The sequence below is a fragment of the Lacinutrix neustonica genome, from assembly GCF_026625145.1.
Classification (GTDB): Bacteria; Bacteroidota; Bacteroidia; order Flavobacteriales; family Flavobacteriaceae; genus Lacinutrix; species Lacinutrix neustonica.
Genome location: NZ_CP113088.1, coordinates 3,543,676 through 3,601,346, shown reverse-complemented (window position 1 = coordinate 3,601,346; position 57,671 = coordinate 3,543,676). Strand labels below are relative to the sequence as shown.

Genomic DNA, 57,671 nt, shown 5'->3' with positions numbered 1-57,671 from the left:
CAACATCTTGAAAATAACGGTCTTTACTTCCTTCTTTCATAGCTTCTACAGAGCCCATTCCCCTGTAAGACTTGAATTTCCGGCCTTCATAAATTATCGTTTCTCCAGGACTTTCTTTTGTTCCTGCCAATAATGAACCTAACATCACGGTATCCGCTCCGGCAGCAATCGCTTTAGGAATATCACCGGTATAACGTATACCTCCATCGGCAATTACAGGAACGCCTGAACCTTTAATAGCATTTGCAACTTCTAAAACAGCTGAAAACTGTGGGAATCCTACACCAGCAACCACTCGTGTTGTACATATAGAACCCGGGCCGATACCTACTTTTACAGCATCTGCACCAGCTTCTACTAAATATTTAGCAGCCTCAGCAGTCGCTATATTACCAACCACGACTTCTAATTTTGGGAATTTCTTTTTGATCTCTTTTAACACCGTTACCACGCCTTTGGTATGCCCATGCGCTGTATCAATAACAATAGCATCAACACCCGCATTTACCAAAGCTTCGGCTCTATCAACAGCATCACCTGTTACGCCTATAGCAGCAGCAACACGCAATCTACCATAGGTATCTTTGTTGGCAATTGGTTTTTGTGTCACTTTAGTAATATCCCTAAAGGTGATTAACCCAACCAAGGTATCCCCTTTAACAATTAAAAGTTTTTCGATTTTATTTTTTTGAAGAATTTTTTCAGCGTCCTTTAAAGAGGTTCCCACTGGGGCAGTTACTAAGTTTTCACTGGTCATTACCTCAACAATGGGTCTGCTATTTTCATGCTCGAAACGCAAATCACGATTGGTTACAATACCCTTTAGCTTTCCAGCTTCATCTACAATTGGAATACCACCAATACTGTGCTCACGCATGGCACTTTTAGCATCTGCCACGATAGCCGTCATTGGAAGCGTCACGGGATCTATAATCATGCCACTTTCGGCACGCTTTACTTTACGTACTTTTTGAGCTTGCTGTTCAATGGTCATGTTTTTATGCAGCACCCCAATACCACCTTCTCGAGCCATGGCAATAGCCATTTGACTTTCGGTTACGGTATCCATCGCTGCAGAAACAATGGGTACATTGATAGTAATATTTCGCGTAAATTTTGATTGAATGTTGACTTCGCGTGGAAGTACTTCAGAAAAAGCTGGGACTAATAAAACGTCGTCGTAAGTTAAACCTTCTCCAACAATTTTGTTCTCGTGTGCTGTCATGATGCAATTGCAATTAATTGCATGCAAATATAAACGTTTTTACCGAATCTATTGTTAAGAATTTGTTTTCTTCGGAAAGATCAATTGTTTTATTATTATTAATGCCGAAGCTGTGTAACTCAAGGTCATGAATGTTCCGGAAATCATTACAACGTATTTCATCCATGTCATCCCCTTCCACAACAGGTATAAGCCACCAAATGTTAAAATCACCGATAAAAAAGGCTCAACCATTAAAAAGATTTTCCATTTGTAATGAAGTTGAGTGGTACTCAAAATGAGTCCGAGTAAGAAAAAAATTAAAGACATCGATAATATGTGACTGTGCACAATATTAAGCATTTGCTTATCCGTCTTTTTAAATTTCATCTCTGTAGCGACTTCATCACTTTCATTTCCTAAATATTGTTCTTCGATTCCTTTTGGGTTTGCTGTCGAGGTTTCGTTAACAAATAGCAATCCGAGAAAAATAGCCAATACTTAAAACAACGACGAAGGCTCCTATGAGCATTTTTATTTCTTTAGGAAACGTGTAAAGACGACCGTTTAATTCCATTACAAGATGGCTTTTTGGTTGAGAATTTTTAAAGACGCCAACAGATCATTTACGGCATTAGTCATGGACCGTACAGAAATAGTCGCACCGTGAAATAGCCATGATATTATCGTTATAACGTAAGTCGTCATTTTTAGTTTTACCTATAAATTGTTGCAACCAACGCCTGCTTCCTATTTCACCGCCATATTCTTCTCTATAGATTAATACTTTGGCTTTTTTAACGATTAAATTTTCGTCTAATAATACTAGGTAATCAAATTTGGCGGTTTTGCTTGGCGCTTTAGCCACATACGCATAACCGAGTAATTTAGAGTTAACCTTTATTTCGAAAAAATTATCGCTTTCAAATTTAGACGGCAGTGTTTTTGCTGTTTCTAAAGGAATCACTTTTTCTTCAAAGGAAAAGGTTTCAATCTCGAAAGTGGACCTGATTTCGTTGTCTACCTTTTTCTCGGATCTTTTTAGAAAGTCCAAATGACAGACATATAAACGATATTAATAACAGTGAAATTCCTTTGATGTGCATCTTACAAAAGTATTGATTATTTATTCTTTTATGCAATTTAGATGCCAAATAGCTAATAAGAACATTTAAGTTCCATATTAGCCACAAGGCATTTAAAAAATGAGTGCTTATATTAATTCAAGAGATTGCGACGTCGCGCACGTCTTGCCGTGAAAATCGGGTTTTAAAACCAAACCCCAATACCAAAGTTTAATTGGTTATTCACGTCGCTGTTTTCCATGGCATTACTCTTAAACTGGTAATCGCCCTTCAAGACAACTCCTGGCGCTATGTGGTAACTTAAACCGCTCGTAATATCTGTTCTGTTATAAGCATCGTTTCTTACCGGAGCACCCGCTGTATCTGCATGCGTATCGTAATTTTCGTAACGTGTAAAAGCAAATAAACGTTGTTCATTATTTTGTGGTAATAAGTTATAAGACACCTCAGCATAATAGCCCATTAGTGCACTCCCTAGATCCCTATTTGTTAAAGTATTGTATGCTTCTGTATCGCTTAACGACGCGTAGACAAATTGCCCTCTTGCTGCGAAACGTTTGTACGCATAACGTGCATCTAAACCTACCATTGAAATACCAATATTAGCGCCATCAATCTCTTCTATATCATCTGCCGCTTGTGTTTTTCCAAAATAACCTGATAGCCCTAAACGCAATCCTGGCAAACCATAATATTCAATTTTAGTAGATAGCGTTGGACTATCGATTGTAGATTTAATCGCTTTTTGTCTTCCACCTCTTAATCCATCGCTTCCTTTTAAGAAACCGGTAATTTCTCCGTCGGCATTCACTGTAGATTTAAAACCATTAAAAACATAAGCCTGATAACCTATTGACGCTTCAGATAAGCGACCGGTAACCCCTACTCCTATTTCTCTCCAGGTCGTAGGTACAATAGCGTTATCCATTGCTGGGCGCTCTACTCCATTGAAGGTTGTTGGTTCGTGATATTCGTTCACAATACCCATGGGTACTAACATTAATCCTCCACGTAAACTTACATTATCACCCACTGAGTAATTAACAAAGGCTTGCTCCACAAAAATCTCATCGACGTGCTCTAACTCTATTTCTGTTACAAATTGGGCTTTGTCATTAAAACGATAACCGAATAATAAGACCAAACGTTGTACATCTAGTTCTCCATTATCCCCTTCTGGCTGGTTGTATGTGGTTTCACCATAAGCCCCTACCGTAACCGATTTTCCATAATTTCCGGATAAAATACGTTGTGCAGAATTTATCTGTTGCTGTGGATTAAAGGTTATACTATCCTGTGGAGTAATTTGTGCAAAAGCAAAAGCACTCATTAAAATTGTTACAATTGATACTACTTTTTTCATTGGTTTTTCCTTTATTCTTATTTAGACTAATTATAAATAGATTGTTTATTTCGAGTGCAAAAATAGAATTGATAAGTAGTTTGTGCAAGTTTTATTTAGAATTATTTTAAATAGAGAGAGGACTACGTACATACACCCCTGAATTACAAGATATTGCGTAGTGTTAAAATTCTTTCAATTAAGTTGAAACTAAAAACTGGAGTTTTATGCTAATGGTATTGAGAAAATATTTTCGTCGCCTCATTATAGGCGCTCTCAAAGGCCATAGCGTTTAAGCTAGATGCTTTTTTTGTAGTTAAATAAGACAACACTTTTTCTGTGGGCATATTACCCGTTAGCTCATCTTTTGCCATTGGGCAGCCACCAAAACCTTGAATTGCACCATCAAAACGATTACAACCGGCCTGATATGCCGCATCTACCTTTTCAAACCACGTGCTTGGCGTGGTATGTAAGTGTGCGCCAAATTCAATATTAGCATACTCCGGAATTAAATGAGAGAACAAATAATCGATATTTTCCGGATTCGAGGTCCCTACGGTATCACTTAACGACAGAATTTTTACGCCCATTTTACTCAAGCGTTCGGTCCATTCGCCCACAATATCCACGTTCCATGGATCTCCATAAGGATTTCCAAATCCCATAGAAATATAAACCACGACTTCTTTATTAACTTGATCTGCTTTATTGAGAATTTCTTGAAGGGTCACTACTGATTGTGCAATTGTTTTATGCGTGTTCCGCATTTGAAAATTTTCGGAAATTGAAAATGGGTAACCTAGATAATCAATAGCTTTATGTTCGCAGGCTGAATCAGCACCTCGGGTATTGGCCACTATTGCTAATAATTTACTTTGTGTTTTAGACAAATCTAATTGTGCTAATACCTCGGCTGAGTCTACCATTTGAGGAATGGCTTTAGGAGACACAAAGCTGCCAAAGTCAATAGTATCAAATCCAACTCTTAAAAGTGATTGAATATACTGTACTTTTTCAGCAGTAGGAATAAATTGCTTAATGCCTTGCATGGCATCTCGCGGACATTCAATAACTTTTACGGGTTGGCTTTTCATTTGACCCAAAGATAGAAAAGATTTATAGTTTCGAAAACGTTTTTTTAAATTATGGTATTACTAATTATTTTACAAACTTAAAACGAGGTGAGATAGTACAACTCTTCTTCTGTTTAGCTCTGAAAAAAATGATAAAAATCGAAAGGTATTGTACCCTGTGATTGCCTTCATGAGATAAAACGGCTTCAGCAAGTGAGATTATAAAAGCAACATGATCATTTTAAGGTATTGTTAATAGTATACCACTAAGTGAGTGCGTGATTTATTTTTCTGAAAACAAAATAAAGACCGCAATACCAACAAATACAATAATCTGAAGCCATTTTAAAAACACCCCCGTATTTTTATGAGACTTTAAATAATTAGAAATATAGCCTGCTAAAATGGCTATTGTAGAGAATATAATAAATGAGGTCATCATAAATAACAGTCCTAACACATAAAACTGAGTTACTGTACTTAATGTTTTACTAAACAAATACGCAGGAAAAAAGGCTAAAAAGAAAAGGGACACTTTGGGGTTAAGTACATTCATAATCACCCCTTGCTTAAAGAGTTGCCACATCGTTTTTTGGGGCACATGCTCTCGACTTAACGTCACTTCTGCATCGCTTTCATATACTTTATATGCCAAATATAATAAATACAGGGCACCAAATAATTTGATAATAAAAAACAAGGTATCATTGCCTTTAATGAGTGCAGAAACACCAAACGCCACTAACGTCGTATGCACTAAGCAGCCGTGAAATAAGTCCGCAAACAGTAGCTAAACCATACTTTTGCCCGTTGGTAATGCTTTGCATTAACACATAAATATTATCAGGCCCTGGTGAAATTGCCAAGGCAGAAGTGGCCGCTACAAACAATAAAAGCGTTTCGTATTGCATTAGGTTTTTGTTAAGAGCGCCTTATTTATTTGTCTAATAAGTCCAGGACCTTCATAAATAAAACCCGTATAAATTTGTATCAAATCTGCACCGGCCTCTAATTTGTCTAAAGCATCCTGAGCAGAATGTATGCCTCCTACTCCAATAATAGGAAACGCTTTATTGCTCTTATGAGACAGATATTTGATGACACGTGTCGATTTTGCTTTTATAGGTTGCCCACTTAATCCGCCATTTCCTATTTCAGCAAGTCGTTCTCGGAGATGCTTTTAAACCCGTTCTATCGGTTGACGTATTACTGGCAATCACACCGTCTAAATTAGTTTCTGCTATGAGTTCAATGATTTCATCCAGTTGATTATCATTTAAATCGGAGCAATTTTAAGTAATATTGGTTTTTGTTTTTCAAAGGTTTTATTTGCTTTTTGTACCGCTCCAATCAATTCTAACAAATAGTCTTTGTCATTTAATTTGGCATGACTCCCCACGTTGGGACAACTCACATTAAGTACAAAATAATCAACAAAAGGATGTAAGGCATTAAAACAAGTGAGGTAATCTTTGGTATAGTCTTCCGGCTGGGTTTGTGTGTTCTTGCCTATGTTACCGCCAATAATTAATTGGCCTTTATTCTTTTTAAGCTGAACAATGGCTGCGTCAAGACCTTCATTGTTAAAGCCCATGCGATTGATAATCCCTTTATCGTCTTTTAATCTGAAAAGCCGTTGTTTCGGGTTCCCCTCCTGTGCTTTTGGTGTTACGGTACCTATTTCTATAAAACCAAAACCAAAATTTGCCAATTCATTATATAGTACGGCATTTTTATCAAAACCTGCCGCTAATCCTACTGGATTTTTAAAAGTTAGACCGAAAAGCGTTCGCTCTAGCTTAGGATGCTCCATAGTATACAAACTTCTAAAAATAGCTGCTATTCCTGGGATTTTAGAGGTGTATTTAATAAGAGCAAAAGTAAAATGATGGATTTTTTCAGGATCGAAAAGAAAAAATAAGGGTCTTAGGAGTAATTTGTACATCTATCAATGTTTGCACAAAAGTACTTCTAAAAAAAAAGATGAACAATTCAAAAGTCAAAAAACTTAATAATCGTAACTTTATGCCCTTAATACAGGATAAGAATACTAACCCTTAAAAGATCCCTGCTTACGCAGGAAACAACTATGATTTCAAAAGAAGATATTATAAAACGTTTTGTAAGTTACGTGACTGTTGATACAGAATCTGATCCAGAAAGCGACACCACACCCAGTACAGCTAAACAATGGGATCTAGCAAATATTTTAGTCGGCGAGTTAAAATCCATAGGGATGCATGACGTAACCATTGACGACAACGCCTATATCATGGCTACTTTACCAAGTAATGTAGACCATGACGTGCCTGTTATTGGTTTTATCTCTCATTTTGATACCACTCCGCATTTTACAGGAGCCAATGTAAATCCTCAAATTATTGAAAATTATGACGGCAAGGATATTGTTCTTAATGCGGCTGAAGACATTATACTCTCTCCAGATTATTTTGATGATTTATTATTATATAAAGGTCAAACCTTAATTACTACAGATGGCACGACCCTTTTGGGTGCTGATGATAAGGCAGGTATAACAGAAATTGTTTCAGCCATGGAATATCTTATTGCCAATCCGCAAATAAAACACGGCACTATAAAGGTAGGATTTACTCCCGATGAAGAAATAGGTCGCGGGGCTCACAAATTTGATGTTAAAACATTTGGAGCAGATTGGGCGTATACTATGGATGGCAGCCAGATTGGTGAATTAGAATACGAGAACTTTAATGCTGCGGGTGCTAAAGTAAAGGTCAAAGGAAAAATAGTACACCCCGGTTATGCTAAAGGCAAGATGGTGAATTCTATGTATATCGCCACAGAATTTATAAACTCTTTGTCACGTATGGAAACTCCAGAGCATACCGAAGGGTATGAAGGCTTCTTCCACCTCTATTCTATTTCTCGGTGAAGTAGAAGAAACAAAGCTAGAATATATTATTCGTGATCATGATCGGGGGCATTTTGAAGCCCGAAAAGAAGTGATGCAGAAAATTACCAATGAAATTAATGCACAATATGGACGTGAAGTCATCGTCATTGAAATAAAAGACCAGTATTTCAATATGAAAGAAAAAGTAGAACCTGTTATGCATATTGTAGATATTGCTGAAGAAGCCATGAAACAATTAGGCATAAAACCATTAATTAAAGCGATTCGTGGCGGTACTGATGGGTCTCAATTAAGTTATATGGGCTTACCTTGTCCTAATGTTTTTGCTGGTGGACACAATTTCCATGGGCGCTATGAGTACGTGCCTGTGGAGAGTATGATAAAAGCCACTGAAGTAATTTGTAAAATTGCTGAATTGACAGCGCAAAAGAAATAGAGCGATTTAACATTTAAAAACTTTAGAGATACCCAGTTTTCATTTGGATATACTCAAAAGTGATTTTTAGTTCGAATATCATCCGTAAACGATTTTAGTAAACAAATAAACGACATGACTATCATTTAAACTTTGTGTTTAAATGTTTATCTCAGCATTTATTCTTTGAAACCTATATCCTTAAAAACGAGGTATAATGAAGTGATAAACTAAAATAACACATGGCAGCTCTATATAAGAATGATTAGCACAATCACTACTTGACTATTTTAAGCTAAGCACCTATAACAGCGGCTAAGTTTTTTTCATTAAGATGGACTTAGATCAGGTTAAATAAATAAGAAGTGAGAGAAATAAAAAATGAACAGGCTAGCTGGACCATTTGTCTAGAATGTCAAGGACGTGGCAAAAAAAGTAAAAAGCTTAGCAAGAAAGTACGACTGCGTTACCAAATAGCTTTGACTGCGTTTGAAAACGCGAAAGATGAAAGGAGCGTACCTGTTCGTCCCAAGAGACCCCAAAACGCATGTTTGAACTGTTCCGGATCTGGATTAATCTCTGCGACTAATCCTCCTAAGGCTGATAAAGAAAATTACCCACATGTTGCCATTATTGGCGCTGGTATAGCCGGAGTCGCTTTGGCTGTTGCTTGTTTGCATCGCGGTATTCCTTTTACACTATATGAGCGTGATAGTAGCTTCGATGCTCGATCTCAAGGCTATGGTCTCACTTTACAACAAGCTAGTAAAGCCATTGAGGGATTGGGTCTTTTCACTTTAGAAGCTGGCATAATTTCGACAAAACATATCGTTCATACCACAACAGGTAAAGTCATTAGTGAATGGGGCATGAGAACGTGGAAAGCATTGGGAGAAAAAACCTCTAAAAAACGCACAAATGTGCACATCGCACGACAGTCTTTACGTTTAGCCTTACTTGAACAACTCGGTGGACAGGAGGCCGTACAATGGGGACACCAGTTATTAGATTTTAAAACTAATGAAGGTGAAACTGTTGCTTTGAACTTTGACGTCGATGGCGAGGTAAAGAATGCTAAGGCCGATCTTGTGGTGGGTGCCGATGGCATTCGCAGTGTGATGCGGCGCTTACTGATTGGCGAACACATGACCCCATTACGTTATTTGGGTTGTATTGTGATATTAGGCATTTGTCGTTTGCGTGATCTCCAAGGTCTTAATAGTGCATTATTAGATTCGGCTACGGTATTTCAAACCGCCAATGGCCATGAACGCATTTACATAATGCCCTATGCTTTAGACTCCGTGATGTGGCAACTAAGTTTCCCCCTGTCAGAAAAAAAAGCTAAGGCGTTGAGTGCTCAAGGCCCTCAAAATCTTAAGGAAGAAGCGTGCCGTAGAACGCAATGGCATGATCCCATTCCTCAAATTTTAAAAGCGACCTCAGAAGCTCAGATTACGGGCTATCCTGTGTATGACCGCGAATTACTTAATTCAGAATTGTTGGAAAAAGGAAAACAAATGACACTAATTGGCGATGCGGCTCACCCCATGAGTCCATTTAAAGGACAAGGTGCCAATCAAGCATTGTTAGATGCACTCGCACTAGCACGTGGAATCTCAAATGGCTGTAAACCCCAATCACAATGGAGAGAATCCGAGTGAGAAAAAGGGTATTAAAAGCGTTTGAAATAGAAATGCTAGAGCGTAGTGCTGTTAAAGTAAAAGCTTCAGCTCAAGCTGTACATGTTTTACATTCAGAAATGGTGCTCCACGAGTCTGACGAACCTAGAGGGAGCTGCCTGAAAAAAGATAACATCATATATTAGTCATTGCTTTTGTTATTTTTATTTGTATTCTTCTAAACATCAAAAGACTGAACACTGATTAAATATTAAAGGCCTATCATTAAGAACATTTGTTTTCTAATGTTCTGAAAATACTTTTAAAAATATTAGAAATGTAATTTATAAAATATTTTGTAAAAATGGATTTATAGATGTCTTTGATTAGTGACATCAAAAAAAAAAAACAATCGACAAGGTTAGAATCTAGTATGACCAAGACTTATTGTAAACTTGTGCAAACTATATACTTTAATGCATCCTACCAAAAATTTAAAAACTATTGACACTAACACCCAATACATAGAAACGAATACCATTGAGGCGCCGAGAATCGGATTATTTATACGTCAAAAAATCGCAAATAGAGTATGCTGGTGATGGTCTCTATACGGCGATAGACATTTATAAAAATGAAATCATATCTCGTTTTAAAGGAGAAAGGATTACTAATGAGGAAGCTAAAAAAAGAGCCCAAGAAAACAAAGATCGCTATTTCATTAATTTATTAGATAGTAGTATCATGGACAGTATGAATACAGAGTGCTATGCTAAATATGCTAATGACGTTGAAATTTTATCTAAAAGTCATTATAAAAGCAATGCACAAATAACTTTAGATGACGATGATAATGTTTGTATTAAAGCGATAAGAAAAATTAATTCGGAGAAGAAATATTTTGCAGTTACGGCGAGTCGTATTGGAAGAAACACCTTTGATTTTTTTTTTAAAACAATGCTTTAAGGTATATACCATGTAGAAAGTTTGGTCAGTAGAAGAAGACTTCGAAAATGACACGAAGTACATCAAGTAATTCGATTTGCGTCGGCACTTAATTAATATCACTGCCCTAGAAGAGACTTTAAAAATGGAGTTGTAAAAGGTGTTTTAGCAATTCAATCAAAAATCGAAGAGTCAAGAAGCAAGAATAGAATACAACGAATGAGTTAAGAAAACGGAATTAAACAATTGCAACAATAGGTACAACCCCTTAAATAAAAAAATAACGTAAATCAGGAAGCGTAAAATACAATAATTGAAAAAATTAGAAGTCTAATGATATGAAAAAATTATTACAGATAATAAACAAGACAAACCAACAAGAATAAATCTTTGAGTTTATTCTGTCTCCAGCTAGCATATGCTCTCTACTGGCATTGAATAAACTCAAAGAAAATAAACACGCCCATTTTATAGCACACGGCAAAATCGTGTTTTCTAATTAATTTTCATCTTCAGGCTTCATAAAATTGGAATGATACTTTTCTAAAAATCGCTTCTGTCTTGCCAGCATTTGTTGTCTTATTTTATCAATATCCATAACGTCTTTACCAAAATCACTTCTAAAAAAATCGTCATTGAAGAAATGTTTAGTAAAGAGCGAGTCCGGTGAAAAAATAGTATCAAAACCTTGGTTTTTAAACGCTGAGAAATTGGTGAAAAATCCGGATTTAAAAGCGTGCATCATACTGTCTTTTTCTACTGTTGACAGATCATCAATCTTAGTACCAGGACGACCACGAATAAATACTATCATACCTAATTAAATTCCCCTGGTCATCAAATTCTTTATCCACTTTCCAAGACCCTTTAGGCTGTTCAACTACAGTATTTTCAATGTCTTTTGCCTTTCTTTTTTGTCCATTGCAACTCATACTCAATAACGCTGTTATTGCAACTAATACATACTTTTTCATTGTTCAATTGTTTTGTGTGTCTTCTATAAAAGTCAAGCCAATAACCTAGATTAAACTTTATACAAGCCACTGTTTCTATTCATTTTATCAATCTGTTTTGGTTAAATCCATCTCAATATTGTTCCCCATTATAATCTCCTAATAGCTCTAGAAGGCTTTGGCTCAATCATTTCTTCTTTTGGTAAATGAACACTTAAAAAACTCGTAAGTGTCATTGAATTTTTCGGCTGGGTCATTTGATTTAAATAGTAATGGTCGATCTCTATTAAATAGTTCATATAACCACGTAGATCAAGTTGGGAAGAATGCCTTTGAATTCGTGTTTGCTAAACTTCCGGTTTTAAGAACATGTAAAACATGTGTTCATAAATTGAAAATTTTAAATTATACATTGTTTCAAATTGAAATCCTATTAATTTTTGATTTCGGTATGTTATTTACAAATAAAATACCAAAAAGAATCTATTATCCATCTGCCGAGATATTGCCTATAAAAAATATCAGTAATACCATCAAACGACAGAATAATTGTCGTAGTTTACATTAAATAAATGCCATTTTGACATTTTAAAGCGTATGTTTCTGTTTATACTATATATAACTGAATGACTGAATTAAAACCTCAATACCTGTTACCTAATACACAATACGAAGTCTTCAAAAATACACGAGACGATTTCTTTTTTGTTTTTATCACCTGGTTATAAACCTTTTGACATGGGAATCACTTCAATCTGATTCTAACGCCTTACCCCCTAGCTAACTCCTGTACCTGATGCGAAACACGCTCTAAATTGGGTATCCCTTAATCCCGATACAGTCTTAAAGCTGTTCCACAAAAACCATTATTAAACATAACGAAGGACTTCTGTACCAAAATTAAATGTAACGTCTCAGCTCTACAGTCGCCTTATCAATAATTCCATTCACCAATCTAGACCCATATGAATACAAAAACAACAGATCACAAAGGGATTTTATTAGACCTCATTATTTACTTAACTCTCATGTTTTTAATCAGAGAAATAACCCTTCCAAACACTCATTTTTTGGTTACTGGCCTTTTTTGGTCATTTACATGTTTGATAATAGCTAGTTGGAGAATGAAAGTTCGAGGCGTTACCTGGAAAGATTTAGGATTAACAAAGCCTAAAAGCATAAAAAGAATACTACTAGTAACTGCATTGATTTTAGTCCTTATCATTATTTGCCTCATGGCATTCAATATTATAAAAGATCAAATACCTTTTTTTACTGAACAAGCTTTAGAACCGAGAAAACACCTCAGAGTCTGCGACATCCAAATTTGGAAACCTTAAGGGCAATTGGATGCTGTTCTTTACCATAATACCAATGGTTTTAATGGAGTCATTCTTAGAGGAGTTGTTGGATAGAGGCTTTTTAATGAATTGGTTTGAAAAATTATTTTCTAAGACTTCGTTTGCAACGGTTCTAGCTGTGATATTCCAAGCTATAATTTTTGGCTTTAGGCATACGTATGATTTATCTGAGAGATCCATAACCGTTGGAATTATAGGGTTAATTATGGGCATCGCTTATGTAAAGTTTGGTCGAAATTTATGGCCTCTAATTCTCGCGCATTGTATACTCAATACCCTATCAATGCTTGACAGAGTGTAGTGATTTGAAAGAAAATCGTATATAAAGTACTTGCCAATTACTCACAAGCGAGTCTATTATTTTATAATGACCTTATAACTTCGTTTGGATACCAATATACTCTAATGGCATAATGCGCTCCATTCTACATTTATATAAACGCGTTAAATGAAAGGAACACTATGGGTAGACGTTTGCATTTGGAATACTCAAAATAATTCATTTCATTTTTTTATTGATTTTAAGACAGTATTAATAAAGTTTAAGTATAAAACCAATATTCTGCCAGTGAACATTTAAAACATTACTATATGAGTATAACATACTTGAACACCAAGTCTAGAGGAATAACCAAGACAGTGGCTGAGTTCTCCAAACAGGATGGGCAGAGCAACAAAGAGTTCCGAGAATTTATCAAAGAACAAGTTGTAGAGCATAGAAAAGTGGGTATGGACGTCTTCAAGTCCCCGAGACCTGGAGATGATCGAAATAAAGAATAACTCACTTTACAGATCATACAAAGGATTAAATAAAAAAGATTTTAATGGCTATTTAGGTTTTCTAAATAGCCCTTATTAATTCACATCCCAAAATTTCTTACCAATTCCATACACCTCACTGGGTTCTAAATACATGCGATATGATATAAGGGACGCCAATAAAATCCCATAGACGGTGTTTTACTAATTGCCAATGTCCTAGACGTTAAATGAATGGCTGCTTTTATACTTTACAGCCATCCCTTGTTTTCTATAATAGTACTGCATTATAAAGTTAGTATTATAGACTAATGGAAGATTTCTAAAAATGAATTACAAAAACACTAATAATGTTTACAATGGCATAAAAAATGACAGGCAGGAAATTGAACAACATTTATGTTATTAAATGGCAATAATTATTCCCGAAACTTAGAGATGGGCGACATCTGAGTTTCTCAGTTTTAATTACCTTTATACTCATTTTTGTTCTTAGTGTTTATATACTAAGTTGATAACTTTACTATTAATGACAAAGAGCAAACAAAAAATCATGTAAACACAGGTGTGTGCACCTCAAGTTATCTTAACAATTACATCAAATACCATGAAAAAAGTCTACTCGGTTGAAGAATACATAGAAACGAATGCACATTTTGAAGACGCATTACTTACACTAAGACACCTCATACATACTACAGAACTTCAGGAAACCATAAAGTGGTCTGCTCCTGTATATACTATAAAAGATAAAAATGTTATCGGACTTGGCGCTTTTAAAAACCACTTTGGAATTTGGTTTTTTAATGGGGTCTTCTTGAAAGACAACCACAATCTACTGGTTAATGCCCAGGATGGAAAAACGAAAGCCTTACGGCAAATGCGATTTGAATCGCTCGAAGAGATAGATAAAGATTTAGTCTTGGCTTACATAAAAGAAGCCATTGAAAACCAAAAATTAGGGAAGGAAATTAAGCCTGTTCGCAACGTGAAGAAAGCGCTTTGTATTCCCAATGAACTTCAAAATCTACTTGATAACGCTTCTGCGTTTCGTTTGGCTTATGAAAAACTCACGCCTGGGAAGCAACGGGAATATTGCGAATATATTATTGAAGCAAAAAGAGAGGCCACCAAACAATCGCGATTAGAAAAAATTATTCCTATGATTGTAGCGGGTGTTGGACTCCATGATAAATACAAATAATCTTCTCGAACGCTTTCCTTGAAACAAGTCGTGTTTTGGAAAGCTACACCGAGATATTATAAAGTGGTCCCTCGTAAATTTAAACTAAAATCAATTGTTTTTGTGAGCACCTCTAATGGCTCCTTCGTTTCTATGCGATTAACCAATAACTGCACCGACGCCTCTCCTATGCTGTCTGAATTTTGAGTAACTGTAGACAATTTGGGATTCGTAAACGGTAGCACATTATCATCAGAGAACCCAATAACACTAAGATCTCTTGGGATAGCATAGCCATACTTTTGGGCTGTATTAAGGGCAATAACTCCGGACAAATTGTCTATTGCGATAATGCCATCAATCCCTTTCTGTGTCACAAATAGGGTATCGATATCGGTTTCCAAGTTGTTAATCTTATCAATTTTTAGTTCTATAATATCATTTTTATAATACGCTGCATCGGCGATGGCCTGCTTACATCCTTGAGCCCTTAATTTACCAACGCTTAGATCTTCAATATTATTGATTAATACAATATGTTGCCGCCCTTCGTTTAGCAAATGCTGGGTGGCCTTATATGCCGCTTGAAAATCATCTATGATAACCTTATCACAATTGATACTTTCTGCCACACGATCAAACATTAGAATAGGAATGTTCTGATCTAACACATCTTGAAAATGACTGGATTCATTATTCTTTTGGGTTTCTTCTGAAATAGACATTATAAAGCCATCAACACTTCCATTGGCTAATAGATCAAGGCTCTGTCGTTCCTTCTCATAAATTTCATTACTCAAACACGTGATAATGGTGTAACCCTGCTTTGCCGATTCTCGCTCAATACCATACAAAACTTTGGCAAAGAAGTGGTTAAGAATATTGGGTATAATAACACCAATAGTTTTGGTTTTACTATTCTTTAAGCTTAAAGCCACACGATTGGGCTTATAATTATACTCTTTTGCAGCTGCTTTGACACGTGCAATCGTTTTTCCACCAATTTCACTGCTTCCATTTAATGCTTTTGAAACGGTTGAAATGGATACGCCTAATGTTTCGGCTAATTCTTTTAATGTGATCATAAAAAACGCAGGCTATAATTTATAACAAGGTATAAAACTTTTATTAAACTGAAATAAAAATAATTCGAAGTCTGCAAAAGGGAATTAATATCCTACTTTAAGAAGTCCTGTTGTTTTTTACGCTCTACACTTGTAGCGCAGAAAAACAAATTTCGCTCACTTAAAAACAATAGTATAGAAACTTAAATATTATGTATAAAAAAACCCCAAGTAGCACTTGAGGTTTTTGTTAAAATTTGTCTTGTATTTACTTTTTTGGTGGCTCGTTTAATGACTTGCTCATTTCCATAGAAATGGCCGAACGGTCAAACTTTAATTTTCCGGACATCGTTTCTATCACACAACTTCTGTCTTTATCATTAAGCTCTACAATTCTACCATGTAGACCACTTTTAGTAATCACTTTATCGCCCCGTTTTAACTCCGCAGCGAATTTTTTTTCGTTTTTAGCACGTTTCATTTGTGGTGCAATCATAAAGAAATACACAACCGCGAACATGGCCAATATTGGCAAAAAGCTTGAAATATCTCCCATTATTTTATAACTGGAGATAATGGTGTCGCTTGAGCAGGTGCGTTAGGATCTGGCTTTACAAAAGCGGTGATCTTTACTACTTCTCTCCCTTTTTCTGTATTTGCTGTTACCGTAATGGCTTTAGATACTTTGTTCGTACCGGAACCGTTAAACTTTACAGTAAACTGTCCTTCTTCTCCAGGAGCTAAAGGTTCTCTTGACCAATCTTGTGGTACTGTACAGCCACAAGTACTTTTAATATCGGTGATCACTAGAGGTGCTTCACCAGTATTAGTATACTTAAATACGGTTTCTACAGGCGTTTTAGCGATAATCTCACCAAAATCATGCTCTGATTTATTAAAGGTTAACACTGGATATACAGAAGAAGCGGCATCTCTATCTGCTGCTGCTGCTACCTTACTATCGTCAATTTTTTGTGCTGCATCTTCTTTACAAGATGTAAATGCAATTAAACATACTGTGCTTAATGCTAATACTACTTTTTTCATAATTATTTTAGTTTTGCTATTATTCAATGGGTAAAAATAAGAATATTTTTTGTTTACATCAATCCTCTACCCATTTTATTTAAATTTCCATTGTCCTGATATTCCTTAATAATTTTATCTAAAATACCATTAATAAAGACACTACTCTTGGGTGTTGAATACTCTTTAGAAATTTCTAAATATTCATTTATAGTTACCTTAGTTGGTATAGACGGGAATTTTTGAATCTCACAAACACCCATTTTTAGTAACAAGTGATCAATAGTAGCAATACGATCTGAGTCCCAATTGGTTGTCTTTTTTGAGATTTCTTGGGTTATAGCGTTTTGATTTAATAGCGTTTTTCTAAATAAATCGATTGCAAATTGCTTATCGTCTAAGTCCTTGTATAGTTTTGGGAGAAAATGAAAGGCGTTAGCGTCTTTTTTAACTTTACGCAATAGCTTAACTATAGAGGTATTTACCGTAGGCAAATCGTCTAACCACGTTAAATTCTTATCTTCTATATAGTCGTAAAGCTTATCGTTAGGTGCTATTATTTCTTTAAAAACATCCACAATAAAGTCTCTATCTTCTTTAAAATCTGACGTTTTAGTTTTAAGGTAATCGGCATACAAATCACTCGCTAATATGTCTTTGAAAATAATTTCAACATATTCACTATCTAATTCCCAGTTGTTAATATGAGCATCGTCAAACTTAGCCTGTAATTGCTCATTGTTTTTAAGCAAAGCCAGTACTTGATTATTAACAAACTTTCGATTTGGATTTTTCTCTTCTGCAGTAGGCAAGTGCTTTTTACTAGACTTCTCTAGGTGGCTCTCCGCCCGTTTTTGAACTTCAATTAATAAAGACAACAGTAGTAAGTATAAATTATACATATTATCTATACTGTTGAGTAAAAACCGTTGATCTTTGGAAAAATCATCACTTTCTGTGCCTTTAAAGGCATAAAGGACCTGCATTACTTTTATTCTAATATGTCTTCTACTTAGCATCTTTACAAAGAACTTGGTGTTAAAAAAGGCGAAAATGATAGTTTATCATTTTCGCCTGCAAAAATAGTATATTTTACTAATAACTAGCTATTCAAATTTTCTTTTTTTCTAGCATCGATTCTGCTTTGTGCAATATTTAAAGCCGCTTGGTGTGTTGTGATGTTATTTGTATCGGCGTGAGTTAAAATTTCTAAGGTTGTATTATAGATGTTTTCTGTTTTACGCATGATTTCGGCTTTACCATAATTTTCTAATTCGGCATACACATTAATAATTCCACCGGCATTAATTAAAAAATCGGAGCATATACAATGCCTTTATCCTGAAGCATTTGTCCGTGAATTGTCTCATTAGCCAATTGGTTATTGGCGGCACCTGCAATAACTTTAGCTTGAATTTTAATAATCGTACTATTATTAATTGTTGCGCCTAACGCACAAGGGGCATAAATATCTACGGGTTCGCTATACAAGTCTTTCCCTCTGTAAATAGTTGCCGCATATTTTTTGCTAACTTCTTCTAAACGGGCTTCATTTATATCACTAATAATAACTTTAGCGCCTTCATTTGTTAAATGCTCCACTAAACTTTCACCTACGTGACCAATACCCTGTACTATTACCGATTTACCTTCTAAAACGTCTGTTCCAAATTTGAACTTTGCAGCGGCTTTCATTCCCATAAAAACGCCATAAGCTGTTATGGGCGATGGATTTCCTGCACCTCCGTTACTTTCAGAAATACCAGTAACATAAGGAGTCACCGTACGTACTAAATCCATATCGCTAGTTTCCATACCCACATCTTCTGCAGTGATATACTTTCCGCTTAAAGAATGTACAAACTCACCAAAACGCAACATTAATTCAGGCGTTTTTTGAGTTTTCGCATCTCCAATAATAACGGCTTTACCACCACCAAGGTTTAAACCCGTAATGGCAGATTTATAGGTCATGCCTCGAGACAAGCGCAATGCATCATTTAAGGCTTCCCACTCATTGTCATAATTCCACATTCTTGTGCCTCCTAATGCAGGTCCCAATACTGTATTATGAATACCAATTATTGCTTTTAATCCTGTATCTTTGTCGTTGCAAAAAACAATTTGCTCGTGATCATCGAAAGATAATTGACCAAACACGGGATCAATTTTGTGTAATTCGTTTGCGTTTATTACTTGTTGAACCATTAACTATTTAGTTTAAGTTATTAAGTTGTAATACATATTATGTAAAAACAAGGTGCAAAAATAATCTAATATTAGTATTATTTCAAAAATATAAGCGTTAAAATAAGAAATTGCTAAAAACTTAAAAAACAACCTACTCTGTAAATGAAAGAATTACAGCATCTTAATAAGTATTTCTTAAAATACAAAACCCAAGTTCTTATTGGTATCCTTATTACTATAGTTTCTAATTTGTTCAGCGTATTTGTTCCTAACCTAATAGGCCAAACCGTAGATATTGTAAACAATCAAATGGAGCATCCGGAAAGGAGTCTTGCCATTTTTAAAGCGGAGTTGTTAGAAATTATCCTTTATGTTATTGGCACGGCAGTAGCTGCTGGGGTTCTTACGTTTTTTATGAGACAAACCATCATCAATGTGTCGCGCTATGTTGAATTTGATCTTAAAAATGAAATTTATCAACAATATCAAAAACTATCTTTAAATTTTTACAAAAAAAATAGGACTGGGGATTTAATGAACCGTATTAGTGAAGACGTGGGTAAAGTACGTATGTATGCGGGACCTGCAATCATGTACAGTTTTAATACCATTACCTTATTTGTGGTCGCCTTAATATTTATGTTCAGGCAAGCCCCTCTTTTAACCCTTTACACCATTATTCCATTACCTATTCTATCTTTAATTATTTATAAGATAAGTAAGGAGATTCATAAACGCAGTACCGCTGTACAGTTAAATTTATCAAAATTATCAGAATTTACACAGGAAGCTTTTAGCGGTATTTCTATAATTAAAGCCTATGGAATAGAGCCTCAAACTCAAAAAAACTTTCATCATTTAGCAGAACAAAGCAAAGCAAAACACGTGCACTTAGAAAGAATTCATGCCTTCTTTTTTCCAATGATGATTTTATTAATAGGCATTAGTAATGTGATTGTCATCTATGTTGGAGGCAAGCAATATATAAATGGAGACATTTCCTTAGGAAACATTTTGGAGTTTATAATTTATGTCAATATGTTAACCTGGCCAGTAGCGACTGTAGGTTGGGTCACCTCGATAATACAGCAAGCTGAAGCATCCCAAAAACGAATAAATGAGTTTTTAAAAGTAGTTCCTGAAATTCGGAATACGGTTGAAACTCCCTCAAAAATAAAGGGGCAGATTGAATTTAAAGAGGTGCATTTCACTTACGATGACACCAACATTAAGGCATTACAAGGTATTAGTTTTAAAGTTAATTTCGGTGAAACCTTGGCCATTATAGGTAAAACAGGCTCGGAAAGTCTACAATTTTAGACCTTATTGGTCGATTGTATGATATTGATCAAGGCGCGCTCCTTATCGACGGGAAACCTATAGATCAACTTAATTTAACGAGCCTGAGGGATGCCATTGGTTATGTGCCGCAAGAGGCCTTTTTATTTAGTGACACAATAAACAATAACATCAAATTTGGGAAAGAAAATGCGACAGATGAAGAAGTTATAAGTGCAGCCAAAAATGCCCAAGTACATAAAAACATTAGCGAATTTACTAACGGCTACGAAACGATTTTAGGTGAGCGCGGGATTACCCTTTCCGGAGGTCAAAAACAGCGCGTGTCTATAGCCGGAGCGATTATAAAAGCTCCAAAAATCTTATTGTTTGACGACTGCTTGTCTGCCGTTGACACAGAAACCGAAGAGAAAATACTCAAAAACCTCAGCCAAGTGTCTGCTGGAAAAACAACGATTATTGTAAGTCACAGAATTTCTTCAGCGAAAAACGCCGATCAAATTATTGTTTTAGATGACGGGAAGATTGTACAACAAGGAACGCACAACCAACTTATTGAAACCCAAGGTTACTATAAGTCGCTTTATAATAAGCAACTAAGCGAGAATACGTCACATGAGTAATGACCACCTGTATTAAAAGAAAACAGGAAAATGTTGCACGGTATTATATTTTTTATATTTTTGAAAGACAAATAACAACATAAAGCATTATGCATAATAACGAGATGATGGAGAAAGAGGAAATTTACTCTAAGGTTTTAAGAGCTGGAAGACGTACATATTTTTTTGATGTTCGCGCTACTAAAGCAGAAGATTACTATTTAACGATCACAGAAAGTAAAAAATTCACAAACGATGATGGGTCGTTTCATTACAAAAAACATAAAATCTATTTATACAAAGAGGATTTTTCTGAATTCAATAGTATTTTAAAGGAAATGACCGATTACGTGATTAATGAAAAGGGAGATGAAGTCATTAGTGATCGCCATCAAAAAGATTTTAAAAAGGAGTACGACACTACTAACGATGCTCATGTGACCGATACCCCTGAAGCAGAAGATAGCACAAAGGCCGAAAGCCGTTTTACAGATATTGATTTTGATGACATATAGACGTTTATTTTTCTAGATTGTTATCTACAATTTCAAAAGCCAATTCTATTAGGGAATTGGCTTTTTTAATATCTAATCATTTAGTTACCCCCGGACTAAAACAGCACACTAGCTCACTACACTCCCATTTGGTACATTACTTTCTGGATGTAATAAAATAACCGCTTTACCTTTAACTGCTCCAAGTACTAAACATTCGCTCATAAAATTAGCGATTTGTTTTTTAGGGAAATTCACTACGGCCAATACTTGCCTGTTTATCAATTCGTCTTTATTATACAGTGTCGTAATTTGAGCCGAGGTTTTCTTTATACCTAAAGCTCCAAAATCAATCGTTAATTGATAGGCTGGATTTCCGGCTCTTGGAAAATCGTTAACGGCTATTATTGTTCCTACACGAATATCTGTTTTTATAAAGTCTTCAAATGAAATGGCTTGGCTCATGTTTTAAAGATATAAAAGTGCGTTTTATGGTGAAAGTAAAATTGAAACAAAGTTCTATATTTGACTCTAATGCAACCAATCACGACTAAAAAAACTTAGCTTAATTACCAGCGAAACTACTTTAAAAACCAATGTTATAAAAATAGCGTAACTGGTCGTAACCATATATCACTTTTCTCAATGAGCATAATCGTTGATTTCTGAAGTAAAAAACAAGAGCATGTGTAAAACGTCTAACTCTAATGAAATCAATAAATATAAAATTCAAAACACAAGGTTAAAGTAGGATTGCTTTTTTAACGCCAGCCTTCGCGTAGCATTAAGCGCTCGATATGCGCATAATGATGTTGACTATGCCAAGCATACATCCCTAAGTTTTCTTTTAAAGAAACGACTTTGTTTCCTTCGGGATGCACATACGTGCGTTCTAAATCTCGAGAACTCAATCCTTTTAGAAAATAAACCAGCTTCGCATGAGTCATTGCGAGGTGAACTAATGAGTGGTCTATAGGCTGTTCGGAATCGTGTAAGGTCGACCAAGCCTTTTCATCATAAGCTTTAATCTTAGGATGCTCCTCCGTCATCGCCCATTTAAAGCGAATGTAACTGTGAAGATGACTATCACTCACATGATGTACCACTTGCCTCACCGTCCAGCCTTCTGGTCGGTACGGTGTATCGAGTTGCGCATCACTTAGGTTTTTAACCAGCTGTTCTAATCGTTGTGGAAAATATTCTAGACATTCAATCCATGCTTCAATATGGGTGTTTGAGATTTGTTTTGGGTAAACGAGTTTACCTATAGGGTATTTAAGCTGTTCTAATTCTAGATCGGTCATGCTATAAAATTAATAAATTTAGTTAGCACCACCACTCTTTAGCTACGAAAATCAAAGACTATAGCTCATTAAATAATGAAAAACCCTACGGAAATTAAAAATGTATCCACTGACATTGAATATTAATGCACAGACAACACAGACCGAGGATGTCTTAACATTTTATCGCTTTAATAACTATACCCCCACCCCTTTATTCCATACCGGAACTCTAAACAAACGACTCAGTTTGACCATATCACTTAAGAGATACTCTTTATCTCCATGATTTAATAAATTATGGCGCGCTCCCTGTTTTGTAATTAGATTTAATTCATAACTAAAATAACTTCCGGATGACTGACCTTCGACAAATTTTTCTAATAATTGTAAGGCATATATTTGATGAAAAGATAGGATTTTTCCATCAATACTAATGTTCCTTTTTCGCACATTCATCTGTGCTTTTGGCGAAAACATAAGAATCAGAATAACACCTATTAATAAGAACGGGCCACCGAGACGTAAAAAAGATTTTACCTAATTTCATGAGGTTAAATGACACCTCAGAAATTTGATAGTATTTTACATATGAAAGCACTACGTAATTAAGTCCTATTAGGAAAAAACTCCAAGCGAAAACCCGTGTTAAAGCACTTGAAGTTATCTTATAACCATGTCTCGTTTTCTTCAATGTTTCGCTAGCAAAATTGCTGGCAGATCCCTCGATACCAACCCAAGATATGCGTTGTCCAATGGCATCGTTATCAGGGTCGTCAAAAGTGAAATCGACCTTTTTGTTTTTAGAATCTAATTTCCTTTTATTAGAGATATAGTTAAAGAGAACCATACTGCTCCCCATAAAAAATAAAACAAGCAACATGCCTCCTGTTTTATAATATAAGAAAACCGTTCTCTCATATGCTGCTTTATGAATAGGTACCGTAATCTCTAATTTTTTTATCGTGTGTGTATCTTTAATTTGAGGGGCTGTTAGTTGTTTTAGTGAGTCTAAGGTAAAAATGTCTTGTTCTAGAGCTACCATATGACTCTGATGCCTTACATATTTTGTTTGCACTTCGGAATGATTACAAAAATAAAAAGGCCAATGGGGATGATAAAGAAAAGCCACGATGGCTTAATACTTAGAAACTTCATTATATTTTTTTAATTTTAATGATAGGGCTTAGAAGTGTTTTAATAATTGATCTACTTTTAATGAAAACTCAAAATTTGATATAAAGCATAACTTATTTATTCATAACCTGGTCTCATACTTGAGCCCTCGTGTAAATTTAATATTTGTAGTTCAAAGTATGCTCATCAGCATAGAAAAATCACAAGTCAGCACTCCCCTAATTAAAAGCAAAATTAGAACACGCGTTCCATTTCACAGCTCTACGTTTTATGTATGGCTAAAAAGACAAGCGTTACTTTTTATCGTATGCTTCAACAAATCGCTTGGCTCTTGTATTTCCTGTATTATAGTCTAAAGCTTTTTTATAATTTTCATAGGCTTGCAAACTATCACCACTACGGGCATAAGCATCTGCTAAACTATCATAGACATTATCACTTGTAGGATGTAATGCCACATTTATTTTAAAAATTTCTATGGCATCCTTATAATGCGCTTCACGCAGTTGTTGATATCCAAATCTATTAAAGGCATGCTCATTTAAAAAGGTACTGGTGGAGTCTTCTTTTTGAATATTTAAGTACCCTTTTAGAGCCTCGTCATACTGTTTATTCTTTAAGTATACACTTGGTACTTGGACAGAATCGGCTAATTTAATATAATCGTAAGTAATTGTTTTCTCGTCTTCTGAAATAACAGAAAGGTAGTGTGACCGCGTTTCCGGATGGGTCACAAAATGCATTTTCTTATTAAGTTCTTTTACAAAAAACACATTCGCTCCTAACAGTATTGGCTCTATCTTTTCATTACCCCGCCATATTAAAAACAGTGTTTCATTTTTAAAATAGACTTCTATAACTTCGTCCGGAGTAAATAGATAACGCCCGGTAGTTTCTTTAATAAACTCCGGCGTATATTCCACATTTTTGGAACAGCTAAAAAAGACAAATAAGAAAGTGAAAAGTAAAACAAAATTGGTTTTCATAATGATTTTGGTTGATGATTAAGATACTAAAATGGCAAAAAAAAACGCCTCATAAATATGAGACGTTTTAAACTTATTTTTGTTACACTAGGGATCACTTTAAGTCAGTGACACTCCTTTTTGTGAGAATGAAGTACCCTTGTCGATTTACTTTTCATAGAAAATGGTTCTACTAGTAACCTTTATAAGGATACCCACCTGCGTGGGCATAAGCGATTCACACATTTCTTTAATAAAAAATGGTTCTCTCAATAGCCTTTGTTGGGATACCCACCTGCGTGGGCATAAGCGATTCACACATTTCTTTAATAAAAAATGGTTCTCTCAATAGCCTTTGTTGGGATACCCACCTGCGTGGGCATAAGCGATTCACACATTTCTTTAATAAAAAATGGTTCTCTCAATAGCCTTTGTTGGGATACCCACCTGCGTGGGCATAAGCGATTCACACATTTTTTTAATAAAAAATGGTTCTCTCAATAGCCTTTGTTGGGATACCCACCTGCGTGGGCATAAGCGATTCACACATTTTTTTAATAAAAAATGGTTCTCTCAATAGCCTTTGTTGGGATACCCACCTGCGTGGGCATAAGCGATTCACACATTTTTTTAATAAAAAATGGTTCTCTCAATAGCCTTTGTTGGGATACCCACCTGCGTGGGCATAAGCGATTCACACATTTTTTTAATAAAAAATGGTTCTCTCAATAGCCTTTGTTGGGATACCCACCTGCGTGGGCATAAGCGATTCACACATTTTTTTAATAAAAAATGGTTCTCTCAATAGCCTTTGTTGGGATACCCACCTGCGTGGGCATAAGCGATTCACACATTTTTTTAATAAAAAATGGTTCTCTGCTTACTTTACATCGACCAATTCAACATCAAATATAAGTGTTGCATCTGCAGGAATGACACCACCTGCTCCTCTAGACCCATATCCTAACTCACTAGGTATCACAAAACGTGCTTTGTCACCTACTTTTAATAAGGCGACGCCTTCATCCCATCCAGCGATCACTTGTCCCATACCCAATGGGAAATCAATTGGCGCATTACGCTTGTATGATGAATCGAAAACGGTACCATCGGTTAACGTTCCTTTATAGTGTACAGATACAGTTTTTCCCTTTTCTGCTTTTACACCATCTCCTTTTTGAATAATTTGATAACGCAAACCACTTTCTGTTTGCTCAAATCCTGCAGCATATTTATCAAGTTCAGCAGCTTTTGCTGCTTTTTCCTCTGCCATTCTCTTTTCTCTCGCCCCTTCAAAAGCTCTAAAAGCTTCTATGGCATTAAATTTTTTGGCTGCTTCTCCTTCTCTAACGATTTCTAAAGTTTTAATTTCATCGCCTTGTGCAATAGCATCAACAACCTCTTGTCCTTCAATTACCTGACCAAAAACAGTGTGATTGCCATCTAACCAATCTGTCGCAATATGCGTGATAAAAAATTGACTTCCATTAGTTCCTGGTCCTGCATTTGCCATAGACAAAACACCTGGTCCGTCATGCTTTAAATCAGGATGAAATTCATCATCAAATTTGTACCCTGGATCTCCTGTTCCCGTACCTTGAGGACACCCCCCTTGAATCATAAAATCTGGAATAACTCTATGAAATTTTAATCCATCATAATAAGGCGTCCCCTGTGATTTTACTGAATTTTCCATGTTGCCTTCTGCTAAAGCAACAAAATTACCCACTGTTCCTGGTGCTTTTTCAAATTCTAAATTAACTAAAATAGTCCCTTTATTAGTGTTGAATTTTGCGTATAAACCGTCTTGCATTGTCTTGTTTTTTAATGAGGTGCAAAGATAGTGAACTCTATTAAAATGTTAGAAGTTTGATGCTAGAAGTTTTTTACGGTGCTTATATTAAATTGTATTCAATATTATTTTCATAGATTTGAGCAACTTTTAAAAAACCTATGGGCATATTTACTAACCTTTTTGGCACCACTAAAGATCAGGCGCAGGAACCACTTGACGCTAATTATATTGAAACCATTATTAATGAAAGTGACGATGAACCTTTTGGGGTTTCAGAACGCAACATCATTTATGTTGGATATAACGAGCTTGGCGGCTACTACTTTCTTCAAACGTTAATTGTTGGCGCGTTCAAAATTAAAACTAAAGCGGGTGCTTCATTACTTATTGAAGGTCAAGATTACACGTTTGATTTAGATGTGGATATGCCGGAGTTTGAATCAGAGGCTGCTACCAGTTTTAAAGGCTTCGTGACAAAAATCGATTTTGAAATTGACCAAGCGACTGTTGAAAAAATTAAGAAATCAACCATCGACCAACTCACGTTAACTGTTAAGAACCATAAAATTATTTTTTCAGTTTATAATAGCGAAGGCTAATTGGCCACTTCGCTAATGAACTTTATACGATATAAACGCAATTCCTCGTCATCATAATCCCCGTCAAACTCATCAATAGCAACATCTATTTTATCGGTTTCACTTTCCATAAAATAATCATGAAGCTCTTCTTGTTGGTCTTCATCTAAAAGCTCATCAACAGAATAGTTGATATCCAGTTTAGTCCCGTAAAACACAATCGCCTCCATTTCTTTAATGAGCTGTGGCATTTCCATGCCTTTAGACGCAGCAATATCAGAAAGGGGTAACTTTCTATCTACATTCTGAATGATGTATAATTTTAAACCGAATTGGTTCCTGTAGATTTTACAATATAATCATCTGGTCTAATGATTTCGTTTTCCTCTACATACTTAGCAATTAAAGCTGCAAAATCCTTTCCGTACTTTTTCGCTTTACCTTCTCCAACTCCATGAATATTATAGAGTTCCTCAATAGAAACTGGATATTTTAAGGCCATATCCTCTAGCGAAGGGTCTTGAAAAATAACAAATGGTGGGATCCCTAATTTCTTTGCATTAGACTTCCGTAAATCTTTTAATAATTTCATTAACGTTTTATCAACGACAGCACCGCCTTTAGAGGCTGAAACAATGCTATCATCTTGTACGCCATCAAAGGCATGATCTTCGGTCATCATAAATGATGTTGGCTTTTTAAGATAGCCTTTTCCAGCAGCAGTCAATTTAACCACACCATAAGTTTCAATGTCTTTTTTTAAATAACCCGCAACTAATACTTGGCGCAATAATGCCATCCAATAGCGCTTATCCTTAGCTTTCCCTTTTCCAAAAAAGGGCTGCTCGTCTGTTTTGTGGGAGCTAATCATGGCGTTTACATTACCAGTTATTACGCTTACTAAATCTTTAGACTTATACTTCTCATTCGTTAGATTAACAATATCTATTAGAAGGTATGCATCGTCTTGAGCTTCATGTTGTTTTTTAGGGTAACGCATGTTATCATCCATATCACCACCATCACCCGTTTCATTATCAAATGCTTCACCAAAATAATGTAAAATAAATTTACGTCGGGACATGGATGTTTCGCAAAAAGCAACAACTTCTTGCAATAAAGCTTGGCCTATTTCCTGTTCTGCAACAGGCTTTCCGGACATAAATTTTTCTAATTTTTCTATATCTTTATAAGCGTAGTAAGCCAAACAATGCCCTTCACCGCCATCCCTTCCTGCACGGCCGGTTTCCTGATAATAACTCTCTATACTTTTTGGAATATCATGGTGAATAACAAAACGAACATCTGGTTTATCTATTCCCATACCAAAAGCAATAGTTGCCACTACAACATCAATATCTTCCATAAGAAACATGTCTTGATGTTTTGCTCTCGGTTTTTGAGTCTAGACCCGCATGATAGGGTAAGGCTTTTATGCCATTGACCTGTAACACCTGAGAGAGTTCTTCCACACGTTTGCGGCTTAAACAATATACAATACCTGTTTTGCCCTCATTTTGTTTGATAAAACGAATAATATCAGAATCGACATCTTTTGTTTTCGAACGAATTTCATAGTATAAATTAGGTCGATTAAAAGAAGCCTTAAAGGTGGTTGCATCAGTGATCCCAAGATTCTTCAAAATATCCTCCTGTACTTTTGGAGTCGCTGTCGCTGTTAAACCAATAATGGGAATATCATCTCCAATACGTTTAATAATCGTTCTTAAGTTTCTATACTCGGGTCTAAAATCATGACCCCATTCACTAATACAGTGAGCCTCATCTACAGCCATAAAAGAAATGGTGACGGTTCTTAAAAACTCAACATTTTCTTCTTTAGTTAATGATTACGGAGCGACATATAATAGTTTGGTAATACCATTGGTGATATCTTCTTTAACTTGTTTTATTTCTGTTTTATTTAATGAAGAATTCAGCACGTGAGCAATACCATTTTCATTAGAGACACCACGAATAGCATCGACCTGATTTTTCATTAATGCAATTAATGGAGACACCACAATAGCCGTACCTTCCTGCATTAAAGCAGGCAATTGATAGCACATGGATTTTCCGCCTCCAGTAGGCATGATAACAAAGGTATTTTGTTTCGCTAAAATACTTTCTATGACAGGTTCTTGTAGGCCTTTGAATTCGCTAAATCCAAAATATTTTTTTAGGGCAGCACTTATATTACTTTTCACTTTATGATAAAGGAGATTAGTTATTTACTTCTTCTTTTAAATGCACGTTTAAAATCATCAACAATATTTAAAGGCGTAATCCTTATTTCCGTTTTATTTTTTAGTTAAATTTGCAGTAATGCAAAAACAATAACACAGAAGGATTTTTGTGCAATATTTAAAGATAACAAATTCTTTTAAATGCATCCTAATTAATAAATGATATATTTTGAATACTAAAGATTCTATTTTAAATATTGCAAGAGAAACCATAGCCCTAGAAAGTGTTTCTATTGGAAACTTAGCCACATTACTTGATGCCGATTTTGCTGACGCTGTTGAACTTATCTACCATTCTAAAGGGAGGGTCATCATTACCGGTATTGGTAAAAGTGCCATTATTGCCACTAAAATTGTCGCCACTTTAAATTCCACTGGAACTCCAGCAGTATTTATGCACGCCGCAGATGCCATTCACGGTGATTTGGGTTTGATTTTAGAAGATGACGTCGTTATTTGTATCTCTAAAAGTGGAAATACTCCTGAGATTAAAGTACTTGTTCCGCTAATTAAAAGTGCAAAAAACAAAATGATTGCCATTACGGGTAGCAAGGATTCTTTTTTAGGGACACAAGCAGATTATGTGTTAAATACCTATGTTGCTAAAGAAGCCTGCCCAAATAATTTAGCGCCTACTACGAGCACGACCGCTCAATTAGTCATTGGTGATGCATTAGCCGTTTGCCTTTTAGATTTACGTGGTTTTTCAAGTAAAGATTTTGCTAAGTACCATCCTGGAGGCGCTTTAGGCAAAAAATTATATTTACGAGTACAAGACATGTCTTCGGTAAATAAAAAACCGAAAGTACACTTAGAAACAGATGTAAAGCAGGTCATCATGGAGATTACTGAAAGCATGTTAGGCGTAACAGCTGTTGTAGAAAACAATAAAATTGTAGGTATCATCACAGATGGTGACTTAAGGCGTATGCTATCTAAAGCAGATAGTTTTTCGGGCTTAAAAGCCAAAGATATTATGAGTAGTAACCCTAAAAGTATTGCTGAAGATGCCATGGCTGTTGATGCTATGGAAGTTATGGAGAAATTTGGCATATCTCAACTATTGGTTGAAAAAGACGGGGACTACGCAGGCGTTGTTCACTTACACGATTTAATTAAAGAAGGCATTATTTAATGGCAAAAAAGAATTTAAATGAGATGTCTTTTTTAGATCATCTAGAAGATTTAAGGTGGCATTTAATACGTTCGACACTCGCCATTGTTATTGTGGGGACTATCGCTTTTATATTTAGTAGAACACTTTTTAGACTCATTATTTTTGCGCCTCTAGACATGAGTTTTCCCACGTATCGGTTCTTATGCAAAACGGCTCAGTTTTTTGATATTGATAGTACGTTTTGTGGAGAAGAATTGCCTATGATTATTCAAAGTAGAACAATGGCGGGACAATTCTCGGCAGATATTTGGACTTCGATAACTGCAGGGTTTGTTATTGCCTTTCCATACGTTATTTATCAATTCGGAAATTTATTAGTCCTGGATTACACGACGATGAACGTAAACATTCTCGCGGATTTATTATCGCTTCATCCCTCTTATTCTTTATTGGTGTTCTTTTTGGTTATTATGTTATCTGTCCCTTGTCCATAAACTTTTTAGCGAACTATAACATCTCCGAAGTGGTAGACAATCAAATTGATATTAGTTCATACATTGGCTTAGTGCGTTCCACAGCCTTAGCGTCTCGGTTTTATTTTTGAGCTCCCTATAGTCATCTACTTTTTAACTAAGATAGGGTTGGTAACACCACACACTCTAAGAAAATACAGAAAATTTGCTTTGGTAATTGTACTTATTCTTTCAGCCATTATTACACCTCCGGATGTTGCCAGTCAGATTATAGTCGCTATTCCAGTGCTTCTACTATATGAAATTAGTATTCATATTTCAAAAATTGTAATTAAAAATCAAGAACGCAAACTAAAAAAAGATGTCAGAACTCGTTAAAGAATTTAATGACTACCGTTCAAAAATGAACGATAAAATATTAGCAGATAATAACAAAATCATTAAACGAATTTTTAATTTGGATACGAACGCCTTTGCTGCAGGTGCTTTGGATGTAAAAACTAAGGAGTTACTTGGTTTGGTAGCCTCTACCGTACTGAGGTGTGATGATTGTATAAAATACCACTTAGAAGCGTCTTATAAGGCGGGAGTACCTAAGGAACAGGTTGTTGAAACCCTTGGTATTGCTACTTTAATTGGTGGTACCATTGTGATTCCTCATTTACGTCGTGCTTATGAATATTGGGACGCATTAGAAACTCAAAGTTAAACTTTCTATAAATTAATGGCTTAATTCTAGAAGTACTGGCAATTTTACTATTTTTAAGCCTCATCATAATATACCAATGAAACTCAAAGCCGAACATTTAATGAAGTCCTATAACGGACGAAAAGTTGTAAAAGACGTGTCTCTAGAAGTTAACACTGGAGAAATTGTTGGTTTACTGGGACCAAATGGTGCAGGTAAAACCACGTCGTTTTACATGATTGTAGGCTTAATAAAACCTAATGGAGGTACGATTCATTTAGAGGGGACTAATATTACGAAATATCCCATGTACAAGCGTGCTCAAAACGGTATTGGCTATTTGGCACAAGAAGCTTCAGTGTTTAGAAAACTGAGTATTGAAGATAATATTTTGAGTGTCCTCCAATTAACAAAACTGAGTAAAAAAGAGCAATTGCATAAAATGGAAACGCTTATTGAAGAATTCAGTTTAGGGCACATACGAAAAAACCGTGGAGATTTACTTTCCGGTGGAGAGCGCCGGCGTACTGAAATAGCACGTGCCCTGGCAACAGATCCAAACTTTATTTTATTAGACGAACCCTTTGCAGGAGTAGATCCTGTGGCAGTAGAAGATATCCAGCGCATTATTGCCCGTTTAGCAAAAAAGAACATTGGTATTTTAATTACAGATCATAATGTACAGGAGACTTTAGCCATTACAGACCGCACGTACTTAATGTTTGAAGGTGGTATTTTAAAAGCGGGTGTTCCTGAAGAATTGGCTGAAGATGAAATGGTACGTAAGGTTTATTTAGGGCAGAACTTTGAGCTTAGGAAGAAAAAAATAGATTTCTAATAGCCTGTAAGTAACGTAGTCATCTCTTTTTATTCCTGACACCTATAGATATCGATTGACGGAAACTTTTACTATTTTAGCTGTTTGAATTTCTGTACGATAAGAAAAACACCGCCTTTTTGTTTGCTTAATTAACCTCTTCGTCTCTCTAATAAAATCAACATCATTAAACCTAATATAATGCGTTCATCATCATTATTATCGATGGGTTTTACTAATTCGAGTTTGAACTCTTTACCAAAAAAAGAAGGTTGCTTTTTGAGTTTTACAATCGCTTCGCCTCTTAGATTCGTGACATTATACGTGGGATGAAACATATAGCCTGTAAAAAAACCTAAAATAGGTATTTCGCCCACTACAGAATCTAGTACTTTAACCCAAGGATTATTTTCACTAACTCGATATTGTAATTTATCGTTTTGATCTATAATTTCGTAATTCGCTTTCCAAATAGAAGACCAACCTTTTCCGGCTACTTTACCAATATTCGTCCCTCCGGCATCTTTAAACGCATAGGCTGCAGAAAAATCCAGCCATTGATTTGCTGCAATCGTATAATCTACACGTGTTTTATTTTCATCAGAATAAATTGTGATCGCTTCCTTGAGTTTAAATAGTTTTTGTTTGACGTAGGCTACGGTCCTTCCATTAGCGTCCTTAGCTGTAAAATCGTTCGCTAAAGTGTTAATTTTAAAACTAAAGTGGATGGGAAATTTGAGGTCTTTCATCTAATATTTTTTACCTGCTTTTATATGACATCGCTCTTTTTTGTATTGTCTAGCGCCTCTTTACTTTCGGCTATCAATTTCCTTTGATAACGGCCTTGAACAATGTCTGTAATAACTAATATTACAATAACGAAATAAAATGTTGTTTTGCTCATGGGTACAATTTCGTTACCGAAAATTCTTAAATGTGCTAAATGCCCACCTTCGGTGATTAACATAATGCCTACAATAAATAGAATAAACAGCCCTAACACTTCATACATTCTATTTTTAGCTAAGAATACCGAAATTTTATCTGCCATTAACAACATGAATAATCCGCTAAGAACAATAGCAATAGCCATAACAATAAAGGCTGTTGTCTCATTTTCAATTTCACTGGTTAAGCCTATTGCTGCCAAGATAGAATCGAAAGAAAACACTAAATTCATGACTACAATACTTGTAATTACCGCATTCGCAGATTTGGTTCTTTTTGCATCTCCTGCTACATTATGATCTAAATTTGGAACAGCAATCATATGCCATATCTCTTTAATTGCAGTATAAATAATAAAAGCGCCACCAGCTAAAACAATTAAGCTGTGCCCGTTAAATGCAAATTCAAAGACATCCTCTATTTTACCCGTTAACCAGGAGAAAGGTTCTTGAAAAAAATCAATGACAGAAACTAAAACGAATAAAAGTATAATTCTTAAAACAATAGCAATGAGTATGCCTACTTTCCTTACCCTTTTTTGTTCAGATTGTGGTGCTTTTTTAGATTCTAAGGAAATGTATAACAGGTTATCAAATCCTAAAACTGCTTGTAACATCACGAGCATTAAAAGAGTGAAAATGATTTCAGCCATGGGTATAAATTATTTGAAATTATGAATTATTTTGAAAGTAGTGAGAGTAAAATATAAACTAAAATAATAACAGGAATTGCCGCAAATTGAAGGACAATTAAAAGCACGACACTTAGCATAATAAAGACATATCGCATCGCATTATTTTTAAAACTATAGTCTTTAAACTTGAGTGCAAATAATTTGATATTGGCATTTAGTAAATAACAACTTAAAATAGTTAAGGCAATTAAAAACCATTGGTTTAAAATAATCTGATTAATGATATCATTGTTCTGAAACTCCAATATCAAGGGCAATGACATAATAAGTAAGGTGTTTGCTGGTGTTGGTAAACCTTTAAAATAGGTTTGCTGCTCTTCATCCAGATTAAACTTAGCTAATCGATAAGCAGAGGCTAAAGTGACAAACAACCCGATAATAGGTAGCCATGAGATTTCAAATCCGAGACCACTCCATGGTTTCACTCCATTCTGTAGTACTGCCAATGGCAGGAGAATCACTAGATAAGGCCAATAGTTTGTACAGGATTATTCCAGGAACCAGGCCACTAGTAACCATATCTGCCAAAGAGTCTAATTGCAAACCTAGATCACTTTGCACATCCAATTTACGTGCTAAAAGCCCATCAAAAAAATCAAAGAAAATTCCAAAAAAAACAAATAACGCAGCGGTCACGAAATGATTGTTTACTGCAAAAATAACGGCGATACTCCCACACAACAAGTTAAGTAGGGTAATCCCATTTGGAATGTATTTTTTTATTTGCATGCCTAAGTTTTTTTTGTAAAAATAACAAAGTATTTTCGTCTAATCCTAATATTAAACAATATTGTATTTCAATTGCAGTTTAATATATAGAAAAATTATATCATCTTTGTAAAAAAATTGCCTTTGAGACTACTTTTTACACTAGCTTTCACCGCTGTGTCACTCACGCTTGCCGCACAAACGAAATATTCTAATGAATTTATGAATATAGGTGTTGATGCTGCCGCGTTGGGGATGAGTAATGCCGTAAGCGCTAGCTCGAATGATGTTAACGCTGGGTATTGGAACCCTGCAGGACTAGTACATGTAGAAGACAAACAACTCGCCTTAATGCACTCCAGTTATTTTGCTAATATTGCGAATTACGATTATGCAGCCTACGCCATGCCTCTAGACGACAGAAGCGCTATTGGCTTGTCCTTAATACGTTTTGCAGTTGATGATATTTTAGACACCACCGAGCTCATTGACGACCAGGGGAATGTGAATTACGATCGTATTCGATTATTTTCGACAGCAGATTATGGTTTAACCTTTTCTTATGCCGAAAGCTACCGCTACAAGGTTTAAATTATGGGGTAAATGCCAAAGTTATTCGACGTATTATTGGTGATTTTGCTAATTCTTGGGGGTTTGGTTTAGATGCTGCGATACAATTTGAAACAAAGAATAACTGGAAGTTTGGTTTGATGGCTCGCGACATTACCACGACTTTTAATTCCTGGAGTTATGACAAAACCGCTTTTGCCGAATTCAAAATGCTATAGAAGGGCAAAATCAAGAATTACGAGAATCATCCGAAATTACGATTCCTAAACTACAATTAGGTCTTTCTAAAAGTTACACTTTTCATTATGATTATGCGCTACGTGCTGAATTAGATTTAAACGTCCGTTTTGAACAAAATAACGATTTAATATCAACCGCTTCTGCAAGTATCAATCCCGCTTTAGGCTTTGAATTTGCCTATATAGATATGATATTTCTTAGAACTGGGGTAGGGAATTTTCAAAATGAACTACAAATTGATAATTCAGAACGTTTGAGCTTTCAGCCTAGTTTTGGTGTTGGTTTTAAATACAATGGCATTCAAATAGACTATGCCTTTACAGATATTGGAGACCAGAGCATCGCTTTGTATTCCAATGTGTTTTCGGTAAAACTTGATTTTAGCGCATTCAGATAAACTCTTTTTTAACTTATGAAGTTTTATTTATTCCTGTTCTCTTTCTTAATGTTACTTTCTGTATCTGCCCGAACCCAAATTTATCTGAGGATGCTGAGATAAGTGTGCTTACCATGGGACCTGGGAAATTATTAAATGATTCCTTTGGTCATAGTGCTTTTAGAGTACGTACCGGCACTATAGACATCGTTTACAATTATGGTATGTTTGACTTTAACGCCCCTAATTTTTATTTAAATTTCGCGAAAGGTAAATTAGATTATTATTTAGGTAGCAATACGTATAAACGCTTTGTTGACCTGTATATTTGGCAAAATAGAAGTATTAAAGAGCAAGTTTTAAACTTAACAAAAGACCAAAAACGGGCCTTATTTAGCTTTCTCATTAATAATGCTAAGCCCGAAAATAAAATTTACGCTTATGATTTTTTCTACGATAATTGTGCTACAAAAATGCGCGATGTTACTGAAGCCGTTTTACATTCTAATATAAATTACAAAACACCTAAAACTTATAAAGCCGAAAGTTTTAGACAGCTTATTAACACTAATATTCATTGGAACTCCTGGGGGCATTTTGGTATTAATGTGGCCTTAGGCTCTGTTATAGATCAAAAAGCAGAACCAAGAAACTACATGTTTTTACCGAATACATCTTTCAGTTTTTTGAAGAAGCAAGCTTTACAGATTCGGAAAACCTTTAGTTAAGAACACTCATACCATTTATGAGGCGAGACCGGAGACGACAAAAAACAGCTTTTTCTTAAGCCCATTATTTGCCTTCACTGTCATAGGATTATTGATCCTTTGGATAACCTATAACGATTATAAAAAAGATACCCGTACAAAATGGTTGGATGTAGCTATTTATACCATTACAGGAAGCATAGGAACTTTACTATTTTTACTTTGGTTTGCTACAGATCACACGGCTACCGCCAATAATTATAATGTACTTTGGGCCTTTCCTTTAAATCTAATTATCATTTATCAAGCGACTAAAACAGTGCCAAAACGGTGGTACATTGGATTTATAAAATTATTAATAATCTTGTTGGTTTTAATGACGCTACACTGGATTGTTGGTGTACAAGGCTTTTCTTTTGCCTTGATTCCTTTCTTGATTGCGTTATTCTTTAGATACTTATATCTCCTGCGGTTTGATAAAAAGGTATACAGCGCTTAAAAAGATACTATACATACCGTAACGCTGTCACACAAAAGACTTAAAACTAAAGACCGGAGACTAAATTACTGGCCTCGAAAGAAAATAATCGTGCTTAAGGTTTTTATAATAATATTAAAGTCCAATATAAAACTGCGGTGTTTAATATAATATAAATCATATTGAAGTTTCACTAAGCTATCATCCACACTAGAACCGTAACGCGCTTTTACCTGGGCCCAACCTGTTAATCCCGGTTTTACAATATGCCTGGTATGATAAAAAGGAATAATTTGTGATAGCTCATTTACAAATACAGGCCGCTCTGGTCTTGGCCCAATAAGACTCATTTCTCCTTTAAGAATATTAATAAACTGAGGTAATTCATCGAGTCTAGAGACTCTTAAAAAGCGTCCAAATTTAGTAACACGACTATCATTTTTTTCTGCCCAAACAGCGCCATGCGCTTCGGCATTGGTAACCATGCTTCTATATTTATAGATGGTGAACGTGTTTCCGTTTTTACCAACCCTTTGCTGTGTATATAAAAGGGCGCCTCTATTTCCTAAAAGATTACCAATTAAAATGAATGGTAAGAGTAATAGCCCTACCAGTATACCGAAAAGCGATAATATGACATCAAAAATTCTTCTGTAAGCTAAATACAGCTTATTTTTATTTTGCTTACTAAAAGGGAAGAATTTATAAAAATCTTTACCAATAAACTGCACCGGAACACGATAAGCCATCTCTTCATAAACTTGTGTATACTCTCGAATAGTAACACCACGCTCTAATAACGAAATTAAATTTACATAAACAGAAGAGGTAATGGGATCAGAGTTATATAGGGCAACGACAATTTCATTAATACTCTCGGTTTGAATCACATGATATATGTCGTCTTGTTCAAATTTTTTAACGGATTTTAAATTTACAGGGGCTTCTTTTTCATCTTCACAATTAATAAAACCAATGATTTGATAATTAGGGTCTGCCAGTTTTAAGGAGGCGATTATAGTCTCAATATTTGAGGTTTCTCCAATTAATAACACCCTTTTGTAAAACCTTGGGGAGGCTATCACATTAATATAGGTTATACGCCATACCAATAAACCCACCAATATTGCTAAATAAAAATAGAGAATTTGGATACGATTTTCAGGTAAAGAAGGTGTATAATAGGGTGTTAATAGATAAACCAAAACCGTCACAGATACCGTAAGAATAATAGTCCCTGTAACGGTTTCTAACTTACTTGATTTTTGTAAATCATACAATTCAAAAATGGTTCCAAAAACCATAATATAAATGACTAAAACCACGAACCATCTCCAATTTTGTTCATCAATTCTAAAATAATCAAAGCCTGAGATATGACTTAAACCATAGAGCGCCAAGCCAATAAACAACAAATCGAAAAGCCGTAAAAGAACTTTTCGTTCTGAAATTTCAAAATGAATTTTTGAGTTAGACATGCTTTGTTAGTTTGTTACTCATACCGTAAAGATAGCAACTAATCTAGGTTTTGCAAGATATTATTTTAAGACACTAATCCACAAGGTCTTAACAGAATTCCAATCAAAACGTTGCACCTCACGTTTTGCATTTATAACTAATTTGTTGGTTTCCTTAGGATTATTTTTAAGTTCCATTATGGCCTCTATAAAGGCCGTCGCATTATTTGGTTCCACTAAAATTCCAGTTTTACGATCATCAATTAAATAAGGTAACCCGCCAACCTGAGTAGAAATTACGGGTAATCCTAAAGCCATGGCTTCAATAACGCTAACAGGCATATTATCAAAATTGGTTGTATTAATAAAATAAGTGTAGTTTTTAGCTAAGGTTATCCATTCTATTTTAGATAACTTCCCAGTGAATGTAACATCTACTCCTAAGCTGAAGGCATAGTGTTTTGTTTTTTCTAAGCTTCCATCATTGTCAGGACCAACCATACAAAGCGTGGCATTTACACCCTTTTTCCTTAAACCGTAAAGCACGTCTACAGCCAATTGGGGGTGGTATATTTTGGAAAACGAACGAACCCAAAGCAACTTGACCTTTTCGAATTGGCGCTCCTCAAAGGCATAAGTATCTATTGTGATCGCATTGGGTATGATTTTAATATTATGGAATCCGAAGGCTTCAAAATGAGATTTTGTATAGTTAGAAGGCGCTATGTTAATATGTGCATTTTTAAAAATGGCTGTGCTTAATTTCGGATTGTTTTTTAAGCGATTTGGCAGATTCCCACCATGCAGTATGGGAATGTATTTCAAATTCAGAAAACGACATAATTGACTACATAGATAGGCATAGTAAAAATTTTGGGTGCTATAGGTATCTATTAAAACATAATCTGTTTTTCCTGTGGCTTTCAAAATAGCAAATAGCATTTCTAATAAACGTAATACTTTATTCGATTGCCTAGACACCGATGTTACCTGAAATCCTTCGGCTAATAATGCCACGCTAAGGGTTTCAATAGTAGTTACCGTTTTCCCTGTTTGCGAAAGCATATTCCCTATATACAGCAGATTTTTCATTTCGTGTATTTACAATTTATAAAGTGACAAACTGCCTTCGGTATGTACTGGTGTTAATTGTGAAGCATAACCAACATGTCTGGTTACCACATAATTGACCCCTAAAGCTTTAAGAACATGAATTTTATCGGGTATTGTTTTCGCATTGGCTAATTTTTTCTGATGAGCTCGGCTTCAATAAATTGTAGTGGATTCCCTTCAATAAGCATCGAGGCTCCTTTTGAATCTAATATCACGGATCGTTTTGAAGCGCCTCTGTAGTGATGACTGCCATAGATGAGTGCGTTTTGTGGTGTATTTACTGCAATATAATCTGCCATATAATCGACGTCTAATTTTTTAGGGTAATTAAGACTTCCAAAACTTAAATTATTAGGAAGCACAAACCTGGTAATATCGTCACCAATATAAGGGATAGAATTAAAAACAGGCTGTTTACTAATCACCAATATAGAGACCTGAACAGAAACCAGTACTGGTAAAACCCATTTGCTTTTTAGCCTCTCATTGACGTATTCAAGCAAATAGGCCATAGCAAAAAAGGACGGTACAATAGCCATTTTTTGAGCTCTAATCAATTGAAAAGACAGACGTAAATTTAACTTTAGACTACTATTAATAAAGCGTTCGATGTAAACACTAATAGCGGGTAACAGTATTAAAATTAAGGTGAGTAAAATTATAATTTTCGCACGTTTATGAGCAGCTTCATCCCTTCGGGAAACACCATAATAAAGGATAATTGGAACGACATATAATAAGGTTTTAAAATGCAACCATTGTTTTAAAAAAGTCATGGGCTCAGAAAAATACTGTGGTATTCTTGTATTAAACGCTTGTGTAAAAGCACTTATGTCATACGTTATACTGCTCGAGGTTTTACTAAAGTATGTTATAATAAAAGGCAGCATGCCCAACAACAACGCCAGTAGAACACCCATACTATTTTTAAGGGTTATTTCCTTTTTTTGCTTATAAAGAATTACGTATAAAATAATAAACGACAGATATAGTAGTATCCCGCCTAATCCAGTTATGGGATGAAAATTAAAGACTAAACCTATTAAAAAAGCAGATAAAATAAGTCTGCGAAATGAGGGTTTTAAAATTAAAAAGGGAATAGGCAAAAAAGTAAGATACAAGGTTACGGGCATCATGGCCCAAAGCTCTGCAATGCCCCATATCTCTAAACCTGGCAGCCGGACGACCCCTCTTACCAAGAGTGACATGAGCAAGGCAATCCGGAAATTAGGGACCAGTTTATAGATAAGAAAAAACCGAGAAAACGCCAAAGAAAAAATGACAGACAAGATTCATGACATTGACCGCTTGTACATACTCCTGATTCGTAAATTTCGAAAGCAAACGCAACGACTGTACATAGAAAGGCGTGTAATACCTAACATTATCTATAGTATTGAGATAAAGGTCATTTTTAAATAACTCAGGATTGTCAAATTTCTGAGCGATCGGTATAATATTTTGAATATCAGAAGACAAACTACTATAATTCGTATTTAGATTCCCCAAAAAGAACCCAAGTGCGATTGTTATATTTATTGCACAAACTACAATGAGTTGTCTCGGTTTCCGTTTTTAGCATTTAATTTGCTTTAGGAGCTTTGGTAATGTCGTAATGCACGGCTTGTAATAGCAATTGAAAACCAATAATAATGGTTAAAGTCACCAACATGATGGTTCCTGTTGGCGCAAAAATGGATTGACTGGAATAATACCACCAGTTATACACCCCATAGAATACTCCGAAAGTAAACAAAGGGGTTCCTATTAATATATAAATAGACGATATATTAAAATCGTAAAGAAAATAAGATTTAACAATGCGCTTAATAAAGGTGTTTATCAATTTAGGTAAGAAAATAAATGGCATTTTCCACACGGTCATACTAGACGTTTCATCTCCATAAATAGCCGGCATCGACACATCTTTAATAATGGCGTCTTGAAAGTACAATTGGGCGATTAACGAGGTTTCAAAATAATAACGATTAGATATGGACTTAAAATCAAGCTGTTTTAAGAGGTCTACTTTAATCGCAAAAAAACCATTGGTGGGATCGAAATTATTCCAATAACCCGTGGCCGCTTTCGTTAAAAAAGACAAGCCTAAATTGCCCATTTTCCTAACAAAAGGCATTTGTCTTAAGGCTTTAAAATCTCTAAATCGATTGCCTTTGGCGTAACCTGCTTTATTTTCGATTAAAGGCGTTACCAAATCTTTAATATAAGAGGTATCCATTTGATCATCGGCATCTACTTTTACAACAATAGTCATGCCCTCGGTAATCGCTTTTTTAAATCCTAATTTTGTAGCACCACCTACACCCAAATTGAGGTCACTCTTTATATATTCTACATTTTTAAAAGCTTGTAGTGCGAGCTCAGGAAAAAGCTGAGTACTACAGTCATCTATAATATAGACTTTTGTCACCAAATCGGGTAGCTTATTTAATACAGCAACAATATGTTTTGATGCATTATAATAAGGAATGACCACGGCTATGTTATTTCGGTTTTGCATGATTAAAATAATATCGAGGCGCAATTAATAATACGGTTACGAGTATAAAATACCCTAAAATAGTAAATACAGACCTATAAAGGTATAAATGTTCGCCAAAATACAAAGTCACAATCATGGCAAAGACTAAGCCGCTTAAAACATTTTTAAGTCCGGTAGCTTTTCCAAATTTAACATATAAAAAAGACGTGAGCCATTTTATATAAATAAACAACCCAACAAGTCCAACTTCATTAATTAAACTAAGGTAAATATTATGAGCAGAAGCCCCAATTAATAATCTATTATTGACCCCAATTCCTATTGGTATGACATACGGATTTTCAGCAATATATTTTAAGTACAAAATGACTATTCTGTCTCTGCCTGCACCCAAATCCTCATATAACTGTCCCACATCAACATTACCAGGATTAAAGGCTTCGGACTGGAAACTTTATTAAGCACGCGGTTTTCTATGGTTGTCGTAATGGTTTCTATAAGTTCTAAATTCAAAAAAAATGCTATAATTACCACTAATGACAAGACTACAGACAGCGCCAAGAATTTACGGGTTCTCATGATAAAAATATAACAGGTAAATATTATTAATGCCGAGATAAGTGGTTCTAGATCCGTGAAATACCAATAACAGCTAAACTGGTTGCCATACAAGTTATGATGAGTATCCTGTTTACTTTGAGTTGTTTTTGCATAAATAAAGCAATGGCGTAAACTAAGGAGATAAACATGGTCATGCCTAAAACAATTTTGTTAGGCCCCAGCGTACCGAGATAAAAACCCGCCATACGCCTCTTTATAGACTGCATTCCACAAAAATGGTATAAAGCCGTAATGTTGTAAGAATACGACAACAGCTTCTAATATGGCCAAGATTAAAACCATGGAGGCCACCCCTTTATATTTTGATTGGTCTCTTAAATACATGGCAATTAAAACACCAGTATAAAAGAAAACCACCATATGATAATAATACAAAACAGATTTAATAAACCATAATGGTCTGCCTTTAAACAGGCTGAACAACAGCGTGAAAATTAAAGTAAAAGCACACCATAGAATAAAGGTATGCATGTGTTTTAGGTAGGTTTTTGAACGAATATAAAAAGAAATAAGCGTCCAGTTATTATACAAAATATAAAGCACAACAAAACCCGCAACATCATACAATCTCAATTCATTATCACCCTGCACACTGTATTTTATAACTGGTAAATTATAGAAATAAGAGATTATCATAAACAGCAATGCCAACCTAACATATAATGGTTTGAACAATTGTTTTATTTGTTTATTGATGTACTCTGTTCTTGTCATTTATTTTATTTTCTGATACTGATCTATAATTATTTTGGACACCACTTGTTCTGAAAAACGCGTCGTAACATGTGCTTTTAATTGTAGTCCTCTTATTTTTGCTGATTCTAAATCGCAAATATAATTGATTATTGCCTGGCTTAAGGCAGAGGAGTCTCCGGCAGGAATTAATTGTCCTAAACCCGCATTTTCAATAACCTGTTTGCAATCGCCAACATCGCTTGCCACTACAGGCATACCTGCTAACCCATATTCTAATAAAGCGATGGGTAGCCCTTCTGATTTTGAAGGCAAAACGCCAATAGTGCCTTGATTTAAAACCTGAGAAATATCTCGGTAAGCTACCATAAACAAACACGTGATTCTCTAATGCTAAATCTTTTATTTTATGATGAATCGCAGAAGCATAGGCGTCTCCAAAATCTTTCCCTACGCAATGTAACGACCAGTTGGGATATTGTGTATGAACGGTTTTAAAAGCCTCTAATAAGGTCATGTGATCTTTTTGTGCTCTTAGGTTTGCGAGATGAATGATTTGTTTCCCGGGAGTTCCCTTTAATTTTGTAATCGCTTTACTAGTCTCTTGGATCGCGAAATTTTGCACATACATGACTTCTTTACACTTTAAATGTTCTTTTGCCCAAGATGCCAAAGCCCTATTCACACTAAAAATTTGAGAAAAATACGCAGAACAGGTTTTTAATATTTTAAACGGTCGTTTTTCTAAAAACTCACTATCTCCATAATGGTCATGCCATACTATCTTAAGACGTTTATTAGCTAATTTAAGTAATACCGCTAGAAAAAAAGAGGTAGAATGTGCATGAATAATGTCTATGTTATTATGATTTATAAAATCATTAAGTTTTCTAATGGCTTTAAAATCTAGCGTTTTTGTTTTGTTTAAAAAGAGATACCCTACGGCTTCACTTATACTTGCCTTCAACAATCCTTCCTCTCGAGTCGCACATAAATAAGAAGCATTAATCTTTGTGGCCAAAGCATTTGCAATGTTCACTGCCACGCGTTCTGCGCCTCCGGGATGTAATGAATCTATTAATTGTAAAACTCTCAATGTACCGCTTGTTTTAGTTATTGGTTGTTGGTTGTTGGTTGTTTATATCAAATCTATGTCTTTTCACGCCCTACCTTTCACTACTCACTTCTCACTTCTCACTAATCACACTATTCACTACTCACCCTCCAAAAGTGTCGCTATTTCATATTCAAAGGTATCTAAGGTATACTTCTGTGACCAAGTTAGCGCTGCTTCAGACATCTTTTTTAATGTCTCTGCATTTTCTAAAGCTTGATTGATTTTATCTACGGCCTCCTGTAATTCCGGTTCGATTAATACTCCCCGAGTTCCTCCGTCTAACATAAAAGGTAAGCACGAGATTTTGGTAACAATAGGTATGGCTCCAAAAAACATGGCTTCTGCAATGGCTTTGGGCCAACCTTCAGATTTTGATGGTAGTATAGAAAAATGAGCATCCTTATAGGCTTGCTTTAAAACGGCTTTTGTTTGGTTTCCTTTCAATGTCACCAAAGCATTCAAATTGTTTGCCTCAAGATACTGCTCCAGTTCCGGTCTTAAAACACCTTCTCCATATAAATCTAAAGCTACTTTTCTTCCTTGCTTGTGTAGTTGCTCTATAATTTCAATCGCTAATTTTGGGCGTTTTCCAATAACTAAACTACCGACAAACACAAATTTTAAAAGTCCCTTATAATCTCGTGTCCTATGGGATTCTATTTCTATCGTTCTATAGGTCGCTGTAAAAAAGGGCTTGATGTTTTTTGTTTGATTCGGCCAATCGCCATAAACCAATACCTGCATGTTTTTAGTAAGTCTCGTATTGCTTAATAACCACTTTTGAATACGATAGCTTAAGGGCTGCCGTGCGCCTGGATCCCAATTTCCTGCATATTTTGCAGTTTTAGGTGTATTAGGAAAGCCCACCTGTAGCACACAGCCTAATAATCCTATATTTCCTGGACATCTCAAATGAATGTGGTCAGCCCACAACATTGCTTTATACAGTTTAAAAATTATCATCGGAATTTTAAAAACACTCAACAAAATGTGTTTCACAGTGCTAAACTGCAAACTAGGAATAGCTACCAATTCGGTTGCTTTTTAAATGGTAGCGTTAGTAACTCTTGCGAATACTGGTTAGGAGACACCAGTTTATATGCTTTAACATAATCTGTCCAAACATCCATTTCCCTAACATAAGGTGCATAGGCACAATAGTGTCCCTTTTGTATTAATGTAGGTGCGTTAGTGACAACTAAAAACTTCATTAGATATAGCCTTTAGACGAGTTATTACTAATCACTTTTGCCGGAACACCCAGCACCGTAACACCACTCTCAACAGAATCTATTACTAAAGAATTTGCTCCAACAAGCGCTGCATCACCAACAGTTATTTTTCCAGCGATGACCGCATTGGCACCAATATACACATGATTTCCTATAATAGGAACGCCTCGCTTCTCATCACGCCCACTAACACCAATGGTGACGCCTTGAGATATATTACAATTATTTCCAATGACACTATTAGAATTAATAATAATGCCTCCAAAATGTCCGATATAAAAGGAATGCCCTATAGTGACGGAATAAGGTATAGAAATACCTGTTAACATTTCAATGCATTTTTGCCAAAACAAGCAGACTAATAAAAGCACCTGTTTTACAACTGGAACTTTCAATGTATAACACCAGTGCGCCACTCTATATTGAAACACCGCCCAAAACCCTTGAGTAAAAAAGAAAATGGAAAAAAAATGACCACCGTAAGTGCTGTATTTTTTATAATCTGACGCGATAAGAGAGAACAAGTTCATGGCATGCAATATTAATCTAATTTTGGTGGATTAAAAACTAAAGATAACCATCCTACGACTCTCCCGAAACTTTCGGTAAGGGCTTCTCGTTTTTTATTTGAAGTCAACCCATTTACAAACCGGATTAGGGTTAACAGATAAGCGGTAGCATGCCATTTCATTCGCGCTTTATAATTAGGGTTTGGATATTTCACTTTCCAAACATACCAGCCATTGCGTAGTACCATTTTTCCGTAATGGTACTGATTAGGTCTTCCGAAGCCTCGTGGTAGTGGGCTAACTGCGCATTCGTGTTTAAATAAACACTTCCATGCTTTGCTAATCTTAAGGAGAAATCAGCATCTTCATATAAACCATACCCTTGAAAATAGGTTGAGAAACGGAGTTCCTCGAATATTTTTTTTCTGTAAGACGAAGTCCCTCCCATCAATTGCTCTATTTTATAAATCTTACCGGATGGCGGTAAAAAACTCACGGGTCTGCCATGTGAAAAATCAGGCATCATTCCTGGTGGTGCATTAGGGTTCAGACCGAGCTTTTTTCTTAGCTTAAATCGAGAAGGTTCAGGACGCATCCAACCATCATAATAAAACCTGGATGGATCTTGTAATCCGTCAGTCTTCTCCCATTGGACGTCATTGGTAATGTAACCTCCAACCGCTAATGCCATGGGATGTGTTTCGTAGGTTCCAATTAAATTCTCAAAATAAGTTGGAGTTAATACAATGTCATCATCCAAAAAACAAACGATTTCAGAGGCCCCATCTACTTTACTTATTCCAAAATTACGTTGTTTTGTTAAACCTCGGTTCTTCTCATCTACTTTAAAATATTTTAAATTTTTAAATGGATGGTCATTCAAAAGCTTTTGAGTGTCTCCATTAGTCGAGCCATCAACAATCAAAATGTCATTAGGATATACCGTTTGATTATGGACCGATTCCAGCAATTTAAGCAACGCATTTGGTCGCATATAGGTACACACAATCAATGTAAAGGATTTACTCATGAACTCCTAATTTAGTCATAAACACCTCATGAATTGCAATAAAATAGGCATGCCGCATCAACTTTGTTTCCCATAATTTGCGATTATTAAGTTGCAGATTCTCAAAAGCTTCATTTGACAAGCGCTCATGAAAGGCTACTATTTTTTCAGGCATGGTTTTAACCTCGGCCTCCTTAATAATGACACAATGGTTTTTCCAATCGATTTCAGAATCCAACGGTAATTTACAATCTGTATTTAATAAAACAGGAATACGTCCCATGGCAAGGGTTTCATAAAAACGCACTGAAAAATTACCAACACCACGACTGCAAAAGGTATACGCGTTATTAAATATATTTTCATAAAATTCATCCATTGATTTTTGTTTTCCCGAAGTGGAAGTTGTTCCTGCTCTGTACTTATCCCGCAAAATAAAATGGGTGTCCAGTCGGTTATCTTTTGATAGCATCGATAAGTATCCAGCCCTTTTTATACTTGAAGGATAAAAGGTTTGTCCATCGATATATACGTTATTCAATTTCCGTTTTATACTCGTTTTTAAATGCCCTAAAATCTCTTTTATATATTTTGAAGGCCCTGACGCTGCATGACCAACAAAACCAATCGTAGGCTTCGCTGTTTTTTTTAAAGTCGAAAAACCGTCTCGGAATTTGCGTTTCATAAGGATCATTTATAAAAGAAGGCAGGATCACATTTGATTGACTTAATTTGCTTTCAAATCCGCCTAGTCTAAAGGTATAACTGTTTTTAATATAATTGGTAAAGCCAAAATCGCCTGCCGTATAGATCCATAAGGGTTTATGATGTGCTTTTGAAGCCATTAAAAGGGCGTCGAACGCCTTTTTATGTTTTATAAAACGAGTGTAATCAATAGGAAATACAATAATATCACAGGCTGTAATACTATTTACCAATTGATAATCCTGTAATAGTCTTGGGTCGGGTTTAAAATGCAGGTCAAACAACAACGGAAACACTGTCCTACGATGTGTTTCGCATAAAAACTCAGTATTGGTATACAGTTTAAGCATGTTATTGTTGTTTTAGCTTTAAGCTCCATAGGACACTTTGGTGCCATTGGTTTTTAAATCGTCTCTTAAAAGCCACGGGGTTTTTAAATCCGTTAGCTTTTAACAACTTTAAAAATAGTAATAATTTATAGCCTAAAAGTTGCTGTTTGGTAAAATAGGTGCGATAAAGTAATTGTATTGTTGGCGACGGTTTTGGTTGTATCTCATCATTTTCCCACCGTTGTTCTATTTTTGTTCTATACCCACCTATAGGGGCTTTAAGATGCGTAATTTTTAAATGCGGAATAAACACAACATCATAACCACGTTGTCTTAATTGCATTCCAAAATCGGAGTCTTCACCAAAGCCAAACTCATAAGCCGTGTTAAATGTCAAGTCTTTTAAGGCTTCAGATTTCACCATACTAGACCCTGAACTAAAGATGGTTGTTTGATGTGATTTGAAATAAGTTTGTTCTTGTCCTGGCTGCAAACACAGGTAGTTTAAAACGGCTAAACCCCCTGTTTTAATTTCTTTAAAAGATTGATCAAAAAAATCATTTTCAAATCTAATGTCATCATCGGCCGAGAAGGTCCACTCGCTTTCTATTTGGGATAGTGCTATATTTCTAGCGTTACACACTCCAGGTTGATGTGTAAAGGTATGCTTAATGGTAAAAGGCCAATCCACTGTGTGTATATAATCCAGTTCTGAAACGGCTTGGAGATTTGGGTTTTGCTCAACAATTATAACATTTTTTGGAAGATGGGTTTGTTTTGCCAAATCCTGCAGCACGTTATATAAATATGTTTTTCTACCAATGGTTGGTATAACAACATCAATGGACCGCTCTTCTACTTGCTTTTTAGTAGATGTCATTGGTATCGCTTCTAATTCAAAATTGGTTTTTAATCGCTTATAAAAAAGACTTCTCACAACACTGTACACAGAAAGTTGACGCTCAAATATGCTATAGCTCCACGCTAAAAAAAGCACCCATACCCATTTATAATGTTGTCTCACAAATTTAAAAAGCTCCCGTTTAGAGGCTTGCGGTGATGGCAGTACTGGAATGGGTTTTGCATTGAGTAACGCAGGTTCTGAATAACAAAACAGGCCTTCCCCCATACCCCGTTTCGCGAGTGAGAGTAAAAAGTAGTCAAAGGATTCATTGACATTTAAATGTTGTCCTAAATGGAGAAATACTTCGGTACTTATACCCCCTATGTGATTACTCATTAACCATGTGGGATAGCTTACCTTTTTATTCACCTTCAAAAAAAATGAGCGTTCAACATACCCTATTTGTTTGGGTAAATAGTCTGTTACTGTGGGATTGTAAGCTGCAAAAATACGGTCGTGGTGAAAAATAGTCTCAAACGCTTCAATATTTAAGTGCTCCTTTAACCGTTCATGACACCGGACCAACAACGTTTTTCTATTTTTATTGGCTATCGTTTTTAATGTTATGGGTACCGATTCTCCGGTCTCAAAATTTGAGGTCGCTTGAAAAGCTTCATCTAAAATCGAAGTCACAACACCTTCCTTATGTAAAACAATGAACATCACTAATTGGTTATGGTTTTAAATGGTTTATTTCCAATAATTGCGGCATATTTTGAAAAACTGCTGTGATACATGTTGCCACATTTCAAGAAATAAACCGCTTCACTTTCTACGATCATAAAAAAATCTAAAAGTGTTTTTAAATGGGCAGCAATAGCCGTATTTCCAGCAAAATCATCCATATGAAACGGGTGTCCTTCCAGTACACAGACTGGTTCTTTGTCTTTAATGTACTCTAAAAAACGAATGCTATCTGAAAAAACATAACATTTAAATGGTGTGGCTTCTAAAATACCTGTTATTTTTTGTCTTAGCGCATCCATGAGGGTCTCACGTTCTTCTGTGTCTAAAATTAGCGTTGTTGTATCTTTAAAATCTCCCATTAAAGACGTAAATCGGGTATGCAGAGCTATATATTTCTCATCCTCTATGCCTTTTAACTGATGGTTTAAAAAAGCTGATTTTTTAAATAAGGCGTTAAAGTTTCTTCTCCAATGCGCTTCCTTCTCTTGCGTGGTCCATTCCGGATACATGGCACTAGAATAATCAATGTTCGCATAAACTATATAAGTCTCTGCTTTAGAGCTTTGAATTAGTTGTAACGGATTACATGAAAAGTCATTCACCAGATACACCACTTTTGTTTTTAATGGATGGTACTTAATAGCCTCTCTATTCATTTGCCAGGGCACTTCATTTGGTTCTAAAAACATTGCCAATTTAAAAGGCGTATCAAACTGAATAAAAAAATCATAATCTAATATTTTGGCAATATCATAAAAGGATATGATTCCTTTTAAACGATCTACCATACCGCCATGAGGCAAAAGCCCGTTGAAGCAAATAATGATACGCTTTTTAGGACTACTTTTAAAGCTGAGTTGTTTACTATGAAACACCAACAATTTTAAATGTTTAATGCGTTTACTTAGTGTTCTTTTTATGTTTTGTGATACACTCAATGGATTACTTTTGAAGTTAACTCCTTATAATAAGCGATATTTATATCGGCTTGCTTTTCGATATCAAAAACCGTCTCTACTTTTCGTCTAGCTGCTTTTCCAATGGTGCGACACAAGTCAACATCATTTAAGAGTAGGGTGATTTTATTAGCATATCCTTGAATATCTGAAGGATGGACTAAATAGCCATTTTCACCATCATCAATTAATTCCTGAGCCCAGCCCATGCTTGTATTCACTACAGGCTTTTGTAGTGCCATGGATTCTATGGTTACCATACCTAAGGTTTCAGCAAAGGAAGGAAACACGCAAACATGGGCTTTTTCTATTTGCGATTTCACCTCTGAATACGCAATTTTACCTAAATAATCAACCCGTGCTTTTGCTGCTTCAGAAAACACCTTAGTCATTAGATTGTAGGTAGAAGTATGCCCTGATTTAACATCCGGAGCATCCCCTCCTATTAAAAGTAATTTTGCTTCCGGATGGGTCTCCAATACTTTATTAAAAATTTGAGCCAATTCTAACACCCCTTTTTTTCTTATAATCGTCCCAATATATAGAATGGTATTGACTTCAAAATCTTGAGGTGTTTCATTCACAAAACGCTCCAATTGCAATCCGTAGTAAATGGTTTTAATCTTACTTTTATTTAGACCAAAAATTTTTTGAGTTTCCTGGCCTGCAAAGGTCGTTGGTGCGATGTAAGCCTGAGCCCCTTTTAAAGCTATTTTTTCAAACACGAAATTTTTAAATTTTTGTTTTCTATGCTCCAATTTACAAAAGTAAGCATCGCTTCCATGAAACCTGATGACGACAGGCACTTTAAAGCGCATAAATGCCGTAATACCCGTCCAATCCGGTGCTTCCAACAAATCAATCGCTTCCTGTTTTACGATGGTATTGATATAATTACGGAGGTGTTTACGATAATAATACCAGGTCCATATCTTATAGTTTTTCTTTTGAATTAAATGAATGGTCACCCCTTCATCATCAAAAATATCATTGAAATCTTGATGATATACAAACACCGTTACCTGCACGCCCTTCTGTACCAAAGTAATCGCCAAATTTTTAATACTTGTAGCAATCCCTGCTGCATAATTAACTTTAGGGTGTGGGTATTCGGGAGTGATTAGTCCAATGTTCATGAGATCTCTAAATTATTTAAGCATGGCATTTATTCTTAAAAACAAGTCTTTTGTAAATTTTTGTGCTCCTTTATGATTAAGATGACCGCAATTGTAAAACAAATCATCTGCATAACCTCTAGAGAAATCTATTACCTCCGGACATCTTTGTTTTAACTTATCAATATATTCTATGTTTTTTATACTACTACAATAGGGCGCCACAAACATGATCAGGTTTATATTATGTTCCTCACATAAATCTGCAATCTTATCAAAGACCGGATTTTTACCTACTAATTCTTTTGGTAACGATAATGGTTGTTCAAGGTTATTACCGTACATAGGATAATATCCAATTTTAGGATCAATTTTCGGTTTTCTATTTATCAAAGAAAAAAAACTTTCTCTAAATCCAATTTTATGGGCATTTACAGCATAGCGATAATAGGGTAAATAATATAACTTATTAAAGTTATCCAGATTGTCTTTAATATGTTCTTTTATAATGTCATTTCTTAAAAATGGAACTGCTCCGGCAGTGACCATCGTTGTAGAATTCGTGCGTTGGTAACTATCATCTAATTGCAATACGAGGTTTTTAATTCTATTAGAGTGCACCAGTAGTTTTAATTCTAAAAGATTGTCATTTAAACTAGCACCTAAAACTCCTAAATTAATCGTTTTTCTGCTAGAAAGCGTATCAAATATTTTAGTATCAATATGGTTGGCAACGCGAGACGAACCCAAGAATACGAGATCATAATCTTGATTTTCTACCTTTAAAATATATTGAAGTTTATTTCTAGGTTTACTGTTTTGATATATAAAGGTGTAGGCAAAGTCGCTTACATATAATATTAGTATAAATAAAATTAATATTGAAATGCTATGTAATATAAAGTTCTTCAAAATTTATTTTTAAAACTGAAAGTAAATAAAGTCGTTAACATTTGAAAAATTACCAAGTAATACAATACCCATAATTATAATTCCCAATTTAAAATAGAGATGATTGCCATAAAATGGATGCTCTCTTTGTCTAATATACCACTCAATACATATAAAACTAAGAATTAAAAGTATTAATTCGGAGCATAACGTTCAATAGACAAATATTGGAAGCCTCCATTAAAATTAAATGAAAATAGTCTCTTTATGTAAAACCCTGCTTCAGCAAGGGTATCTGCTCTAAAGAACACCCAACCTAAAGTCGTGAGGAAAAAGGTGGACAGCATGGCTATAAACTCTCTAAAATTTGGTATTGAACTTGCGTCTGCCACCGCATTTAGATAGCGTCTATTTTTATTATTTAATAATAGTGGTAAAAAGTAAAGCGCGTTTAGAGCACCCCAAACCAAAAAAGTCCAATTTGCGCCATGCCACAACCCACTAACCAAAAAAATAACAAAGACATTTCTAACATTAAGCCATTGAGATCCTTTACTGCCTCCTAAGGGAATGTACAAATAATCTCTAAACCATGTCGACAACGAGATGTGCCAACGTCTCCAAAATTCAGCAATATCTCTTGAAAAATAGGGGTATTTGAAATTTTTCATTAAATCAATACCAAATAATTTAGAAGTTCCTACAGCGATATCTGAATACCCACTGAAATCGCCATAAATTTGAAATGCAAAATAGACAGCGCCCAATAAAAGACTTAATGAGTTCATACTATCAGACTTCGAAAAGATTTCATTGACATAGATCGCACACGAATCTGCAACAACCACCTTTTTAAAGAGGCCCCAAATAATGAGATACAGGCCCTCTTTTGCTTGTTTATAATCAAAACTTCTTTTACTATAAAATTGAGGTAACAACTGTGTAGCTCTTTCAATAGGTCCCGCTACCAATTGAGGAAAAAAGCTTACAAACACAGAAAAGGCCACAAAATCTTTTGTAGGCGCCAGTTTGTTTTTATAGACATCTATGGTATAGCTTAAAGTTTGAAAGGTATAAAAACTTATTCCTACCGGCAAAATGATATCTAGCGATTGCCATGTGATGTCGTTTCCAAAAAATGAAAAAGCCGTTATAAAATTCTCAGTAAAAAAGTTGTAGTATTTAAAAAATCCGAGAAGCCCCAAATTAACCAAGACACTAACAAAAAGCAAAAACCGTCTTTTCTTTAAGCGCTTTCTTTGTGTAGCACTAGGCCAATACTATAGTCGACCAAAGTGCTAAGCACTATTAGTATTAAAAAACGCCAATCCCACCAACCGTAGAAGACATAACTAGCTAATACTAGTAAAATATTTTGATAATTACCACTTGCTTTCGAAAAGAACCAATGCAATACAAACACTAGCGGTAAGAATATTGCAAAATCTATTGAGTTAAAAAGCATTTAGGGTAATTATCTTTTAGAAAATTAAATAAAGATTCACTTCAATTCCAAGCTGATCTCGATACATTTAGGAAGCCCATTTACAAATCCACCGGCAGGATTTATATTAGAATGAATCAATTTGAATTCGGATGACACTGATCTATAAACCGATGCACCAACTCATGCTTTTTATCTAAATCATGAAATTCGAAAACCATGGCTCTAAACGCCTTTTTATTTCTAACAATTTCATCTAAAAATGCATACTCACTGCCTTCAATGTCTAACTTTAAAAGGATGTTTTTTTGAGTTTTAAAGTTTGTTTTTAATAAATCTAAAATAGACTGTTCTTTAGTTAACCATAAAGGTAAATGCTTACAACGTTTAGTCCTAATTAAATAATTAAACAACAAGGCATTATAGAGATATCTCAGTTTATCTCGTTTTTTAAAGAACATCCTTGCCAGTCCCTTAATTAACAGTTTTGAACCGTGAAATAGTAGGGTCGATCATTAAAATTTTCATTTCCGGATTAAAACGAAAGGCATCGTATTCAAATTCTAAATTTGAAGAAATGCCTCCACTAAATAAAACTTCTGATTTATGCATTGTTGATGGTCTTAAATAATACCCCCCATCCCCTATGCTTCCAAATCGAAACACGTGAGATTCTTCTTCAAGAAAATCATCATTTAAGGTTTTATAGTAATCGATGGTTTTCGCTTTCATTTAATTCGAGTTTAAAATTGACTGTATCGACTCCCAAATATGCTTAGAAGCTTTTGTTGGTTGTTTTCCTACTACAATCTCAAACCATTTTAAGCCTTCGGTAACGTTAGACGTTTTTCCAACTAATATATTTTTTACGATGGTTTTCAAATCTTTTTTATCGGTACAAAAAACGGCCGCATGGTTACTAGGCATCGATCTAAAATGCACATAGTTGTAATTTTGACCGATATCACGAATCCCCTTTTTTAATTGCGGTTGCTCGTAATTATAGTAAATGCACGGTTTGTTATGTGTAACGAAATCGAACACGGTAGAGGAACAAACGTTGGTCACAAATTCACTGTGCTCACAAATATTATACAACAATTTAAAATCTTCTTTTGCTGGTAAAACTTGATTCCATTGGTCTCCAACGGGCTTCCGGATGGGATCCATCACTGCAATAACATCTTGGTTTGCTTTAATAATGGCATCATAACGCGTGGTAAAATCTACAGGACACTTTCTATAAATAATGCCTAGATTTTCGCCTTCATTATTTAGGCTTCTCACAGCCTGTGCCAAATCTTCTAAATAGTATTGATCTAAAGGAGAGGTGGTTTCATCATCTCCGAGAAAAACAAATATATTTCTTATTCTCATCCGGATTATATGCTTTAAAAAAGGCTTCTCGCGATTGTTTTAAACTGTGATCAAAATGCGGTTCAAACTGGGGTGTTCCAGTAACATAGACCTGTTCTTCTTTTACAAAAGGATAGTATTTCAAGACTTCTCCTTTCATTAAATCACTCCATACAAAATAGTAATCGGTTTCGACGACTTGCATGGCTTTTGGCACATTATCCCAAGAATACACAAAGGCAACGGTTGGGATTCCTAAATCTTTAGCCGCTAATAAGGCACTAATAGATTGTGTTGAACGCTGAGTTGTACAGAATATTAAATCTGGTTTATGCTGTTCTAATTGTGCTTTACAATACTCATATTTTGAAGTAGACCGCTCTAATGCATTTATTTTATTGCGGAGTTTAACCACACCTTCTTCTGAGGAATACAAACCAATAAGGATTTTGGTATACAGACTTTTAAACACATTTTTCAACCCCTTAAAACTAAACGGGAACTTATAGGTTGGATACACCGCATCATTAAACTTATCACGAGACACATTGAGTTCCGCCCGTTTTCGGGCTCGGAGTAGATGGATAATAGCTTATGACTACTATGGTCTTCAATAGTAACCTCCTGAAAACCCAGCTCCTCTTTTAAAGAAAATACCGTATTATTCCAATAGGTAATATCGAAGCCCATTTGCTCGCCAATGGTTTTAAAATTGGTAAAGGCAAAGTTTCTTAAACCCACGCCATCTCGGAAAAAAAACAAATACTTTTTTACTCATGCTTTATTTCCTTTTTAAACGGGCATACCGCCATTAATCCATCGCATAAGTCGTCTATCACTTTTTGCTTAGGAAGTGATTCAGTCGCATTTAACACCTGTTGTAAGGTCTCTAAAGTCATCTTTTCTTCGATGACTTTTGATTGATAAGGTTGTAACTGAACAGATTCAAAATAGTCCTGATATTTTATATCATCCCCAAAAACGGCCTCAGAAAACTTTTGCCAAACGGCAGGAATGCCATACGCATGCGCGACAATAATGCCATGCAAAGAGGAGGATACAATGGTGTCGCATTTTAGAAATTGATTAGTTGTTGCTTCAATATTGGTCGTCATTAAATCAATAATCAAAACACTTTTATCCTCGCTAAATGTTTCTGAAATGAATTTAAAATCTTGATAATGTGGCACAATACCTAAGCGGTATGTTTTTTCAATTTTAGGATGATAAAATCGCGGTAATAGCAGTGCGGGATCGCCATAAACTACGGAACCTCATAGCCTTGATTAAGTAAATGCGCTCTGGTTTGCGGTCCGCGAACGGCTAGAAACGTAGCTTTTTTAATACTATATTCTTTAGATATGATGCCACTTCCCCAAACAATACAATTGGTAGTTACTTGGGCTAGTATACTCCCAATGGTGACATAGATGGGACTAAAGAAATTAGCAATTGATTTTTTTGAAGGATTGGCCCATACCACACGTTTCCCTGATATTTTTTCAACCAAATAACACCCTAAAAGGTCGCCATAATTTTCTTTGGCCTTGCCTTGTAGTTTTTTTTCATTCCACCAGAAAAGCCTCATGGTTTGGGTTGAAAACATACTATCCTTTTTGATTTTTTAATTTGTCGCGCTGCACTTGTTCAATGGGCAAAATATCCTGACTCTTAAAAGATAAGGCCTTGTAAACAGC

At 35.3% G+C, this 57,671-nt stretch carries 53 protein-coding genes and 13 pseudogenes (2 of these 66 only partly in view); 16 read left to right on the top strand and 50 right to left on the bottom strand.

All coding sequences use genetic code 11. The features are described 5' to 3' along the window. The 7 genes and pseudogenes from guaB to N7U66_RS19500 form a co-directional block, all read right to left on the bottom strand. Positions 1 to 1,225: pseudogene (guaB, locus tag N7U66_RS19530) on the bottom strand (IMP dehydrogenase) (it extends 244 nt beyond the left edge of the window). A 54-nt stretch (positions 1,226 to 1,279) separates the two neighbouring features. Next, complete coding sequence (locus N7U66_RS19525; RefSeq protein WP_313791316.1) at positions 1,280 to 1,702, bottom strand: hypothetical protein; 423 nt, start codon at positions 1,700 to 1,702, stop codon at positions 1,280 to 1,282. Positions 1,703 to 1,838: 136 nt separating this feature from the next. Then, positions 1,839 to 2,258: an FMN-binding protein gene (locus N7U66_RS19520; protein WP_267676591.1), complete on the bottom strand. Its 420-nt coding sequence runs from the start codon at positions 2,256 to 2,258 to the stop codon at positions 1,839 to 1,841. A 215-nt stretch (positions 2,259 to 2,473) separates the two neighbouring features. After that, entirely contained in the window at positions 2,474 to 3,652 is a 1,179-nt protein-coding gene (locus N7U66_RS19515) for a porin family protein (protein WP_267676590.1), read from the bottom strand. Between the two features lie 209 nt (positions 3,653 to 3,861). After that, a complete protein-coding gene (locus N7U66_RS19510) occupies positions 3,862 to 4,728 on the bottom strand; it encodes a hydroxymethylglutaryl-CoA lyase (protein WP_267676589.1) in 867 nt (288 codons plus the stop codon). A gap of 262 nt (positions 4,729 to 4,990) precedes the next feature. Next, positions 4,991 to 5,618: pseudogene (locus N7U66_RS19505) on the bottom strand (LysE family translocator). Beyond that, positions 5,618 to 6,652, bottom strand: a pseudogene (locus N7U66_RS19500) (quinone-dependent dihydroorotate dehydrogenase). The pseudogenes N7U66_RS19505 and N7U66_RS19500 overlap by 1 nt, the downstream one beginning before the upstream one ends. A gap of 144 nt (positions 6,653 to 6,796) precedes the next feature. Between N7U66_RS19500 and pepT the strand changes: the two are divergent. The 3 genes and pseudogenes from pepT (at position 6,797) to N7U66_RS19485 (ending at position 10,603) form a co-directional block, all read left to right on the top strand. After that, positions 6,797 to 8,036: pseudogene (gene pepT / locus N7U66_RS19495) on the top strand (peptidase T). A gap of 344 nt (positions 8,037 to 8,380) precedes the next feature. Next, a pseudogene (locus N7U66_RS19490) lies at positions 8,381 to 9,843 on the top strand (FAD-dependent monooxygenase). Between the two features lie 334 nt (positions 9,844 to 10,177). Next, positions 10,178 to 10,603 carry an SET domain-containing protein-lysine N-methyltransferase gene (locus N7U66_RS19485; protein ID WP_267676588.1) on the top strand — a complete coding sequence of 142 codons (426 nt, stop codon included), beginning with the start codon at positions 10,178 to 10,180 and terminating at the stop codon, positions 10,601 to 10,603. A gap of 478 nt (positions 10,604 to 11,081) precedes the next feature. Here the strand turns inward: N7U66_RS19485 and N7U66_RS19480 are convergent, their stop codons facing one another. Together N7U66_RS19480 and N7U66_RS19475 are read right to left on the bottom strand one after the other, a co-directional pair. Then, positions 11,082 to 11,396 carry a hypothetical protein gene (locus N7U66_RS19480; protein WP_267676587.1) on the bottom strand — a complete coding sequence of 105 codons (315 nt, stop codon included), beginning with the start codon at positions 11,394 to 11,396 and terminating at the stop codon, positions 11,082 to 11,084. Further along, the gene (locus tag N7U66_RS19475; protein WP_267676586.1) at positions 11,362 to 11,556 is read right to left on the bottom strand and encodes a hypothetical protein; all 195 of its coding nucleotides are present in this window, start codon (positions 11,554 to 11,556) and stop codon (positions 11,362 to 11,364) included. Before N7U66_RS19475 ends, N7U66_RS19480 begins: the two co-directional genes overlap by 35 nt. A gap of 1,329 nt (positions 11,557 to 12,885) precedes the next feature. On the opposite strand from N7U66_RS19475, the gene N7U66_RS22735 reads away from it, so the two are divergent. The 3 genes from N7U66_RS22735 to N7U66_RS19460 all read left to right on the top strand — a co-directional run bounded on the left by N7U66_RS22735 (position 12,886) and on the right by N7U66_RS19460 (position 14,859). Further along, entirely contained in the window at positions 12,886 to 13,197 is a 312-nt protein-coding gene (locus N7U66_RS22735; RefSeq protein ID WP_390886598.1) for a CPBP family intramembrane glutamic endopeptidase, read from the top strand. A 290-nt stretch (positions 13,198 to 13,487) separates the two neighbouring features. Further along, positions 13,488 to 13,676 carry a hypothetical protein gene (locus tag N7U66_RS19465; RefSeq protein ID WP_267676584.1) on the top strand — a complete coding sequence of 63 codons (189 nt, stop codon included), beginning with the start codon at positions 13,488 to 13,490 and terminating at the stop codon, positions 13,674 to 13,676. Positions 13,677 to 14,262: 586 nt separating this feature from the next. After that, complete coding sequence (locus N7U66_RS19460; RefSeq protein WP_267676583.1) at positions 14,263 to 14,859, top strand: YdeI/OmpD-associated family protein; 597 nt, start codon at positions 14,263 to 14,265, stop codon at positions 14,857 to 14,859. Between the two features lie 56 nt (positions 14,860 to 14,915). On the opposite strand, the gene N7U66_RS19455 is transcribed toward N7U66_RS19460, so the two are convergent. From N7U66_RS19455 to N7U66_RS19435, 5 genes and pseudogenes are all read right to left on the bottom strand, one after another. Further along, positions 14,916 to 15,923 carry a LacI family DNA-binding transcriptional regulator gene (locus tag N7U66_RS19455; protein ID WP_267676582.1) on the bottom strand — a complete coding sequence of 336 codons (1,008 nt, stop codon included), beginning with the start codon at positions 15,921 to 15,923 and terminating at the stop codon, positions 14,916 to 14,918. 247 nt (positions 15,924 to 16,170) lie between these two features. Then, entirely contained in the window at positions 16,171 to 16,458 is a 288-nt protein-coding gene (gene yajC / locus N7U66_RS19450) for a preprotein translocase subunit YajC (protein ID WP_267676581.1), read from the bottom strand. Further along, positions 16,458 to 16,949 (bottom strand): DUF1573 domain-containing protein, encoded by a 492-nt coding sequence (locus tag N7U66_RS19445; RefSeq protein ID WP_267676580.1) that lies wholly within the window; start codon positions 16,947 to 16,949, stop codon positions 16,458 to 16,460. The genes yajC and N7U66_RS19445 overlap by 1 nt, the downstream gene beginning before the upstream one ends. 53 nt (positions 16,950 to 17,002) lie before the next feature. Further along, positions 17,003 to 17,914 (bottom strand): transcription antitermination factor NusB, encoded by a 912-nt coding sequence (nusB, locus tag N7U66_RS19440; protein WP_267676579.1) that lies wholly within the window; start codon positions 17,912 to 17,914, stop codon positions 17,003 to 17,005. 116 nt (positions 17,915 to 18,030) lie between these two features. After that, positions 18,031 to 19,136 (bottom strand): annotated as a pseudogene (locus N7U66_RS19435) (Glu/Leu/Phe/Val family dehydrogenase). A gap of 144 nt (positions 19,137 to 19,280) precedes the next feature. On the opposite strand from N7U66_RS19435, the pseudogene N7U66_RS19430 reads away from it, so the two are divergent. Both N7U66_RS19430 and N7U66_RS19425 read left to right on the top strand, forming a co-directional pair. Then, positions 19,281 to 21,040, top strand: a pseudogene (locus N7U66_RS19430) (ABC transporter ATP-binding protein). An 89-nt stretch (positions 21,041 to 21,129) separates the two neighbouring features. Then, on the top strand, positions 21,130 to 21,534 hold the full coding sequence (locus N7U66_RS19425) for a PUR family DNA/RNA-binding protein (protein ID WP_267676578.1): 405 nt from the start codon (positions 21,130 to 21,132) through the stop codon (positions 21,532 to 21,534). 108 nt (positions 21,535 to 21,642) lie between these two features. On the opposite strand, the gene N7U66_RS19420 is transcribed toward N7U66_RS19425, so the two are convergent. The 6 genes from N7U66_RS19420 to N7U66_RS19395 all read right to left on the bottom strand — a co-directional run bounded on the left by N7U66_RS19420 (position 21,643) and on the right by N7U66_RS19395 (position 26,711). Then, the gene (locus N7U66_RS19420; RefSeq protein WP_267676577.1) at positions 21,643 to 21,978 is read right to left on the bottom strand and encodes a tRNA-binding protein; all 336 of its coding nucleotides are present in this window, start codon (positions 21,976 to 21,978) and stop codon (positions 21,643 to 21,645) included. Positions 21,979 to 22,274: 296 nt separating this feature from the next. Continuing rightward, positions 22,275 to 22,817 (bottom strand): YfiT family bacillithiol transferase, encoded by a 543-nt coding sequence (locus tag N7U66_RS19415; RefSeq protein WP_267676576.1) that lies wholly within the window; start codon positions 22,815 to 22,817, stop codon positions 22,275 to 22,277. Between the two features lie 177 nt (positions 22,818 to 22,994). Beyond that, the gene (locus N7U66_RS19410) at positions 22,995 to 23,249 is read right to left on the bottom strand and encodes a hypothetical protein (RefSeq protein ID WP_267676575.1); all 255 of its coding nucleotides are present in this window, start codon (positions 23,247 to 23,249) and stop codon (positions 22,995 to 22,997) included. Next, positions 23,230 to 23,874: a hypothetical protein gene (locus N7U66_RS19405; RefSeq protein ID WP_267676574.1), complete on the bottom strand. Its 645-nt coding sequence runs from the start codon at positions 23,872 to 23,874 to the stop codon at positions 23,230 to 23,232. The genes N7U66_RS19410 and N7U66_RS19405 overlap by 20 nt, the downstream gene beginning before the upstream one ends. Before the next feature lie 352 nt (positions 23,875 to 24,226). After that, positions 24,227 to 24,856 carry a tetratricopeptide repeat protein gene (locus tag N7U66_RS19400; RefSeq protein ID WP_267676573.1) on the bottom strand — a complete coding sequence of 210 codons (630 nt, stop codon included), beginning with the start codon at positions 24,854 to 24,856 and terminating at the stop codon, positions 24,227 to 24,229. 922 nt (positions 24,857 to 25,778) lie between these two features. Then, positions 25,779 to 26,711: a peptidylprolyl isomerase gene (locus tag N7U66_RS19395; RefSeq protein WP_267676572.1), complete on the bottom strand. Its 933-nt coding sequence runs from the start codon at positions 26,709 to 26,711 to the stop codon at positions 25,779 to 25,781. A gap of 140 nt (positions 26,712 to 26,851) precedes the next feature. On the opposite strand from N7U66_RS19395, the gene N7U66_RS19390 reads away from it, so the two are divergent. Beyond that, the gene (locus N7U66_RS19390) at positions 26,852 to 27,292 is read left to right on the top strand and encodes a hypothetical protein (RefSeq protein WP_267676571.1); all 441 of its coding nucleotides are present in this window, start codon (positions 26,852 to 26,854) and stop codon (positions 27,290 to 27,292) included. On the opposite strand, the pseudogene N7U66_RS19385 reads toward N7U66_RS19390, so the two are convergent. Then, positions 27,289 to 29,478, bottom strand: a pseudogene (locus tag N7U66_RS19385) (RecQ family ATP-dependent DNA helicase). The gene N7U66_RS19390 and the pseudogene N7U66_RS19385 overlap by 4 nt on opposite strands. A gap of 208 nt (positions 29,479 to 29,686) precedes the next feature. Here N7U66_RS19385 and N7U66_RS19380 point away from each other — a divergent pair. The 4 genes and pseudogenes from N7U66_RS19380 to lptB all read left to right on the top strand — a co-directional run bounded on the left by N7U66_RS19380 (position 29,687) and on the right by lptB (position 32,633). Continuing rightward, complete coding sequence (locus N7U66_RS19380; protein WP_267676570.1) at positions 29,687 to 30,652, top strand: KpsF/GutQ family sugar-phosphate isomerase; 966 nt, start codon at positions 29,687 to 29,689, stop codon at positions 30,650 to 30,652. Next, positions 30,652 to 31,485, top strand: a pseudogene (gene tatC, locus N7U66_RS19375) (twin-arginine translocase subunit TatC). The gene N7U66_RS19380 and the pseudogene tatC overlap by 1 nt, the downstream one beginning before the upstream one ends. Next, positions 31,469 to 31,816 carry a carboxymuconolactone decarboxylase family protein gene (locus N7U66_RS19370; protein WP_267676569.1) on the top strand — a complete coding sequence of 116 codons (348 nt, stop codon included), beginning with the start codon at positions 31,469 to 31,471 and terminating at the stop codon, positions 31,814 to 31,816. Before tatC ends, N7U66_RS19370 begins: the two are co-directional and overlap by 17 nt. Positions 31,817 to 31,892: 76 nt before the next feature. Continuing rightward, positions 31,893 to 32,633 (top strand): LPS export ABC transporter ATP-binding protein, encoded by a 741-nt coding sequence (gene lptB / locus N7U66_RS19365; RefSeq protein WP_267676568.1) that lies wholly within the window; start codon positions 31,893 to 31,895, stop codon positions 32,631 to 32,633. 131 nt (positions 32,634 to 32,764) lie between these two features. On the opposite strand, the gene N7U66_RS19360 is transcribed toward lptB, so the two are convergent. From N7U66_RS19360 to N7U66_RS19350, 3 genes and pseudogenes are all read right to left on the bottom strand, one after another. Then, positions 32,765 to 33,361, bottom strand: a complete 597-nt coding sequence (locus tag N7U66_RS19360; protein WP_267676567.1) for an LURP-one-related/scramblase family protein — start codon at positions 33,359 to 33,361, stop codon at positions 32,765 to 32,767. 20 nt (positions 33,362 to 33,381) lie between these two features. Beyond that, positions 33,382 to 34,212 carry a TerC family protein gene (locus tag N7U66_RS19355; RefSeq protein ID WP_267676566.1) on the bottom strand — a complete coding sequence of 277 codons (831 nt, stop codon included), beginning with the start codon at positions 34,210 to 34,212 and terminating at the stop codon, positions 33,382 to 33,384. Between the two features lie 26 nt (positions 34,213 to 34,238). Beyond that, positions 34,239 to 34,983, bottom strand: a pseudogene (locus N7U66_RS19350) (CDP-alcohol phosphatidyltransferase family protein). A 123-nt stretch (positions 34,984 to 35,106) separates the two neighbouring features. On the opposite strand from N7U66_RS19350, the pseudogene N7U66_RS19345 reads away from it, so the two are divergent. The 3 genes and pseudogenes from N7U66_RS19345 (at position 35,107) to N7U66_RS19335 (ending at position 37,354) form a co-directional block, all read left to right on the top strand. Beyond that, positions 35,107 to 36,169 (top strand): annotated as a pseudogene (locus N7U66_RS19345) (putative type IX sorting system protein PorV2). A 113-nt stretch (positions 36,170 to 36,282) separates the two neighbouring features. Further along, entirely contained in the window at positions 36,283 to 36,876 is a 594-nt protein-coding gene (locus N7U66_RS19340; RefSeq protein ID WP_267676565.1) for a lipoprotein N-acyltransferase Lnb domain-containing protein, read from the top strand. Positions 36,877 to 36,967: 91 nt separating this feature from the next. Continuing rightward, entirely contained in the window at positions 36,968 to 37,354 is a 387-nt protein-coding gene (locus tag N7U66_RS19335; RefSeq protein ID WP_267676564.1) for a hypothetical protein, read from the top strand. Positions 37,355 to 37,419: 65 nt separating this feature from the next. On the opposite strand, the gene N7U66_RS19330 is transcribed toward N7U66_RS19335, so the two are convergent. The 26 genes and pseudogenes from N7U66_RS19330 to N7U66_RS19210 form a co-directional block, all read right to left on the bottom strand. After that, complete coding sequence (locus tag N7U66_RS19330) at positions 37,420 to 38,811, bottom strand: sugar transferase (RefSeq protein WP_267676563.1); 1,392 nt, start codon at positions 38,809 to 38,811, stop codon at positions 37,420 to 37,422. A 60-nt stretch (positions 38,812 to 38,871) separates the two neighbouring features. Then, positions 38,872 to 39,882, bottom strand: a complete 1,011-nt coding sequence (locus N7U66_RS19325; RefSeq protein WP_267676562.1) for a glycosyltransferase family 4 protein — start codon at positions 39,880 to 39,882, stop codon at positions 38,872 to 38,874. A gap of 149 nt (positions 39,883 to 40,031) precedes the next feature. Then, positions 40,032 to 41,192 (bottom strand): hypothetical protein, encoded by a 1,161-nt coding sequence (locus N7U66_RS19320; RefSeq protein ID WP_267676561.1) that lies wholly within the window; start codon positions 41,190 to 41,192, stop codon positions 40,032 to 40,034. Between the two features lie 293 nt (positions 41,193 to 41,485). After that, entirely contained in the window at positions 41,486 to 42,424 is a 939-nt protein-coding gene (locus N7U66_RS19315) for a glycosyltransferase family 2 protein (RefSeq protein ID WP_267676560.1), read from the bottom strand. Then, positions 42,408 to 42,821, bottom strand: coding sequence for a hypothetical protein (locus N7U66_RS19310; RefSeq protein ID WP_267676559.1), 414 nt, complete (start codon positions 42,819 to 42,821; stop codon positions 42,408 to 42,410). Before N7U66_RS19310 ends, N7U66_RS19315 begins: the two co-directional genes overlap by 17 nt. Positions 42,822 to 43,177: 356 nt before the next feature. After that, on the bottom strand, positions 43,178 to 43,741 hold the full coding sequence (locus tag N7U66_RS19305) for a hypothetical protein (RefSeq protein WP_267676558.1): 564 nt from the start codon (positions 43,739 to 43,741) through the stop codon (positions 43,178 to 43,180). Further along, positions 43,742 to 44,759: pseudogene (locus tag N7U66_RS19300) on the bottom strand (glycosyltransferase family 4 protein). A 174-nt stretch (positions 44,760 to 44,933) separates the two neighbouring features. Then, a complete protein-coding gene (locus tag N7U66_RS19295) occupies positions 44,934 to 45,773 on the bottom strand; it encodes a glycosyltransferase family 4 protein (RefSeq protein ID WP_267676557.1) in 840 nt (279 codons plus the stop codon). 89 nt (positions 45,774 to 45,862) lie between these two features. Further along, a complete protein-coding gene (locus tag N7U66_RS19290) occupies positions 45,863 to 46,048 on the bottom strand; it encodes a hypothetical protein (RefSeq protein WP_267676556.1) in 186 nt (61 codons plus the stop codon). Continuing rightward, positions 46,048 to 46,599, bottom strand: coding sequence for a serine O-acetyltransferase (locus N7U66_RS19285; protein ID WP_267676555.1), 552 nt, complete (start codon positions 46,597 to 46,599; stop codon positions 46,048 to 46,050). The genes N7U66_RS19290 and N7U66_RS19285 overlap by 1 nt, the downstream gene beginning before the upstream one ends. A gap of 11 nt (positions 46,600 to 46,610) precedes the next feature. Further along, positions 46,611 to 46,760 carry a hypothetical protein gene (locus N7U66_RS22315; RefSeq protein WP_313791315.1) on the bottom strand — a complete coding sequence of 50 codons (150 nt, stop codon included), beginning with the start codon at positions 46,758 to 46,760 and terminating at the stop codon, positions 46,611 to 46,613. A 29-nt stretch (positions 46,761 to 46,789) separates the two neighbouring features. Beyond that, a complete protein-coding gene (locus tag N7U66_RS19280; RefSeq protein ID WP_313791314.1) occupies positions 46,790 to 47,608 on the bottom strand; it encodes a glycosyltransferase family 2 protein in 819 nt (272 codons plus the stop codon). Next, the gene (locus N7U66_RS19275; protein ID WP_267676554.1) at positions 47,601 to 48,128 is read right to left on the bottom strand and encodes an exostosin domain-containing protein; all 528 of its coding nucleotides are present in this window, start codon (positions 48,126 to 48,128) and stop codon (positions 47,601 to 47,603) included. The genes N7U66_RS19280 and N7U66_RS19275 overlap by 8 nt, the downstream gene beginning before the upstream one ends. Next, a complete protein-coding gene (locus tag N7U66_RS19270; RefSeq protein ID WP_267676553.1) occupies positions 48,121 to 48,642 on the bottom strand; it encodes a hypothetical protein in 522 nt (173 codons plus the stop codon). Before N7U66_RS19270 ends, N7U66_RS19275 begins: the two co-directional genes overlap by 8 nt. A 1-nt stretch (position 48,643) precedes the next feature. Then, positions 48,644 to 50,188 carry a glycosyltransferase family 2 protein gene (locus N7U66_RS19265; protein ID WP_267678563.1) on the bottom strand — a complete coding sequence of 515 codons (1,545 nt, stop codon included), beginning with the start codon at positions 50,186 to 50,188 and terminating at the stop codon, positions 48,644 to 48,646. 2 nt (positions 50,189 to 50,190) lie between these two features. After that, entirely contained in the window at positions 50,191 to 51,150 is a 960-nt protein-coding gene (locus tag N7U66_RS19260; protein ID WP_267676552.1) for a hypothetical protein, read from the bottom strand. After that, positions 51,147 to 52,304: a glycosyltransferase family 4 protein gene (locus tag N7U66_RS19255; RefSeq protein ID WP_267676551.1), complete on the bottom strand. Its 1,158-nt coding sequence runs from the start codon at positions 52,302 to 52,304 to the stop codon at positions 51,147 to 51,149. The genes N7U66_RS19260 and N7U66_RS19255 overlap by 4 nt, the downstream gene beginning before the upstream one ends. A 12-nt stretch (positions 52,305 to 52,316) precedes the next feature. Further along, the gene (locus tag N7U66_RS19250; RefSeq protein WP_267676550.1) at positions 52,317 to 53,195 is read right to left on the bottom strand and encodes a hypothetical protein; all 879 of its coding nucleotides are present in this window, start codon (positions 53,193 to 53,195) and stop codon (positions 52,317 to 52,319) included. A 9-nt stretch (positions 53,196 to 53,204) separates the two neighbouring features. After that, positions 53,205 to 54,639, bottom strand: a pseudogene (locus N7U66_RS19245) (MBOAT family O-acyltransferase). Positions 54,640 to 54,755: 116 nt separating this feature from the next. Continuing rightward, entirely contained in the window at positions 54,756 to 55,079 is a 324-nt protein-coding gene (locus N7U66_RS19240; protein ID WP_267676549.1) for a class I SAM-dependent methyltransferase, read from the bottom strand. Between the two features lie 13 nt (positions 55,080 to 55,092). Next, positions 55,093 to 55,350 carry a hypothetical protein gene (locus N7U66_RS19235; protein ID WP_267676548.1) on the bottom strand — a complete coding sequence of 86 codons (258 nt, stop codon included), beginning with the start codon at positions 55,348 to 55,350 and terminating at the stop codon, positions 55,093 to 55,095. Continuing rightward, complete coding sequence (locus N7U66_RS19230) at positions 55,351 to 55,995, bottom strand: hypothetical protein (RefSeq protein ID WP_267676547.1); 645 nt, start codon at positions 55,993 to 55,995, stop codon at positions 55,351 to 55,353. Continuing rightward, complete coding sequence (locus tag N7U66_RS19225; protein ID WP_267676546.1) at positions 55,958 to 56,521, bottom strand: glycosyltransferase family protein; 564 nt, start codon at positions 56,519 to 56,521, stop codon at positions 55,958 to 55,960. The genes N7U66_RS19230 and N7U66_RS19225 overlap by 38 nt, the downstream gene beginning before the upstream one ends. A gap of 223 nt (positions 56,522 to 56,744) precedes the next feature. Continuing rightward, complete coding sequence (locus N7U66_RS19220) at positions 56,745 to 57,191, bottom strand: polysaccharide pyruvyl transferase family protein (RefSeq protein WP_267678562.1); 447 nt, start codon at positions 57,189 to 57,191, stop codon at positions 56,745 to 56,747. Positions 57,192 to 57,238: 47 nt separating this feature from the next. Beyond that, entirely contained in the window at positions 57,239 to 57,580 is a 342-nt protein-coding gene (locus N7U66_RS19215; RefSeq protein WP_267676545.1) for a hypothetical protein, read from the bottom strand. A 1-nt stretch (position 57,581) separates the two neighbouring features. Beyond that, positions 57,582 to 57,671, bottom strand: partial view of an N-acetylneuraminate synthase family protein gene (locus N7U66_RS19210; protein ID WP_267676544.1) — the end only. The gene runs 786 nt beyond the window's last position; only the last 90 of its 876 coding nucleotides appear in the window; its start codon lies beyond the right edge, outside the window — the gene reads right to left on this strand; it ends in the stop codon at positions 57,582 to 57,584.

Excerpts from the sequence above, each read along its gene's own strand:
- N7U66_RS19515 (WP_267676590.1), bottom strand. The coding sequence starts at position 3,652 with ATGAAAAAAGTAGTATCAATTGTAACAATTTTAATGAGTGCTTTTGCT.
- N7U66_RS19510 (WP_267676589.1), bottom strand. The coding sequence starts at position 4,728 with ATGAAAAGCCAACCCGTAAAAGTTATTGAATGTCCGCGAGATGCCATG.
- N7U66_RS19480 (WP_267676587.1), bottom strand. The coding sequence starts at position 11,396 with ATGATAGTATTTATTCGTGGTCGTCCTGGTACTAAGATTGATGATCTG.
- N7U66_RS19475 (WP_267676586.1), bottom strand. The coding sequence starts at position 11,556 with ATGAAAAAGTATGTATTAGTTGCAATAACAGCGTTATTGAGTATGAGT.
- N7U66_RS22735 (WP_390886598.1), top strand. The coding sequence starts at position 12,886 with ATGCTGTTCTTTACCATAATACCAATGGTTTTAATGGAGTCATTCTTA.
- N7U66_RS19465 (WP_267676584.1), top strand. The coding sequence starts at position 13,488 with ATGAGTATAACATACTTGAACACCAAGTCTAGAGGAATAACCAAGACA.
- N7U66_RS19460 (WP_267676583.1), top strand. The coding sequence starts at position 14,263 with ATGAAAAAAGTCTACTCGGTTGAAGAATACATAGAAACGAATGCACAT.
- N7U66_RS19455 (WP_267676582.1), bottom strand. The coding sequence starts at position 15,923 with ATGATCACATTAAAAGAATTAGCCGAAACATTAGGCGTATCCATTTCA.
- yajC (WP_267676581.1), bottom strand. The coding sequence starts at position 16,458 with ATGGGAGATATTTCAAGCTTTTTGCCAATATTGGCCATGTTCGCGGTT.
- N7U66_RS19445 (WP_267676580.1), bottom strand. The coding sequence starts at position 16,949 with ATGAAAAAAGTAGTATTAGCATTAAGCACAGTATGTTTAATTGCATTT.
- nusB (WP_267676579.1), bottom strand. The coding sequence starts at position 17,914 with ATGCAGGTCCTTTATGCCTTTAAAGGCACAGAAAGTGATGATTTTTCC.
- N7U66_RS19425 (WP_267676578.1), top strand. The coding sequence starts at position 21,130 with ATGCATAATAACGAGATGATGGAGAAAGAGGAAATTTACTCTAAGGTT.
- N7U66_RS19420 (WP_267676577.1), bottom strand. The coding sequence starts at position 21,978 with ATGAGCCAAGCCATTTCATTTGAAGACTTTATAAAAACAGATATTCGT.
- N7U66_RS19415 (WP_267676576.1), bottom strand. The coding sequence starts at position 22,817 with ATGACCGATCTAGAATTAGAACAGCTTAAATACCCTATAGGTAAACTC.
- N7U66_RS19395 (WP_267676572.1), bottom strand. The coding sequence starts at position 26,711 with ATGCAAGACGGTTTATACGCAAAATTCAACACTAATAAAGGGACTATT.
- N7U66_RS19390 (WP_267676571.1), top strand. The coding sequence starts at position 26,852 with ATGGGCATATTTACTAACCTTTTTGGCACCACTAAAGATCAGGCGCAG.
- N7U66_RS19370 (WP_267676569.1), top strand. The coding sequence starts at position 31,469 with ATGTCAGAACTCGTTAAAGAATTTAATGACTACCGTTCAAAAATGAAC.
- lptB (WP_267676568.1), top strand. The coding sequence starts at position 31,893 with ATGAAACTCAAAGCCGAACATTTAATGAAGTCCTATAACGGACGAAAA.
- N7U66_RS19360 (WP_267676567.1), bottom strand. The coding sequence starts at position 33,361 with ATGAAAGACCTCAAATTTCCCATCCACTTTAGTTTTAAAATTAACACT.
- N7U66_RS19355 (WP_267676566.1), bottom strand. The coding sequence starts at position 34,212 with ATGGCTGAAATCATTTTCACTCTTTTAATGCTCGTGATGTTACAAGCA.
- N7U66_RS19340 (WP_267676565.1), top strand. The coding sequence starts at position 36,283 with ATGGGACCTGGGAAATTATTAAATGATTCCTTTGGTCATAGTGCTTTT.
- N7U66_RS19330 (WP_267676563.1), bottom strand. The coding sequence starts at position 38,811 with ATGTCTAACTCAAAAATTCATTTTGAAATTTCAGAACGAAAAGTTCTT.
- N7U66_RS19325 (WP_267676562.1), bottom strand. The coding sequence starts at position 39,882 with ATGAAAAATCTGCTGTATATAGGGAATATGCTTTCGCAAACAGGGAAA.
- N7U66_RS19315 (WP_267676560.1), bottom strand. The coding sequence starts at position 42,424 with ATGCAAAACCGAAATAACATAGCCGTGGTCATTCCTTATTATAATGCA.
- N7U66_RS19305 (WP_267676558.1), bottom strand. The coding sequence starts at position 43,741 with ATGACAAGAACAGAGTACATCAATAAACAAATAAAACAATTGTTCAAA.
- N7U66_RS19295 (WP_267676557.1), bottom strand. The coding sequence starts at position 45,773 with ATGTTGTGGGCTGACCACATTCATTTGAGATGTCCAGGAAATATAGGA.
- N7U66_RS19290 (WP_267676556.1), bottom strand. The coding sequence starts at position 46,048 with ATGAAGTTTTTAGTTGTCACTAACGCACCTACATTAATACAAAAGGGA.
- N7U66_RS19285 (WP_267676555.1), bottom strand. The coding sequence starts at position 46,599 with ATGAACTTGTTCTCTCTTATCGCGTCAGATTATAAAAAATACAGCACT.
- N7U66_RS22315 (WP_313791315.1), bottom strand. The coding sequence starts at position 46,760 with ATGAAATGGCATGCTACCGCTTATCTGTTAACCCTAATCCGGTTTGTA.
- N7U66_RS19280 (WP_313791314.1), bottom strand. The coding sequence starts at position 47,608 with ATGAGTAAATCCTTTACATTGATTGTGTGTACCTATATGCGACCAAAT.
- N7U66_RS19270 (WP_267676553.1), bottom strand. The coding sequence starts at position 48,642 with ATGCTTAAACTGTATACCAATACTGAGTTTTTATGCGAAACACATCGT.
- N7U66_RS19265 (WP_267678563.1), bottom strand. The coding sequence starts at position 50,188 with ATGTTCATTGTTTTACATAAGGAAGGTGTTGTGACTTCGATTTTAGAT.
- N7U66_RS19255 (WP_267676551.1), bottom strand. The coding sequence starts at position 52,304 with ATGAACATTGGACTAATCACTCCCGAATACCCACACCCTAAAGTTAAT.
- N7U66_RS19240 (WP_267676549.1), bottom strand. The coding sequence starts at position 55,079 with ATGTTCTTTAAAAAACGAGATAAACTGAGATATCTCTATAATGCCTTG.
- N7U66_RS19235 (WP_267676548.1), bottom strand. The coding sequence starts at position 55,350 with ATGAAAGCGAAAACCATCGATTACTATAAAACCTTAAATGATGATTTT.
- N7U66_RS19230 (WP_267676547.1), bottom strand. The coding sequence starts at position 55,995 with ATGAGAATAAGAAATATATTTGTTTTTCTCGGAGATGATGAAACCACC.
- N7U66_RS19215 (WP_267676545.1), bottom strand. The coding sequence starts at position 57,580 with ATGTTTTCAACCCAAACCATGAGGCTTTTCTGGTGGAATGAAAAAAAA.